At 69.5% G+C, this 55,121-nt stretch carries 55 protein-coding genes (2 of these 55 only partly in view); 23 read left to right on the top strand and 32 right to left on the bottom strand.

Annotated features, from left to right (window positions below; translation table 11 throughout):
* From MPPM_RS09275 to folK, 4 genes are all read left to right on the top strand, one after another.
* A protein-coding gene (locus MPPM_RS09275) for a hypothetical protein (protein WP_096484811.1) crosses the window boundary here: on the top strand, positions 1-131 show its final stretch. Its footprint begins 235 nt before the window's first position; only the last 131 of its 366 coding nucleotides appear in the window; its start codon lies off the left edge, out of view; it ends in the stop codon at positions 129-131.
* Positions 132-236: 105 nt separating this feature from the next.
* Positions 237-1,091: a dihydropteroate synthase gene (gene folP / locus MPPM_RS09270; RefSeq protein ID WP_096484810.1), complete on the top strand. Its 855-nt coding sequence runs from the start codon at positions 237-239 to the stop codon at positions 1,089-1,091.
* Positions 1,084-1,476 carry a dihydroneopterin aldolase gene (gene folB / locus MPPM_RS09265; protein WP_096484809.1) on the top strand — a complete coding sequence of 131 codons (393 nt, stop codon included), beginning with the start codon at positions 1,084-1,086 and terminating at the stop codon, positions 1,474-1,476. The genes folP and folB overlap by 8 nt, the downstream gene beginning before the upstream one ends.
* Positions 1,473-1,949: a 2-amino-4-hydroxy-6-hydroxymethyldihydropteridine diphosphokinase gene (folK, locus tag MPPM_RS09260; protein WP_096484808.1), complete on the top strand. Its 477-nt coding sequence runs from the start codon at positions 1,473-1,475 to the stop codon at positions 1,947-1,949. The genes folB and folK overlap by 4 nt, the downstream gene beginning before the upstream one ends.
* Positions 1,950-1,995: 46 nt before the next feature.
* Here folK and xoxJ read toward each other — a convergent pair whose 3' ends face one another.
* The 6 genes from xoxJ to MPPM_RS09230 all read right to left on the bottom strand — a co-directional run bounded on the left by xoxJ (position 1,996) and on the right by MPPM_RS09230 (position 8,667).
* Entirely contained in the window at positions 1,996-2,850 is an 855-nt protein-coding gene (xoxJ, locus tag MPPM_RS09255; RefSeq protein WP_096484807.1) for a rare earth element methanol dehydrogenase accessory protein XoxJ, read from the bottom strand.
* Positions 2,850-3,401, bottom strand: coding sequence for a methanol metabolism c-type cytochrome XoxG (gene xoxG, locus MPPM_RS09250; RefSeq protein WP_194939365.1), 552 nt, complete (start codon positions 3,399-3,401; stop codon positions 2,850-2,852). The genes xoxJ and xoxG overlap by 1 nt, the downstream gene beginning before the upstream one ends.
* Before the next feature lie 194 nt (positions 3,402-3,595).
* Positions 3,596-5,401 carry a lanthanide-dependent methanol dehydrogenase XoxF1 gene (gene xoxF1 / locus MPPM_RS09245; RefSeq protein ID WP_026105635.1) on the bottom strand — a complete coding sequence of 602 codons (1,806 nt, stop codon included), beginning with the start codon at positions 5,399-5,401 and terminating at the stop codon, positions 3,596-3,598.
* A gap of 712 nt (positions 5,402-6,113) precedes the next feature.
* Entirely contained in the window at positions 6,114-6,917 is an 804-nt protein-coding gene (locus MPPM_RS09240) for an ABC transporter ATP-binding protein (protein WP_096484805.1), read from the bottom strand.
* A complete protein-coding gene (locus MPPM_RS09235) occupies positions 6,898-7,632 on the bottom strand; it encodes an ABC transporter permease (protein ID WP_096484804.1) in 735 nt (244 codons plus the stop codon). Before MPPM_RS09235 ends, MPPM_RS09240 begins: the two co-directional genes overlap by 20 nt.
* 39 nt (positions 7,633-7,671) lie before the next feature.
* Positions 7,672-8,667 carry an ABC transporter substrate-binding protein gene (locus MPPM_RS09230; protein ID WP_096484803.1) on the bottom strand — a complete coding sequence of 332 codons (996 nt, stop codon included), beginning with the start codon at positions 8,665-8,667 and terminating at the stop codon, positions 7,672-7,674.
* A gap of 223 nt (positions 8,668-8,890) precedes the next feature.
* Here MPPM_RS09230 and MPPM_RS09225 point away from each other — a divergent pair, with 223 nt between their 5' ends.
* Positions 8,891-9,268, top strand: a complete 378-nt coding sequence (locus MPPM_RS09225) for a 4a-hydroxytetrahydrobiopterin dehydratase (protein ID WP_096484802.1) — start codon at positions 8,891-8,893, stop codon at positions 9,266-9,268.
* A gap of 170 nt (positions 9,269-9,438) precedes the next feature.
* Here the strand turns inward: MPPM_RS09225 and MPPM_RS09220 are convergent, their stop codons facing one another.
* Positions 9,439-10,314, bottom strand: a complete 876-nt coding sequence (locus MPPM_RS09220; protein WP_096484801.1) for a dienelactone hydrolase family protein — start codon at positions 10,312-10,314, stop codon at positions 9,439-9,441.
* A gap of 314 nt (positions 10,315-10,628) precedes the next feature.
* Here MPPM_RS09220 and MPPM_RS09215 point away from each other — a divergent pair, with 314 nt between their 5' ends.
* Positions 10,629-11,174, top strand: a complete 546-nt coding sequence (locus tag MPPM_RS09215; RefSeq protein ID WP_096484800.1) for a DUF1003 domain-containing protein — start codon at positions 10,629-10,631, stop codon at positions 11,172-11,174.
* A gap of 72 nt (positions 11,175-11,246) precedes the next feature.
* Here MPPM_RS09215 and MPPM_RS09210 read toward each other — a convergent pair whose 3' ends face one another.
* The 8 genes from MPPM_RS09210 to MPPM_RS09175 form a co-directional block, all read right to left on the bottom strand.
* Positions 11,247-12,221 (bottom strand): HpcH/HpaI aldolase/citrate lyase family protein, encoded by a 975-nt coding sequence (locus MPPM_RS09210; RefSeq protein WP_096484799.1) that lies wholly within the window; start codon positions 12,219-12,221, stop codon positions 11,247-11,249.
* A 135-nt stretch (positions 12,222-12,356) separates the two neighbouring features.
* The gene (locus MPPM_RS09205) at positions 12,357-15,125 is read right to left on the bottom strand and encodes a phosphoenolpyruvate carboxylase (RefSeq protein ID WP_096484798.1); all 2,769 of its coding nucleotides are present in this window, start codon (positions 15,123-15,125) and stop codon (positions 12,357-12,359) included.
* Between the two features lie 199 nt (positions 15,126-15,324).
* Positions 15,325-16,215, bottom strand: a complete 891-nt coding sequence (gene sucD, locus MPPM_RS09200; protein ID WP_096484797.1) for a succinate--CoA ligase subunit alpha — start codon at positions 16,213-16,215, stop codon at positions 15,325-15,327.
* A gap of 22 nt (positions 16,216-16,237) precedes the next feature.
* Complete coding sequence (locus tag MPPM_RS09195; RefSeq protein ID WP_017485215.1) at positions 16,238-17,410, bottom strand: malate--CoA ligase subunit beta; 1,173 nt, start codon at positions 17,408-17,410, stop codon at positions 16,238-16,240.
* A 435-nt stretch (positions 17,411-17,845) separates the two neighbouring features.
* Positions 17,846-18,472, bottom strand: coding sequence for a methenyltetrahydrofolate cyclohydrolase (fchA, locus tag MPPM_RS09190; protein WP_096484796.1), 627 nt, complete (start codon positions 18,470-18,472; stop codon positions 17,846-17,848).
* Positions 18,473-18,566: 94 nt separating this feature from the next.
* The gene (locus tag MPPM_RS09185) at positions 18,567-19,433 is read right to left on the bottom strand and encodes an NADP-dependent methylenetetrahydromethanopterin/methylenetetrahydrofolate dehydrogenase (RefSeq protein ID WP_096484795.1); all 867 of its coding nucleotides are present in this window, start codon (positions 19,431-19,433) and stop codon (positions 18,567-18,569) included.
* A 147-nt stretch (positions 19,434-19,580) separates the two neighbouring features.
* Complete coding sequence (locus tag MPPM_RS09180; protein ID WP_096484794.1) at positions 19,581-20,525, bottom strand: D-2-hydroxyacid dehydrogenase; 945 nt, start codon at positions 20,523-20,525, stop codon at positions 19,581-19,583.
* Between the two features lie 160 nt (positions 20,526-20,685).
* Positions 20,686-21,894, bottom strand: a complete 1,209-nt coding sequence (locus MPPM_RS09175; RefSeq protein WP_096484793.1) for an aminotransferase class V-fold PLP-dependent enzyme — start codon at positions 21,892-21,894, stop codon at positions 20,686-20,688.
* A gap of 638 nt (positions 21,895-22,532) precedes the next feature.
* Between MPPM_RS09175 and MPPM_RS09170 the strand changes: the two genes are divergently transcribed.
* The 3 genes from MPPM_RS09170 to rnhB are packed head-to-tail and all read left to right on the top strand — an operon-like array spanning position 22,533 to position 25,190.
* The gene (locus MPPM_RS09170; RefSeq protein ID WP_096484792.1) at positions 22,533-23,345 is read left to right on the top strand and encodes a UDP-2,3-diacylglucosamine diphosphatase; all 813 of its coding nucleotides are present in this window, start codon (positions 22,533-22,535) and stop codon (positions 23,343-23,345) included.
* A 31-nt stretch (positions 23,346-23,376) separates the two neighbouring features.
* A complete protein-coding gene (locus tag MPPM_RS09165; RefSeq protein ID WP_096484791.1) occupies positions 23,377-24,507 on the top strand; it encodes a glycosyltransferase family 4 protein in 1,131 nt (376 codons plus the stop codon).
* A 32-nt stretch (positions 24,508-24,539) separates the two neighbouring features.
* The gene (gene rnhB / locus MPPM_RS09160) at positions 24,540-25,190 is read left to right on the top strand and encodes a ribonuclease HII (protein WP_096484790.1); all 651 of its coding nucleotides are present in this window, start codon (positions 24,540-24,542) and stop codon (positions 25,188-25,190) included.
* Positions 25,191-25,263: 73 nt separating this feature from the next.
* Here the strand turns inward: rnhB and MPPM_RS09155 are convergent, their stop codons facing one another.
* Complete coding sequence (locus MPPM_RS09155; RefSeq protein WP_173807899.1) at positions 25,264-26,388, bottom strand: PA0069 family radical SAM protein; 1,125 nt, start codon at positions 26,386-26,388, stop codon at positions 25,264-25,266.
* A gap of 185 nt (positions 26,389-26,573) precedes the next feature.
* Between MPPM_RS09155 and MPPM_RS09150 the strand changes: the two genes are divergently transcribed.
* Complete coding sequence (locus tag MPPM_RS09150) at positions 26,574-27,095, top strand: glycosyltransferase family protein (protein WP_096487794.1); 522 nt, start codon at positions 26,574-26,576, stop codon at positions 27,093-27,095.
* 53 nt (positions 27,096-27,148) lie between these two features.
* Here the strand turns inward: MPPM_RS09150 and MPPM_RS09145 are convergent, their stop codons facing one another.
* The 7 genes from MPPM_RS09145 to MPPM_RS09115 all read right to left on the bottom strand — a co-directional run bounded on the left by MPPM_RS09145 (position 27,149) and on the right by MPPM_RS09115 (position 31,917).
* Positions 27,149-27,331, bottom strand: a complete 183-nt coding sequence (locus tag MPPM_RS09145; protein ID WP_096484788.1) for a hypothetical protein — start codon at positions 27,329-27,331, stop codon at positions 27,149-27,151.
* 167 nt (positions 27,332-27,498) lie between these two features.
* The gene (gene rpmG, locus MPPM_RS09140) at positions 27,499-27,666 is read right to left on the bottom strand and encodes a 50S ribosomal protein L33 (RefSeq protein ID WP_003602581.1); all 168 of its coding nucleotides are present in this window, start codon (positions 27,664-27,666) and stop codon (positions 27,499-27,501) included.
* Positions 27,667-27,830: 164 nt separating this feature from the next.
* Positions 27,831-28,655: a 3-methyl-2-oxobutanoate hydroxymethyltransferase gene (panB, locus tag MPPM_RS09135; protein WP_096484787.1), complete on the bottom strand. Its 825-nt coding sequence runs from the start codon at positions 28,653-28,655 to the stop codon at positions 27,831-27,833.
* Between the two features lie 409 nt (positions 28,656-29,064).
* Positions 29,065-29,472: a thioredoxin family protein gene (locus MPPM_RS09130; RefSeq protein ID WP_096484786.1), complete on the bottom strand. Its 408-nt coding sequence runs from the start codon at positions 29,470-29,472 to the stop codon at positions 29,065-29,067.
* A gap of 51 nt (positions 29,473-29,523) precedes the next feature.
* A complete protein-coding gene (locus tag MPPM_RS09125; RefSeq protein ID WP_096487793.1) occupies positions 29,524-30,111 on the bottom strand; it encodes a rhodanese-like domain-containing protein in 588 nt (195 codons plus the stop codon).
* Between the two features lie 17 nt (positions 30,112-30,128).
* Positions 30,129-30,944: a quinoprotein dehydrogenase-associated SoxYZ-like carrier gene (locus MPPM_RS09120; protein WP_096484785.1), complete on the bottom strand. Its 816-nt coding sequence runs from the start codon at positions 30,942-30,944 to the stop codon at positions 30,129-30,131.
* A gap of 40 nt (positions 30,945-30,984) precedes the next feature.
* The gene (locus MPPM_RS09115; RefSeq protein ID WP_096484784.1) at positions 30,985-31,917 is read right to left on the bottom strand and encodes a quinoprotein relay system zinc metallohydrolase 2; all 933 of its coding nucleotides are present in this window, start codon (positions 31,915-31,917) and stop codon (positions 30,985-30,987) included.
* A gap of 210 nt (positions 31,918-32,127) precedes the next feature.
* On the opposite strand from MPPM_RS09115, the gene MPPM_RS09110 reads away from it, so the two are divergent.
* Positions 32,128-32,697, top strand: a complete 570-nt coding sequence (locus MPPM_RS09110) for a TetR/AcrR family transcriptional regulator (RefSeq protein WP_096484783.1) — start codon at positions 32,128-32,130, stop codon at positions 32,695-32,697.
* 101 nt (positions 32,698-32,798) lie between these two features.
* A complete protein-coding gene (locus MPPM_RS09105; RefSeq protein ID WP_096484782.1) occupies positions 32,799-33,788 on the top strand; it encodes a CobW family GTP-binding protein in 990 nt (329 codons plus the stop codon).
* A gap of 418 nt (positions 33,789-34,206) precedes the next feature.
* On the opposite strand, the gene MPPM_RS09100 is transcribed toward MPPM_RS09105, so the two are convergent.
* Positions 34,207-34,458 carry a hypothetical protein gene (locus MPPM_RS09100; RefSeq protein ID WP_096484781.1) on the bottom strand — a complete coding sequence of 84 codons (252 nt, stop codon included), beginning with the start codon at positions 34,456-34,458 and terminating at the stop codon, positions 34,207-34,209.
* Positions 34,459-34,980: 522 nt separating this feature from the next.
* Between MPPM_RS09100 and MPPM_RS09095 the strand changes: the two genes are divergently transcribed.
* The 6 genes from MPPM_RS09095 to MPPM_RS09070 all read left to right on the top strand — a co-directional run bounded on the left by MPPM_RS09095 (position 34,981) and on the right by MPPM_RS09070 (position 43,368).
* On the top strand, positions 34,981-36,366 hold the full coding sequence (locus MPPM_RS09095; protein WP_096484780.1) for an O-antigen ligase family protein: 1,386 nt from the start codon (positions 34,981-34,983) through the stop codon (positions 36,364-36,366).
* Entirely contained in the window at positions 36,363-39,731 is a 3,369-nt protein-coding gene (locus tag MPPM_RS09090) for a PAS domain-containing protein (RefSeq protein ID WP_096484779.1), read from the top strand. Before MPPM_RS09095 ends, MPPM_RS09090 begins: the two co-directional genes overlap by 4 nt.
* A 37-nt stretch (positions 39,732-39,768) precedes the next feature.
* Positions 39,769-40,296: a type II toxin-antitoxin system Prs ADP-ribosylating antitoxin ParS gene (parS, locus tag MPPM_RS09085; protein ID WP_244573525.1), complete on the top strand. Its 528-nt coding sequence runs from the start codon at positions 39,769-39,771 to the stop codon at positions 40,294-40,296.
* Positions 40,293-40,790 carry a type II toxin-antitoxin system Prs ADP-ribosylating toxin ParT gene (gene parT, locus MPPM_RS09080; RefSeq protein WP_096484777.1) on the top strand — a complete coding sequence of 166 codons (498 nt, stop codon included), beginning with the start codon at positions 40,293-40,295 and terminating at the stop codon, positions 40,788-40,790. The genes parS and parT overlap by 4 nt, the downstream gene beginning before the upstream one ends.
* A gap of 104 nt (positions 40,791-40,894) precedes the next feature.
* On the top strand, positions 40,895-42,343 hold the full coding sequence (locus tag MPPM_RS09075; protein WP_096484776.1) for a YcjX family GTP-binding protein: 1,449 nt from the start codon (positions 40,895-40,897) through the stop codon (positions 42,341-42,343).
* A complete protein-coding gene (locus MPPM_RS09070; RefSeq protein WP_096484775.1) occupies positions 42,340-43,368 on the top strand; it encodes a YcjF family protein in 1,029 nt (342 codons plus the stop codon). The genes MPPM_RS09075 and MPPM_RS09070 overlap by 4 nt, the downstream gene beginning before the upstream one ends.
* A gap of 108 nt (positions 43,369-43,476) precedes the next feature.
* On the opposite strand, the gene MPPM_RS09065 is transcribed toward MPPM_RS09070, so the two are convergent.
* The 8 genes from MPPM_RS09065 to MPPM_RS09030 form a co-directional block, all read right to left on the bottom strand.
* Entirely contained in the window at positions 43,477-43,863 is a 387-nt protein-coding gene (locus MPPM_RS09065) for an exopolysaccharide production protein YjbE (RefSeq protein ID WP_096484774.1), read from the bottom strand.
* Positions 43,864-44,062: 199 nt separating this feature from the next.
* The gene (locus MPPM_RS09060; protein ID WP_096484773.1) at positions 44,063-44,614 is read right to left on the bottom strand and encodes an RBBP9/YdeN family alpha/beta hydrolase; all 552 of its coding nucleotides are present in this window, start codon (positions 44,612-44,614) and stop codon (positions 44,063-44,065) included.
* Positions 44,615-44,679: 65 nt separating this feature from the next.
* On the bottom strand, positions 44,680-45,948 hold the full coding sequence (lysA, locus tag MPPM_RS09055) for a diaminopimelate decarboxylase (protein ID WP_096484772.1): 1,269 nt from the start codon (positions 45,946-45,948) through the stop codon (positions 44,680-44,682).
* A gap of 116 nt (positions 45,949-46,064) precedes the next feature.
* On the bottom strand, positions 46,065-46,418 hold the full coding sequence (locus tag MPPM_RS09050; RefSeq protein ID WP_096484771.1) for a hypothetical protein: 354 nt from the start codon (positions 46,416-46,418) through the stop codon (positions 46,065-46,067).
* A 178-nt stretch (positions 46,419-46,596) separates the two neighbouring features.
* Positions 46,597-46,875 (bottom strand): 3',5'-cyclic-nucleotide phosphodiesterase, encoded by a 279-nt coding sequence (locus tag MPPM_RS09045; protein ID WP_026105627.1) that lies wholly within the window; start codon positions 46,873-46,875, stop codon positions 46,597-46,599.
* Positions 46,876-47,097: 222 nt separating this feature from the next.
* A complete protein-coding gene (locus MPPM_RS09040) occupies positions 47,098-47,793 on the bottom strand; it encodes a hypothetical protein (protein ID WP_096487792.1) in 696 nt (231 codons plus the stop codon).
* A gap of 279 nt (positions 47,794-48,072) precedes the next feature.
* Positions 48,073-48,687 carry a DUF1134 domain-containing protein gene (locus tag MPPM_RS09035; RefSeq protein ID WP_096484770.1) on the bottom strand — a complete coding sequence of 205 codons (615 nt, stop codon included), beginning with the start codon at positions 48,685-48,687 and terminating at the stop codon, positions 48,073-48,075.
* A gap of 230 nt (positions 48,688-48,917) precedes the next feature.
* On the bottom strand, positions 48,918-49,841 hold the full coding sequence (locus tag MPPM_RS09030) for a 3'(2'),5'-bisphosphate nucleotidase CysQ family protein (protein ID WP_096484769.1): 924 nt from the start codon (positions 49,839-49,841) through the stop codon (positions 48,918-48,920).
* A gap of 318 nt (positions 49,842-50,159) precedes the next feature.
* On the opposite strand from MPPM_RS09030, the gene chpT reads away from it, so the two are divergent.
* The 5 genes from chpT to MPPM_RS09005 form a co-directional block, all read left to right on the top strand.
* Positions 50,160-50,900, top strand: coding sequence for a histidine phosphotransferase ChpT (gene chpT / locus MPPM_RS09025; RefSeq protein WP_096484768.1), 741 nt, complete (start codon positions 50,160-50,162; stop codon positions 50,898-50,900).
* Between the two features lie 210 nt (positions 50,901-51,110).
* Complete coding sequence (locus MPPM_RS09020; protein ID WP_096484767.1) at positions 51,111-53,858, top strand: hybrid sensor histidine kinase/response regulator; 2,748 nt, start codon at positions 51,111-51,113, stop codon at positions 53,856-53,858.
* A 32-nt stretch (positions 53,859-53,890) separates the two neighbouring features.
* Complete coding sequence (locus tag MPPM_RS09015) at positions 53,891-54,370, top strand: chemotaxis protein CheW (RefSeq protein ID WP_096484766.1); 480 nt, start codon at positions 53,891-53,893, stop codon at positions 54,368-54,370.
* 19 nt (positions 54,371-54,389) lie between these two features.
* Positions 54,390-54,827: a response regulator gene (locus MPPM_RS09010; protein WP_432419842.1), complete on the top strand. Its 438-nt coding sequence runs from the start codon at positions 54,390-54,392 to the stop codon at positions 54,825-54,827.
* Positions 54,828-54,904: 77 nt separating this feature from the next.
* Positions 54,905-55,121, top strand: partial view of a protein-glutamate methylesterase/protein-glutamine glutaminase gene (locus MPPM_RS09005; protein WP_096484765.1) — the 5' portion only. The gene runs 932 nt beyond the window's last position; only the first 217 of its 1,149 coding nucleotides appear in the window; the start codon lies at positions 54,905-54,907; its stop codon lies beyond the right edge, outside the window.

Here is a 55,121-nt window from a genome sequence, read left to right as displayed (position 1 = left end):
TCTCGATGCGCCAGGGCATCGGACAGCGCACCACGGCGTTCAAGTCGACCAAGATGTTCGACGACAAGGTGGCCGACCTGCGCCGTGCCCAGGCCGAGGCGGAGATCCGCTGCTATCGCGGCGCCTCCTGAGCCGGCGCGCGACCGCAGCCCCGCGAAAGGGCACGAGGGATCTGGCTAAACGGGATGCGAGGGGCTAGGCCGGCAGGCCGGACCCCGACGAGTCGACGACACCCGATGCCGCCCTCCGCTTCCCCGCCGACGCGCCTGCAAACCCTGCTGCCCGACCTCGGCCGGCGCACGCTGGTGATGGGCATCCTCAACGTCACGCCGGACTCGTTCTCGGATGGCGGTCGCTTCGAGGGCGTCGAGGCGGCGCGTGAACAGGCGGCGGCGCTGACGCAGGACGGCGCCGACATCCTCGACATCGGCGGCGAGTCGACCCGGCCCGGCCACACGCCGGTGCCGGCTGCCGAAGAGCAGTCCCGCGTCCTGCCGGTGATCGGCGCCGTGGCGCCCGGCCTGTCCGTCCCGATCTCGATCGACACCTATAAGGCCTCCACGGCCGACGTCGCGCTGAAGGCCGGCGCCACCCTGGTCAACGATGTCTGGGGTCTGCAGCGCGAGCCGGACATCGCCCGGGTCGCCGCCGAGCACGGCGCGCCGGTCATCGTCATGCACAACCGCGAGACGATCGACGGCTCTATCGACATCGTCGCCGACATGTTGCGCTTCTTCGAGCGCTCGCTCGACATCGCTCGCCGCGCCGGAATCGCGGAGGGCGACATCGTGCTCGATCCCGGCATCGGTTTCGGCAAGAGCTGGGAGCAGCATCTCGAAGCCCTGCGCCGGCTTCCCGAGATCCGGGCGCTGGGCTTCCCCCTCCTCGTCGGCGTCTCGCGCAAGAGCCTGCTCGGGCGCCTGCACGACCGGGAGACGGCGCCGCGCGACCGCCTCGTCGGGTCGCTCGCCGCGCACGTGCTCGCCGGCTCGCTCGGAGCCGACATCATGCGCGTCCACGATGTGGCGCCGCATGTCGAGGCCCTGCGGGTGCTCGACGCGGTGATGCGCCCCGGGTCGCTCCATGGCTGACCGCATCCTCGTCCACCGCCTCGCGGTCTTCGCCCGTCACGGCGTGCTGCCGGAGGAGGAGCGGCTCGGCCAGCGCTTCTACATCTCGCTCGAATGCCGCCTCGACCTGTCGCAGGCCGGGCGCAGCGACGACGTCGCCGCCACCGTGAGCTACGCGGATCTGGCCGAGATCGCCCTCGACATCGCCACCAACCGGCGCTTCGCCCTGATCGAGGCGCTGGCCGAGGCGATCGCCGAGACCTGCCTCGCGCGCTTCCCCCGCATCGAGACGATTGCGGTGCGGATCGACAAGCCGAGCGCGCCGATCCCCGCCGTGCTCGACTACGCGGCCATCGAGATCGTGCGCGGCCGCGCGGACCGCGTCTCGCCGACGGAGAAGAGATGACGCGCGCCTATCTCGGCCTCGGCAGCAATATCGGCGACAAGTCCGCGAGGCTGGCCGAGGCCGTCGAGCACCTCGCGGCGACGCCCGGCATCCGGGTCGCGGCGCGCTCCGCCGATTACCGCACGCCGCCCTGGGGCGACACCGACCAGGACTGGTTCCTGAACGCGGCGGTGGCGATCGACACCGATCTGACGCCGCACGGGCTGCTGGAAGTCTGCCTGGCGATCGAGGCGGCGCTCGGACGGGTTCGCGAGCGCCGCTGGGGACCGCGGGTGATCGACATCGACGTGCTGGCCTACGAGGGGGCGCAAGTGTCCGACGAGCGCCTCGTGCTGCCGCATCGCTTCGTGCGCGAGCGGGCCTTCGTGCTGGTGCCGCTGGCCGAGATCGCCCCCGATCTCGTCATCGGCGGCGAGACCGTGGCGCAAGCCCTGGCCAAGCTCGACGCGACGGGGATCGAGCGGGTCGAATGAAAAAGGCCCGAACCGCGGGTTTGAGCCTCGATCGCGAAGCGGGCGATCACTCCTCCGCCGCACCGAGAAGCTTGTTCTCCTCCTCGGCGAGCAGCGGCACGTCGTATTCCCTCAAGACCTTCTCGATATCGGCCTTGCGTTTGCGCAGGACGGTGTTGAGGCTGCGCTTCCAGTCGTTCTCGTTCTGGCGCACGCCCATCGAGACGCGAAAGGTCAGGGGCGGGCGCGACGACTCGTTGAGGAGCGGCACCACATCCATCGGAACGCCGCTCTGCTTGGCCAGCCAGCCCGCGGCCGGACCCCAGAGGATCGCCACGTCGATCTTCTTCTCGGCGAGATCGGCGATCACTTCCGCCGCCACGGTCTGATGCTTGCGCTCGGCTCCGAAAGCGTAGGGCGCGTAGGCGTGGATGTGCTCGCCGACGAGCTTCAGCTCGCTCAGACGGTTGGAGGGCGGGGTGCCGGCGATGATGCCGATCTGCCGATCCTTCAGCCGCGGGTCGTCGAGAGCCTTGATGTCCGGCAGCTCGCCCTTGCGTGCCACCAGGACGTAGGCCGACCGGTAATAGGGATTGGTCGCCTGAACGATCTCGCCGCCCGACGTGCCGATGATCAGGTCGCACAGGCCGGTCCCGAGGGTGTTGCGGACGAAGCCGGGCCCCTGGGTGAGCCAATAGTAGCGCAGCTTCACCTTCAGTTCGTCGGCGACGATCTGCGCGATCTTGTTCTCGAAGCCGTCGCCCTTGCGGGCGGAGAACGGCATGTTGCCGGGATCGCTGCAGACGCGCAGGACGTCCTGCGTGACCAGATCCGGCAGATGTTGCGCATGGACGGGCCGCGCCCCTGCCGAGAGCAGGAGCGCGGCGGCCGCGATTGAAACGAGAGGGCTCGAGCGGGTCATCAGCCGCCGAGGCACTCCTTCTCGGCCGTCTTGGCGCTCTCGGGCTTCTCTTCCTTCTCGCCCGGACGCGCACGGCCCCAGGCACCGGCGGCGCGGGCGCGCAGGTACACGTAGAGGTCGTTGGCGTAGCACATGACGTTCTTGTTATCGCCGAAGGCCGGCATGACGCTCTCGTTGCCCGCCGTATGGTTCTGACGGCCACCGGCGAGGATGCCGTAGAACTCTTCGTAGGAGAGGCGCTTGAGCGAGTCCTTCAGGACGGGGGCGTAGGTCGAACCCATGCCGTCCGGACCGTGGCAGACGTGGCACTCGGCGTGATACCGGCGGTACCCGGAATAGGTGTACCAATCGACCTTCTTGCCGTCGTTGGTGATGTGGAAGGTCGGGTGGCCATCCTTGTCGAGGTACTTGCCATCTTCTTCCTTCACCGCCGTGGCGGCCTTGAGCACCGGCTCGTCAATCTCCTTGGCGTTCGGATCGAGCTTGTTGGCGAGTTCCGGCTTGGCGTCCTGCGCGAGGACGGCGGTCGCGGTCGGAACCGCTCCGAGCAGGGCCGCACCGACGAGACCAAGAACAGCGGTTCTTTTTATCGAAGACAACGACGTTTCTCCCGAGACCATCATGTTGCACCGCAACGTAGATCGTGCGGCTACTAGCAGGCCCTACAGCATAATCATAAAATCATAAAGATGCCGGCGCGATTTCCCGCGCCGGCATCCTTAGGCTCAGTGTCGCAAGCGACGACTTAGTTGTTCGGCAGAGCGAAGACCGTCAGCTGGCCACCGAGGTTGGTGTAGCTCGACAGGGCCGCGTAGCCGCCCACCGCGCCGAGGCCGGCGTTCGGGTCGGTCAGGCCGGCCGCGAGGCCGATGCCAGCCCAGCCGCCGACGCCCGACAGGACGCCCACGTACTGCTTGCCCTTGTGCTCGTAGGTCATCACGTTGCCGATGATGCCCGACGGGGTCTTGAACTTGTAGAGTTCCTTACCCGACTTCGAGTCGACCGCCTTCAGGTAGCCTTCCAGCGTGCCGTAGAAGACCACGTCACCGGCGGTGGCCAGCGCGCCGCCCCAGGCCGAGAACTGCTCGGGGTTCGACCACTTGATCTTACCGTTCACGCCGTCCCAGGCGATGAAGTTACCCATGCCGCCGTGCGAGCCGGGGGCCGGGTACATCGAGAGGGTCGCACCGACATAGGGCTGGCCCGGGGTGTAGGTCACCCGGAACGGCTCGTAGTCCATGCAGACGTGGTTGGTCGGCACGTAGAACAGGTTGGTCTTGGGCGAGAAGGCCGCCGGCTGCTGGTCCTTGGAGCCGAGCGCCGCCGGGCAGATGCCCTTCGAGTTCACGTCCTCGCCGTTCTGCTCGGTCGAGTACTTCGACACGACCAGCGGACGGCCGTAGGTCTTGGAACCCTTGTCCATGTCGACCTTGGTGGCCCAGTTCACGACCGGATCGTACTTCTCGGCGACGAGCAGTTCGCCGGTGGCGCGATCGAGCGTGTAGCCGAAGCCGTTACGGTCGAAGTGCGTCAGGAGCGGGCGCTCCTTGCCGTCGATCTTCTGATCCGTGAGGATCATCTCGTTGATGCCGTCGTAGTCCCACTCGTCGTGCGGGGTCATCTGGTAGACCCACTTGGCCATGCCGGTATCCGGGTTACGCGCCCAGATCGTCATGGACCACTTGTTGTCGCCCGGACGCTGCTTCGGGTTCCAGGTCGAGGGGTTGCCCGAGCCGTAGTAGAAGAGGTCGAGCTTGGGATCGTAGGAGAACCAGCCCCAGGTGCAGCCGCCGCCGGTCTTCCACTGATCGCCTTCCCAGGTCTTCAGCGAGGAGTCCTTGCCGACCGGCTTGCCGAGCGAGGTGGTCTTCTCGGGGTCCATGATCATGTCGGCGTCGGGGCCCTGGGAGTGGCCGCGCCACACCTTCTTGCCCGACTTCAGGTCGTAAGCCGTGACGTGGCAGTTCACGCCGAACTCGCCGCCGGAGATGCCGACGATGACCTTGTCCTTCACCGGGAGAACGGTGGCGGTGTTGGTCTCACCCTTGGACGGGTCGCCGTTCTTGACCGACCAGTTGACCTTGCCGGTCTTGGCGTCGAGCGACACGAGCGTGGTGTCGGCCTGGTGCAGGAGGATGGCGCCGTCGGCGTAGGCCAGACCACGGTTGACCGTGTCACAGCACATCACCGGGATCACGGACGGATCCTGCTTGGGCTCGTACTTCCACACGATCTTGGCGCCCTGGTCGAGATCCAGCGCGTAGACGATGTTCGGGAAGGGCGTGTGGACGTACATGATGTTGCCGACGACGAGCGGGGAGCCCTCGTGGCCGCGCAGAACGCCGGTCGAGAAGGTCCAGGCAACCTGGAGGTTCTTGACGTTGTTGGCGTTGATCTGGTCGAGCTTGGAATAGCGGGTGTTGGCGTAGTCGACGGTCTGAAGAACCTGCTCCGCCGGGTTGGCGATGCCCTTCATGACGCTTTCGTTGGCCAGGGCCGGGCTCGCAGCAGCGAGACCCGCACCGAGGGCGAGAAGATGTACCGCTCTCATGGATTCCTCCGACAGGTCTTATCGTCGGACGGACGGCAGCCCGCTGCCCGCCTTGGATTGACCTGCTGTTTGCGACAGGGATGGTATTCGCTCCGGCAGCTCGCGACAGCTGCTCCGGAATCAGGATAATCCTGCATTCCCGGCAGCTTAAGCGGCTGGTTCCGCATCCCCTAGCGGCCCCCTCAAACCGAAGCTTGAACGAACTCTAAGAAAATTTCCGCCGCCGTCAACTCGATTTCGCGCGTCGAATGTCGCAGCCGACACAACCCTTATCATGGAATTTTTCTGATAAAACGCAGTTTTTGCGCTGCACAATTTAATATGCGGCGCACACATCTCACTTTTGCTTTGACGTAACGAAGATCGAGATCGTGCCATGAAATGCGTCCGCTGCATGGGCGGGCCAAATTTTCCCAACCCGCATGCAGAAACGGCACTTTAATTCCTGAGATTTGCCCTCCTCAGACGGGTGTTCGGTATCGCAGCGCAAAACATGAGGCGGCTGGGAATGGCGGGGCGGACTGGCTCGGAGGGACCGGATCGCCCAATTGCGAGCGGGAAAATTTTGCACCGAACCGTTCCGCTTATCCTTAAGGGACAGCGGTGATACCCGGGACGAATCGGCAATCGGACGGCTGCAGCCCCCTCGGCTTCGCTCGACGGCCGTCGTCGCGACTCGGATCCTCCCCCGACGGCCGCCCCGGATCCCGCCTCACACGGCAACGATACCGGGGAAACGGGCGGCCATGCTTGCGCGGGTCGCGTCGGCCCAGGCCCGGTCGCGCCCCGTGCGCGGCCGTTCGAGGGGAATGCTTGCCAGGAGATGGGCGGGCCGGGGCGAGACCAGCAGGAGCCGGTCGGCGATCTCGATGGCTTCGGCAACGTTGTGCGTGACCATCAGGACGCTCGTGCCGGAACGGCCCACCGCCTCGACCACCAGCGCGCGCAGGGAGGCGGCGGCGGCGTCGTCGAGGGAGACGAAGGGCTCGTCGAGAACGAGGATCCGCGGCTCCAGCGCCAGCGCCCGCGCGAGGGCCACACGGCGCTGCATCCCGAGGGACAGCGCCCCGGGATAGTGGGCGCGCCAGGGCGTGAGCCCGAGCGATTCGAACAGAGCGTCGAGGTCGCGCGCCCGCTGCTCACGGGGCAGGCCGAGCCGGACATTCTGCTCGACCGTGCGCCAGGGCAGCAGGCGCGGATCCTGGAACACCATCGCGATTCCGGCCCGGGACGGTTCGGGAATGACAGCGCCCTCGAAGTCGCGATCGAGGCCGAGCAGGATGCGCAGGGTCGTGGTCTTGCCCGCCCCCGAAGGCCCGATCAGGCAGGTGATCTCGCCGGCATACAGGTCGAAGGCGAGGCCGCGCACCGCCTCCACGGCTTCGGTGCGCGCCTTGCGGCCGGCCTTGCGATAGACCTTGCGGTCCACACGCACCGTCAGAAGGGGCGCGGGCAGGAGCGGCGCGGCCCCGGCGCCGGCCACCTCGGGGCCCGTCTCAGCGCCAGCGGCGGACATGGGCGTCGAGGGGCTGGAGCAGGAGGGCGTCGATGGCGAGCATCACGCTCATGAAGACGAGGCTGTAGCCGATCACCGCGGTGACGTCGAAGAGGGTGAAGTAGTAGTTGATGGCAAAGCCGACCCCATTCGGGCGCCCGAGCAGCTCGACCACCAGCACGATCTTCCAGGCGAGCGAGATGCCGGAGCGCGCCGCCGCCACCATGAAGGGCTGGAGCTGCGGCAGCAGCACGTGGGCGATCCAGGTGCGCCGGTCGAAGCGGTAGGTCGTCGCCATCTCCTCCAGGCCGGGATCGAGGCCGCGGGCGCCCTCGCGCATGATGACCGCGACATTGGGCAACTTGTTGAGTGCCACCGCGACGATGGCGGCGGTCTCTGTCAGCCCGAGCCAGACATAGGCCAGCACCGTGATGACGAGGGCCGGCGTGTTGAGGATCACGAGAAGCGGCGTGTCGAGCAGCCGGTCGGCGAAGCGCGAGCGTCCCAGGGCGATGCCGAGCAGCACGCCGAGGCTCATGGCGATCACGAAGGAGACCGCGACGCGGGCGAGCGTGACGCCGACATTGAAGAGGAGGTCGCCCGTTTCCGCCTCGCGCAGGACGAAGGCGAGCACCGCACTCGGTGCCGGCAGGGTCCGTATGTCGGCGTAGACCGAGACGCCCTGCCAGAGGGCGAGCAGGACGGCGAGGGAGAGGAGGCGCGCGAGCAGGGCCATGCGAAGCGTCAGCGGACCGAGGCCGTCATCGCGGCGTCGTCAGCCATTGCCCGCGGCGTCGAGATAGAGATCCGGCGGCAGCGTCTTGCCGGCGCCGAGGAGCTGCGCCCCCGCGAACCGGTCCAGGGCGGCGTAGATGCGCTCGCCGTCCGCGCGCTCGGCGGCGATCGGCCGGCGCGGGATGCCGGCGAGGAAGTCGCGCTTGAGGGTGGCGAAGGTGGCATCGTCCTCCGCCGCCATGAGCGGTCGGACCGTCTCCCACAGGGCCGGCTCGTTCGCCAGCGCATCCTTGGCAGCGGCCGAGGCCCGGGCGAACCCGCGCACCACCTCGCCCCGGTCGGCCACGGTGTGACCCTCGTAGAGATAACCGATCAGCGAGACCGCGCCCTTGGCGCCGAAGGCCCGCATCACGTCGTCGGCCGAGATCAGCCGCCTGAAGCCCTTGGCCTCGAGACGCGCGCAGAACTGCCAGTAGAGCAGGGCCGCATCGAGCTCGCCGCTCTCCAGCTTCTGCGCCAGCAGCGGCGGCGCGCCGTAGGCGATCTGCGCGGCGGTGTCGAGTTCGAGCCCCGCCGTCTCGCGCGCCTGCGCCTTCAGCAGGATCCAGTTCTTGTCGAGCGCCCCGCCGGCCACCCCGAGCCGCTTGCCCGAGAGCGCCTTCAGGTCGGTGATCGGACTTCCGGCCGGCACCATCAGCGCGCCCTCGGTGGTCGAGTAGGGCGAGAAGCGCACGCCGCGTCCCTCGTTGCCGAGCCGGGCGGCGAAGATCAGGTCGCCGACGATCGCGTCCACCTGACCGCCGAGGAAGGCGATGCGGGCGGCATCGTTGCCGGCGAGCTTGACGATGTCGAGGGTGAAGCCGTTGGCCGTATCGAAGCCGCGCGCCTTGATCACCGCGGCCTCCCAGGAGGCGGTGCCGAAGGGCAGCACGCCGAGCCGGAATGTCTCGCCCGCCGCCCGCGCGGGGCGAACCGTCGGCAGCGCCGCCGCGAGCGACAGGGCCGCCGTCGCGAGCATTCCGCGCCGTGACAGCATGGGCGTCCTCATGAATTCTCGATCAGGCCGTCCCGCCTCTCGGGAAGCGGACGTTTTCTGTTGAATTTTTTAATAGGGACTCGGCTCCGCCCCGTCCACAGCCGGCCCCGGCGTTTCCTCTGCGACATGCGGGCCCGCGCGCTTCGATCCGGCTTGCGCCGCCGCCCGTCCGGACGCAGGTTTTCGCCGGTTCCAAGGTTCGCCGGTTCCAAGGGAGGTGACGATGGCACAGGCACGCGAGGGCGTCCTCGACGACGCGACGGTGGAGCGGCGGCTCAAGGAGGAGCTTCCGGAGTGGCGGCTGGAGGACGGTTGGATTCGCCGGACCTACAAGACCGCCTCGTGGAAGAGCACGCTGATGGTGATCAACACCGTGGGCCATCTGGCCGAGGCCGCGTGGCACCATCCCGACCTCACCGCGTCCTATGCCTGGGTCGAGGTCCGACTGATGAACCACGCCGCCAAGGGCATCACCGAGAAGGATTTTGCGCTGGCCAAGAAGATCGAGGAGGTAGTGAGCTGGCAGCCGGGCGCCGAGGGCGGCGCCCTCGAAGGGACGCCAACCGATCCGCGTTTCGCCTACATCAAGTACGACAAGTGAAGCGAAGCTGGGCGACCTCCGCCTGATCTTGTCGTTCGCTCCCGTCATCGCGAGGCGAAGCCGTGGCGAACCAGGGCGCGACCTCTTCGGAGATGCCGTGTTCCGGTTTGCTTCGCTAGCGCTTGCGACGACGATGTGAGGCCGACGAGACGAACGGCCGGACGCTGGCCTTACGCCACGCCGTGCTGCCGGAACCAGTCCTGCATCCGCCGCCAACCGTCCTGCGCCGGCTCGGCCCGGTAGCTCGGGCGGTAATCGGCGTGGAAGGCGTGCGGCGCGTCCGGATAGACGACGAAGTCGCAGGTCTTGCCGGCGGCCCGGCAGGCCTCCTTCATCCGGTCGATCGTCGCGACCGGGATCCCTTGGTCCGCCCCGCCGTAGAGGCCGAGCACCGGCGCCTTGAGGTCGGCGGCGACATCGACGGGGTTCTTCGGCATCAGGTCCGAGCTGTCGCCCACGAGCCGCCCGTACCAGGCAACGCCCGCCTTCACCGCCGGATTGTGCGCGGCGTAGAGCCAGGTGATGCGCCCGCCCCAGCAGAAGCCGGTGATGCCGAGGCGGGCCGTGTCGGCCTTGCCGCTCGCCTTGGCGAAGGCGACGGCCGCGTCGAGGTCGCTCATCACCTGAGCGTCGGGCACCTTGGAGACGACCTCGCCGACGATCTGCTGGATGTTCGCCAACTTCGAAACATCGCCCTGCCGGGCGTAGAGTTCGGGCGCCAGGGCGAAGGTGCCGAGCTTGGCCAGGCGGCGGCACACATCCTTGATGTGCTCGTGCACGCCGAAGATCTCCTGGATGACCAGCACCGTCGGGAAGGGCCCGCCCTCCGCCGGCATCGCCCGGTAGGCGGGGATCTCGCCGTTCGGCGTCGGGATCCTCACCTCGCCGGCCGTCAGCCCATTGGTGTCCGTGGTGATGGTGGTCTGGGCCGCCACGGGCTGCACCGCGAGCGCGAAGCCGCTGGCGAGGCTCGTGGCGATCACGGTGCGGCGCGACAGGGTGGTCTGAGCCGCGAGGCTGCGAAGGTCGGCGTCGAACGCGGTCATGCGCGCCTCTCAGGCTATGGATCCGTCGAGCGGGCGATCGCCCGACGGCAGAGTTAGGGCGTCGCCTGGAAAGGGGGATGCCGGCTCTCCGGAAAAGGCGAATGCGTCGCCCGAAGCCCGGCCCCGTCGGCGAACGGCGATAGGCGGGCTCGCGGCCACGCACCGCCGCCGCCGCGGCCGCCCGAAAGAGCCGACCACGGTCCCGGACGAGGCTTCCAGCGGTTTCGCTCGCTCCCTTGGGATCAGCCCGCGGCTCAGGCCGGTTGCTCCGCCACCGTCCTCCTGAGACCCGTCATGACGCCAAGGCAAGACGAATGGACAGCCCCGCCGCACGGACGACCTATCCGCCGCCTCAGCCGGAAGGCTTGGCGCCCGCGCTCCTTCGCAACATCCGGACGCTGCAGGAGCGCCGAAGCGCCGCGGACCGGGACGCCTCCCTGCAGGATCGCATCGCCGAGACGATCACGCGGTTCACGGGCAGCATGGCGTTCGTCGCCCTGCACGTCGTGCTGTTCGGCTTCTGGACCCTGGTGAATACGGGGCTGCTGCCGATCCTGCCGAAATGGGATGCGTCCTTCGTGATCCTCGGGACCTCGGCATCGGTGGAAGCGATCTTTCTCTCGACCTTCGTGCTGATCAGCCAGAACCGCATGGCCGCGGCGGCCGACAAGCGGGCCGATCTCGACCTCCACATCAGCCTTCTGGCCGAGCACGAGGTGACGAAACTTGTCGCGATGGTGTCGGCGATCACGGAGCGGATGGGTATCGAGACAGGGGCCGATCCGGAAGTCGGCGAACTCAGCCGGGATGTGGCGCCCGACGCCGTCCTCGACGCGATCGAGCGGAACGGCCGCGCCTGACGCGCCGGCCGCCCCAAAAGAAAATGGCCGGGCATGAGCCCGGCCATCCTCCGTTCTACCGGTGGAAAGAGATCACTTCCCGCCCATCGCGTCGGCCTTCTGGATCAGCGCCTCGGCCATGCGGATCGAGGCGATGTCGATGAGGCGGCCGTCGAGCGAGACGGCGCCGCGGCCGGCCTTGGCAGCCTCCTCCATGGCTTCGAGGATGCGGCGGGCCTTGGTGACCTCGGCCTCGGAGGGGGTGAAGACCTCGTTGGCGAGATCGATCTGCGAGGGGTGGATCGCCCACTTGCCCTCGAAGCCGAGCGCGGCGCAGCGGCGGGCGGCGGACTTGTAGCCGTCCGGATCGGAGAAGTCGCCGAACGGGCCGTCGATCGGGCGCAGGCCGTAGGCGCGGCAGGCCACCAGCATCCGGTTCTGGGCGAACAGCCACGGATCCTGCCAGTGGGTCTGGCGGTTGCCGGCCTCGTCCTTGTCGGTGAGCACCGAGTAATCGGGGTTCACGCCGCCGATCACGGTGGAGCGGGCGCGGGTGGAGGCGGCGTAGTCGGCCACACCGAAGGACATCGCCTCCAAGCGCTTGGAGGAGGTCGCGATCGCCTCGACATTGGCCATGCCGAGCGCGGTCTCGATCAGCACCTCGAAGCCGATCTTCTTCTCGCGCTTCTTGGCCTGCTCGATCTGCGTCACCAGCACGTCGATGGCGTAGACGTCGGCCGGCACGCCGACCTTCGGGATCAGGATCATGTCGAGGCGCGGGCAGGCCTCCACGATGTCGACGACGTCGCGGTACATGTAGTGGGTGTCGAGACCGTTGATGCGGATCATCATGGTCTTGTTGCCCCAATCCAGGTCGTTGAGCGCCTGGATGATGTTCTTGCGGGCCTGCTCCTTGTCGTCGGGCGCGACCGCGTCCTCGAGGTCGAGGAAGATCACGTCGGCCTTCGAGGCGGCGGACTTCTCCATGAAGGTCGGGTTGGAGCCGGGAACCGCGAGTTCCGAGCGGTGCAGGCGGGGCGTGGCCTGCTGGATCAGGGTGAAGCTCATCGGGAGTCCTCCGTTCTTTGAGACCGTCTTGTCCTGCGCGCGGTCACTTTCACAGATTGCGTGCCGCGCTTCTATCTCGCGCGCCCGGCCCGGCCGTCCAGCCGGGTCCGAGACACGTCGTCGAGATTGTATGCATTATCCAGTCGCGCCGAAGCCGACGGCGATGCAGTTGATCGAGAGCAGCAGGGCGGACTTCACCGCCTCGCGCTTGTCCTCGTCGGTTTCGCTGCGGTAGCGGCGCAGCAGCTCGACCTGCTCGCGGCTGACCTGGTTGATGGTCGGCAGCCGGCCGCGCAGGCGCTCGCTGAATTGCGGGAAGCGCTGGGCGAGTTCGCCGTCGCCGGAGACCCGCAGCACCATCTCGCGGGTCAGCGCGTATTCCTGCTCGATCATGCCGAAGATGCGCGCGCGGATGCCCTCGTCCTCGACGAGGCCGGCATAGTCGCGGGCGATCTCCAGATCGACCATCATCAGCGTCTTCTCGACCTCGTCGAGGACGAGGCGGAACACCCGGCAATCCCGGAACATGCGCTTGAGCAGGGCTTCGCCCTGTTGCCCGCGCACGTCGATGAAGCTCTTCAGCCCCGACCCGACGCCGTACCAGCCGGTGATGACGTGGCGGTTCTGCGACCACGCGAACACCCAGGGGATCGCCCGCAGATCCGAGAGCGACTTGGCGCCGAAGCGGCGCGCGGGCCGCGAGCCGATATTGAGCAGGGCGATCTCGTCGAGCGGGCTCGCCGCCTGGAAGTAATCGACGAGGCCGTCCGCCTGGAGCAGGTTGACATAGGCCGCCCGCGAGGCGCCCGAGAGCGCCTCCAGCGCGTCGTCGAGTTCGGCGCGCGAGCCGTTGCCGTTCCCTTCCGAGAGCAGGGCGTGCTCGAAGACCGAGGCCGCCAGCAGCTCCATCTGGTAGGCCGCCGTGCCGCGGTTGGCGTATTTGAACGAGACGACCTCGCCCTGCTCGGTGATGCGGAAGCGGCCCTGGATCGAGCCCGGCGGCTGCGCCGCGATGCCGCGATGGGTCGGCACGCCGCCGCGGCTCACCGAGCCGCCGCGGCCATGGAAGAAGGCGATCGGCACGCCGAGATGGTTGCCGAGCGTCGTCAGCCGCACCTGCGCCTTGTACAGCTCCCAGTTCGAGGCGATGAAGCCGCCGTCCTTGTTGGAATCGGAATAGCCGATCATCACTTCCTGCACCCCGCCCTGCCAGCGGGTGGAGCGGCGCACCACGGGGATGCCGAGCAGCTCCTTCATGATGGTCGGCGCGGCGCGCAGGTCGTCGATGGTCTCGAACAGCGGCACGATCGGCAGCGGGCAAATCTCGGTGCCGGTGGCGTCGAGGAAGATGCCGGCCTCCTTGGCCAGCAGGTAGGCGCCGAGCACGTCCACGGTCGAGCGCGTCATCGACAGGATGAAGGCGCCGAACGCCTCGCGGTCGAGGGTGTCGCGCATTTCGCCGACCAGGGCGAAGGTGGCGAGCGTCTCGCGGGCGTCGTCGGGCAGCCGGTCGGCGAAATCCTCGAACGAGGTCTCCGGCGTCCGCGGCCGGGCGAGTTCGGTGAGCAGCCACTCCTTCCAGGCGGGCGCATCGAGCGCCGGCGGCTCGCGGTCGCCGTTGCGCAGCTTCCACAGGGCGTGCAGCGTCTTGGTGGTGCGGGTCGAATTCTCGCGGAGATCCAGCCGCACGGTCGAGAAGCGGAAGATCTCCACCATCCGCCGCACCGGCCGCACGATGTCGGTGGCGAGCGCCCCGCACTTGGCGTCGGCGAGCCCCTTCTCGAGGGTGCGCAGATCGTTGATGAGCCCGTCCGCGCTCGGATAATCGGGGCCGACCGAGCGGGCGCCCTTGTTGCGGGCGATGGTGGCTTCGAGCTTGCGCAGCACACAGGAGAGGAACTGGCGGTAGGCCTCGCCCGGGTTGCGGTTGGCGATGGCGCGCCCGTCGCCGGACTCGGCGAGCATGTGGGCGAGTTCCTGGCGGAACGCCTCCGGCACCGGCAGCGAGCGCTCGGTGATCGAGAGCACCCGGCCGAGATGGGTGATGCCGTCGCGGTAGCGCCGCAGGCTCGCCAGCGCATTGCGCTGCAACGTCTCGCGGGTGACGCTGGCGGTGACGTAGGGATTGCCGTCCCGGTCGCCGCCGATCCAGCTTCCGAACTGGAAGAAGGGCGGCACCTCGAAGGTCTCGTCGGGATAGTATTGGGCGAGGCTCTCCTCAAGGGAGACCATCACCTCGGGCAGCATCTCGAACAGGGTCTCGTCGAAGAAGTGCAGGCCCCAGGCGACCTCGCGCTCGACGGTGGCCTTCTCCAGATGCAGCTCGCCGGTCATCCAGATCAGCTCGATCTGGTCGCGCAGCTCGTTCATCAGGCCGTTGCGCTCGCGCTCGGTCCAGCGCGGCAACTCCAGCTCGCGCAGCACGAGGTAGATCCGGCGCAGCTTCTCCAGCACCGTCACCCGCTTGCCCTCGGTGGGGTGGGCGGTGATCGTCGGGCGGATGCGCAGATCCTTCAGCAGGGTGTGGATCTGCTGCGGGCCGATGCCCCGGGCGGAGGCTTCCGCCAGAACCTTGGCGAAGGATCCGTTCAGCGCCTCGCGGCCCTGGTCGCGCTCGACATGGCGGCGGCGGCGCATGGCCGCGTTCTGCTCCGCGATCGAGACGAGCTGGAACCAGATGCCCTGCACCTGCAGCGCGCGGGCCAGCATTTCCGGCGTGAAGGAGGAGATGTCGGCGCGCCCGTGCAGCACGTCCTCCAGCTCGGGATCGTGGCGGCGCGCCACGTCGAGCAGGGCGTGGAACAGGATCTCGAGGGCGTCCTCGGTCGCCGTGCCGGTGATGACCGGCGGCGCGAAGGTCGAGTCGGTCGCGGCTGACGGCCGGGCGTGCAGCGTCTTGGTCATGGGATCCCCCCTGGCGAGGTTCTCTTTTCGGACTCCCGTGGGCAGGCCTGCGGGACGGTGGATCACTCCGATCCACAAAGCCCCCTCCTCCCAAACGCGAGGCCGAAGCGAGGAGGGGCAGGTCGTTCAAGTCAGGTGAGGCGGTGCCGCTCGCACCACCCCGAAGCCCCCTCCCCGCTCGGAAGAGGGGACAGCGCGATTACGCCGCGCGGGCGAGCACGTCGGCCACGGTCCGGCCGAAGGAGCCCGGATCGGGCGCGACGGTCAGGCCGTAGGACTTCATGATCTCGGCCTTCTCGGCGGCGCTGTCGCCGGTCGCCGAGATGATCGCGCCGGCATGCCCCATGCGGCGGCCCTTCGGCGCAGTCAGTCCGGCCACGAACCCGATCACGGGCTTCGAAAAGTTCTCCTTGATCCAGGCCGAGGCCTCGGCCTCCTGCGGGCCGCCGATCTCGCCGATCATCAGCACGGCCTCGGTCTCCGGGTCCTGCTCGAACAGGGCGAGATGGTCGAGGAAGGAGGAGCCGTTGATCGGATCGCCGCCGATGCCGACGGAGGTCGAGATGCCGATGCCGAGCTCCTTCATCTGCGCGGCAGCCTCGTAGCCGAGCGTGCCGGAGCGGGAGATTACGCCGACCTTGCCCGGCAGGTAGATGTGGCCGGGCATGATGCCGAGCATCGACTTGCCCGGCGAGATGATGCCGGCGCAGTTCGGGCCGACCACCATCGTGCGCTTCTCCTTCGGATAGCGCCGCAGGTAGCGCTTCACCCGCATCATGTCCTGGGCCGGAATGCCGTCGGTGATCGAGCAGACGAGCCTCAGACCCGCATCGGCCGCCTCCATGATCGCGTCCGCCGCGAAGGGAGGCGCCACGAAGGTGATCGAGGTGGTGGCGCCGGTCGCCTCCACCGCCTCCTTGACGGTGTTGAACACCGGCACGCCGCAATGGGTCTTGCCGCCCTTGCCCGGGGTGACGCCGCCGACGACGTTGGAGCCGTAGGCGATCATTTCCTTGGCGTGGAAGGTGCCCTTATCGCCCGTGATGCCCTGGACGAGGATCGGGGTCTTCTCGTCGATGAGAATGCTCATGGCGTGATTCCTCCCCCGTTCGTCAGTGCTTGGCGCCGTGGCAGGCTTCGACGGCCTTGCGCGCGGCTTCCGTGAGGGTGTCGGCGGTGATGAGGTCGAGCCCGCTCTCGGCGAGGATTTTCTGGCCCTCCTCGACATTCGTGCCGGCCAGACGCACCACGAGCGGCACGTCGATCTTCACCTCGCGCGCGGCCTTCACCACGCCCTCGGCGACCCAGTCGCAGCGGTTGATGCCGGCGAAAATGTTGACGAGGATCGCCTTCACGTTGCGGTCGGACAGGACGAGACGGAAGGCCGTCGCAACCCGGTCTGGGCTGGCACCACCACCCACATCCAAAAAATTCGCCGGCTCGCCGCCCGCGTGCTTGATCATGTCCATGGTCGCCATGGCCAGACCCGCTCCGTTGACGATGCAGCCGATCTCGCCGTCGAGGCCGATATAGCTGAGATTGTGCTCGGCGGCCTGGGCCTCGCGGGGATCGCCCTGGGATGGGTCGTGCATGTCCGCGATGTTGCGGCGGCGGAACAGGGCGTTGTCGTCGAAGGACATCTTGGCGTCGAGCGCCAGCACCCGGTCGTCCTTGGTGACGACGAGCGGGTTGATCTCCAGCATGGTGCCGTCGCAGTCGCGGAACGCCCGGTAGGCGTTCATGATGGTCTTCACCGCGGCCGAAACCTGCTTGATGTTGAGCCCGAGCTGGAACGCGATCTCGCGGGCCTGGAACTGCTGCAGGCCGACCGCCGGCTCGACCACGACCTGGATCAGCGCCTCGGGCTCCTTGGCGGCGATCTCTTCGATATCCATGCCGCCGCGCTGGGAGGCGATGACGCGGACGCGCTCGGCCTTCCGATCGAGAACGTAGCCGAGATAGAGTTCGCGCTCGAACGGGTCGGCGGTCTCGACATAGACGCGCTGGACTGGCTTGCCCTCAGGTCCGGTCTGAAGGGTGACGAGGCGTTTCCCCAGCAGGTCGCGGGCGGCGTCGCGCACCTCGTTGTAGGTGCGGCAGAGCTTGATCCCGCCGGCCTTCCCGCGGGCGCCGGCATGGATCTGAGCCTTCACCGCCCAGAACGAGCCGCCGAGCTCGGTCGCCGCGTAGACCGCCTGATCCGGGCTGAAGGCCACGGCGCCCTTCGGGACGGCGACCCCGAAGCTCGCGAGCAGCTCCTTGGCTTGGTACTCGTGAACGTCCATCGAGACCTCCTTCGCGTTTCCGTCGTTTTTGTTGGGCCAACCTTCGCGGAAAAATTACTTTTCGGGAAGCGGGTCGGCTCTCAATTTTTTCTTTTTTGGTACTTTAGTTTGCTTGCCCGTCAGAGACTTAGCGGGCTTCTAAATTGAGGATCGGGCGGCGCGGACACTGGGTGTAGCAACGCTCGTCCTGCCCTCGCCCTCATCCTGAGGTGCCCGCGTGAGCGGACCTCGAAGGATCGTCCAGAAATCGCGCGGGTCACGGAAGGTCCTCGGAGGCCGCTTCGCGGCACCTCAGGACGAGGGGCAGGGTTGGACGGCGGCCGTCCGCTCTCAGTCCTTGCGAGGCGCAGCCACAGGACTCGCCCCGGCCGGAACCGTTACACTCGGGAATGGCTTCGCATCCGCCCGCGATGACGGCGGGCGGATGCGTAGGTCTCAGTTCACCTTGGCCTTCACGACCGCGTAGACGCGCTCGTTGATCGCGCCGGCCTCGGCCAGCAGGGATTCCAGCTCCTTCAGCCGCTCCTCGGCGAAGGCGCGGTCGTCCAGGCCCTTGGCGTTGACGTAGACGTTGAGCGCCGCCGAGCGCAGGCCGGCATAGGCCGACAGCACCGCGACACCGGCGTCCGAAATCACGTTGAGATTGCCCTTCTCGGCGACGATCTCGGCGAGATCGATCACCTCGCGGCAGACGCGGCAGCAGGCGAGCGGCACGTCGGTCGCGGTCTTCAGGGCCTCCTGGATCTTGGCGGCGCGGGCGGCCTTCTCCTCGTCGGTGTTCTTCGGCAGCCCGTAGGCGCCCATCACCGCATCGAACGCCTCGACGTCGTCGGCGATCATGCCGGTCAACGTCCGGCGCAGGCCTTCCGACTTCTCCAGCACCTGCTTCAGGTCGGCCTCGACCTCGACGTACTTCTTCTTGCCGATGGTGAGGTTGCAGACCATCGAGACCAGCGCCGCGCCCATGGCGCCGGAGATCGCCGCCGCCCCGCCGCCGCCGGGGGTCGGAGCCGAACTCGCCAGGCCGTCGAGGAAGGTTTCGATCGTCTCGTTCGCGGCCATGGGTCCCTCCCCTGTCAATTCTTGTTGGTTCGTCGAGGCGGCGCCGAAGGCCGGCGCCGCCCCTTGAGCTGTGACCCTTTAGGGCCGTGAGCCGTCAGGCCATTTCCTTGGCCAGCTTGTAGATCTCCTCGGCGTCGAAGACGCCTTCGCTCGACTCGAACAGCTTGGCGATGCAGGCGCGGTGCAGCTTGAGCTTCAGGCCGCCGATGCCGAGCGCACCGAAGGCGCGCTTTCCGCCGTACTCCTTGCCCTTGTCGGTCGCATCGATCCCGCCGATGCCGAGCGGCGGCTGGGCGTTGTAATCGGCCACGATCTCGACCGAGGACTCGTTCTGCCAAGCCGCCTGCGGCAGCAGTTCGAGGCCGATCGCGCCAGCGGTGAAGATGAGGTGGGCGCCCTTGATCACCTCCGAGCGCGAGGCGTCGTCCGGGGTCTCGGCGGCGGTGACGTTCACCTTGAAGCGCTTGTTCACGGAATCGGCCGCGGCCTGCGCCTTGTCGAGCTTGCGCCCGCACAGCACGACCTCGGCGCCCTCGCCGGCGAGCAGCGCCGCCGAGCGCATGCCGACCGGGCCGGTGCCCGCGAGCACCACGGCCTTCTTGCCCTTGACCGAGCCGCCCGCCGCCTTGACGACGAGTGCCACGCCCGCCGCGGCGGTGGTGTTGGAGCCGTTCGAATCCAGCATGCAGGAGACGCGGAACGGGCCGAAGAAGCGCTTCTTCACCGCCGCGAACACCCGCTCGCCGGCCGCCATGTCGCCGCCGCCGACGAAGATCGCCGTCGACTGCTTCTCCTTGCCGCCGCGGGTGTAGATCGTGCCGTCGACATAGGCGCCGACGTTCTCGGGCGTGACGTTGCCGTAGCCGGTGATGTGGTCGGCACCGCCGTCGTAGCCGACGACGACGTCGAACACGCTCGGCGTGGGATCGGTGTCGAACTGGAAGAGCAGCTTCTTGGACATGGTTCCTCTGGCCGGTTGGTCATGGACCGCGGTGACGGATCACGCGGCGCCTCTGCATGGAGGATGAGCCCAGGGCCGTGCAGCCCCGGTCGTCCTCGCCCCTTAGATTCTTTTCGTGACGCGGCCCCGTTCCGAGGCCGGCGCGCCTTACGCTTCGACGACGTTCTGCGGCTTGCCCGCGACGAAGGCCTCGACGTTGTCCACGAGCTGGTCGGCGAGGATCTGCATCGCCTCCTTGCTCGCCCAGGCCACGTGGGGGGTGACGATCAGGTTCGGCAGGTCGGCCTCGCACAGGATGTTGCCGTCCTTCGGGGGCTCCTGGGCCACCACGTCGAAGCCGGCGCCGCCGATGGTGCCGTCCTTGAGCGCCTGGAGAAGGGCCGCCTCGTCCACGAGCCCGCCGCGGGCCGTGTTGATGAGGATCGCCGACTTCTTCATCTTCTTGAGCTGCTCGGCCCCGATCATGTTCTTGGTGTCGGGGGTGAGCGGCACGTGCAGCGTGATGACGTCGGACTGGGTCAGGATCGTCTCGAGATCGACGAGGCCGTCCTGCGGGAACACGTCGTAGGCCAGCACCTTCATGCCCAGCGCCTCGGCCCGCTTGGCGATCGACTTGCCGAGCGCGCCGTAGCCGATGATGCCGAGCGTCGAGCCGGCGATGTCGTAGATCGGATAGTCGAAGTAGCAGAACTGCTTCGACTTGTTCCAATCGCCCCGGCGCACCGAGTTGGCGTAGGGCACGATCGCCCGGCGCAGGGCGAACATCAGGCCGACCACGTGCTCGGGCACGGTGTTGAAGGCGTAGTTGCGGATGTTGACGGTCGTGATGCCCTGGGTCTTGGCCGCGGCCTTGTCGACGACGTCCGTGCCCGTGGCGGCCACCGCGATCAGCTTCAGGTCGGGAAGCTGCTTCAGCGTGTCGGCGCGCATCGGCACCTTGTTGATGATCGCGATCTCGGCGCCCTGAAGGCGCTCCACGATCTCTTCCGGCGTCCAGGTCGACTCGTATTCCTTGTACTCGTGCGGGAAGTTGAATTCGCGCACCGTCGCGTCGAGCGACTCGCGATCGAGGAAGACGACTTTCTTTGTCATTCTGGACCCCTTCCGGATCGACCGGCGGGCGTAACGCCGGCCCCGTTTCCTCACCTGCTTCGACGCGTTTCCCCTGCCACGGCCAGCCGGCCGTGGCAGGGGGCGCCGTTCTTATATTGAGCGGAAGCGGCGCCGTTGGAACCGGCGCCGCTCACCAAAATCAGGACTTCGAGAGGGGGTTCTCACGCAGGTAGCTGGAGGCCGCGGCCACGCCCGAGCCCGGAGTCACCTTTACGCCGTTGTCGAGGAGCGACATCTCGGCACCGGCGATGGCGCCGAGCAGGGACAGCTCGTTCAGGTCACCGACATGGCCGATGCGGAACACCTTGCCCGCGACCTGAGACAGGCCGGCGCCGAGCGCGAGGTTGTAGCGCACATAGGCGTGCTTGATGATCTTGGCCGCGTCCACACCCTCGGGCGCCAGGATGGCGGTGACGGTGTCGGAGTTCCACTCCGGCGACTTGGCGCAGGTCTTCAAGCCCCAGGCCGCGACGGCCTGGCGGGTCGCCTCGCCGAGCACGGCGTGGCGGTGATAGACGTTCTCCAGGCCTTCCTCGAACAGGCAGGCGAGCGCCTCGCGCAGGCCGTAGAGCAGCGGCAGCGGCGGGGTGTAGGGGAAGTAGCCGGCCGGGTTCTGCTTCTTGTGGTCTTCCCAATCGAAGTAGACGCGGGCGAGCCGGTCGTTGCGGCCGGACGAGCCCTCGGCGGCCTTGAGCGCCTTCTGGCTGACGCAGATCACGCCGAGGCCGGCGGGCAGCATCAGGCCCTTCTGGGAACCGGCGATGGCGCAGTCGACCTTCCACTCGTCGGCGTAGAACGGCAGCGAGCCGATCGAGGACACGCCGTCGACGAACAGCATGGCCGGGTGGCCGGCGGCGTCGATCGCCTTGCGCACGGCACCGATATTCGAGGTCACGCCGGTCGCGGTCTCGTTGTGGACCACCATGACCGCCTTGATCTCATGGTTTTTGTCGGCGCGCAGGGCCTCCTCGATCTTCTCGGGCTTGGCGCCGGTGCCCCACTCCTCCTCCTGGACGATCACGTCGAGGCCGAGGCGCTGGGCCATGTCGATCCAGAGGTGGCTGAACTGGCCGTAGCGCGAGGTCAGCACCTTGTCGCCGCGGGCGAGCGTGTTGGTCAGCGCCGATTCCCAGATGCCGGTGCCGGAGGCCGGGAACAGGAAGATCGTGCCCTCGGTCGAGCCGAACACCTTCTTGGTGTCCTCGAACAGCGGCTTGGTCAGCGCGGGGAAGTCGACCGAGCGATGATCCTCGGACTGCACCATCATGGCGCGCATCACCCGGTCCGGGATGTTGGTCGGGCCAGGAACGAACAGGTGGTTGCGTCCCGGACGTCTCGTTGCCGCCATGAAAGTTTCCTCCAATTACATCGTTCTGGACGGACCAGCCGTTAAGGCCGCGATCCCGTCCGATCCTGGTGGCGGGCACAAGCCCGCCGCGAAACGTCGTACGGCCTCCCCGCACCGCGCACGAAAAGGCCTCGCGCGGGCCGGGGCCCTATCCCTGCCATGTCGGATCGTTGACCGTCCCGGAGCGGCGAAGCGGCCGTCATGCCGCCCGCGTCGCGGCGCGTGCAGCCACGCCGGTCGCCTCCAGAGGACCGAACCCTCGTTGCGTCAGCCCAGCGCCGCATTCAAGCGCGCTCCTGCTGATTGTCCAGCGCTCCCATCCGTCCCGGCCATTCCCACACCGCTCGGGGGGCGTTTTGCCGCGCGCATCGAAGCACGCGCGGCGGATGACCTTGGCCGCCGTTATGCCTCCCCCGCCTGGGAATGGAAAACGGAAAAAACTGAACTGAAAAACAAAAAGATTTTCGCATGCACGGCCCGCGGACCGGGTCTGCGGCCGGCCGGGTCCGGCGTGGCAGACGGGCAACTCGGCGGCCGCACCGCCACACGACGAGGCGCACGGCCGTCATCAAACTGAGATCGGAATGCGATTTGGCTCTCCTCCGTCGCGATGCGGTTGTGAGAAGCCGGAGGCGCCCGTGTCCCAAGATCCGGAATCGACCATCCGCGTTCGGACGCTGTTTCTGTCCGATCTGCATCTCGGCACCAAGGGCTGCCAGGCGGCCCTGCTGCTCGACTTCCTGCGCGACGTCGATGCCGACACGATCTACCTCGTCGGCGACATCGTCGACGGTTGGCAGCTCCGCTCCGGCTGGTACTGGCCGCAGGCGCACAACGACGTGGTGCAGAAACTGCTGCGCAAGGTGCGCAAGGGCGCGCATGTCGTCTACGTGCCCGGCAACCACGACGAGTTCCTGCGCAACTATATCGGCACGACCTTCGGCGGCATCGAGATCGCCGACAGCCGGGTCCATGTCGCGGCCGACGGCAAGCGCTACCTCGTCATCCACGGTGATCAGTTCGACATGGTGGTGCGCCACTCCAAATGGCTCGCGCATCTCGGCGACTGGGCCTACACCACGGCGCTCACCGTCAACACGGTGGTCAACCGGGTGCGCCGCCGCCTCGGGCTCGCCTACTGGTCGCTCTCGGCCTGGGCCAAGCTCAAGGTGAAGAACGCGGTCAACTTCATCGGCCAGTTCGAGACCTTCCTGGCGAGCGAGGCCCGGCGCCAGGGCGCGGACGGGGTGATCTGCGGCCACATCCACCACGCGGCCCACCGCGAGGTCGAGGGGCTGACCTACCTCAATACCGGCGACTGGGTGGAATCCTGCACCGGCATCGTCGAGCATTACGACGGCCGGATGGAGGTGCTGCACTACCCCACCATGCTGCGCGAGCGCCGCGCCGCGGAGACGTTCGAGCCCGAGATCCGCCGCGCCGTCGCCTGAGCCGAGCGATGACATCCCCCAAGAGGCCGGAATGAGGCTGCTGCTCGCCACCGATGCGTGGCACCCGCAGGTCAACGGCGTGGTGCGCTCCGTGGAGCGCATGGCCGAGGCCGCCGCCGGCCTCGGCGTCGAGCCGCTGATGCTGACGCCGGCCGACTTCGCCTCCCTGCCGATGCCGGGCTATTCCGAGATCCGGCTTTCCCTCGTGACCCGCGGGCGGGTGCTCGCGCGCTGGAAGCGGCTCGCGCCGAGCCATGTCCACATCGCGACCGAGGGGCCGATCGGCCACGCGGTGCGCGCCGCCTGCCTGTCGCTGAACCAGCCCTTCACCACGAGCTACCACACCCGCTTTCCCGAATACCTCGCCGCCCGCGCCCCCGTGCCCGAGGCCTGGAGCTACGCGTGGCTGCGCCGCTTCCACGCGGCGGCGAGCGGTACGATGGTGAGCACGCCCTCCCTCGAACGGGAATTGGCGGGACGCGGCTTCACCCGCCTGATGCGCTGGACCCGGGGCGTCGACACCGACCTGTTCCGCCCCCGCGGCGAGGACGCCAGGGCACAGCTCTTTCCCGACCTGCCCCGCCCGATCTTCCTCTCGGTCGGGCGGCTGGCGGTGGAGAAGAATCTCGCCGCCTTCCTCGCCCTCGACCTGCCGGGCTCCAAGGTGGTGGTCGGCGACGGGCCGGACCGGGCCCGGCTCCAGGCGCTGGCGCCCGAGGCGCATTTCCTCGGCGCGCTCACCGGCGAGGCGCTGGCGCGGGTCTATGCCAGCGCCGACGTCTTCCTGTTCCCGAGCCTCACCGACACCTTCGGCATCGTGCTGCTCGAAGCCCTGGCCTCGGGCCTGCCGGTGGCAGCGTTCCCCGTCACCGGGCCCCTCGACGTCATCGGCGGCACCGGCGCGGGTGCCCTCGACACCGACCTGCGCAGGGCCGCCCTCGCGGCGCTCACGATTCCGCGCGAGCGCTGCCGGGCGGAGGCCCTGCGCTACACCTGGGCCGAGAGCGCGCGGCAATTCTACGACAACATCGAGACCGCGCACGCGCTGGGTCCGACCCCGCGCTCCCCGCACCGGGCGAGCAGCGGCGCGCTGCCCCGCCCGGCTGATCCATTTCCGCCACGGCCGGGCTCGTCCGCGCCGTTCTCGCCCCCGCCGGGATGACCGACGGCCGCGGGGATGCGAGGATCGGCGCCATGCCGCCCCGCTCGAAATCCGAAAAAGCCCCGCGCCCGTTCGATCCGGCCCTCGCCGCACGCTACCCGGCGGTCATCGGCTGCGACGAGGTCGGGCGCGGCGCCCTGTGTGGGCCGGTGATGGTGGCGGCGGTCTGGTTCGACCCCCTCGCCTTTCCCCCCGAAATCCTGGCCCGGCTCGACGACAGCAAGCGCCTCGACCGCGCCACGCGCGAAGCCCTGACGCCGCTGATCCGGGCGCATGCGCGGGTCTCGCTCGCGGCGGGCTCGCGGGCGCTGGTGGATCGGGTGAACGTGCGGGCCGCGACTCTCGACGCCATGCGCCGGGCGGTGGCGGGCCTCGGACTCGACGCGACCGTGCTGGTGGACGGGCGCGACGCGATCCCCGGCCTGACCCAGCCCTGCCGCGCCGTGATCGGCGGCGACCGCCTCGTGCCGCAGATCGCCGCCGCCTCCATCGTCGCCAAGACCCTTCGCGACGCGATCATGCGGCGCCTCGCCCCGCGCCATCCGGACTATGCCTGGGACCGCAATGCCGGCTACGGCACCGCCGCCCACCTCGCCGGGTTGACGGCGCGAGGGCGCAGCCCGCACCACCGGGTGAGTTTTACGGGACGCTTCGCGGCCGCGGGTGTCGTCTCGACCGGGTGACGCCCCCGCTTGAACCGGCCGCACGCCGTCGAGCCCCCGTCGGCAGGCGGGATTCCCGTCGGCCGAGGAGCCGTCAGAACAGGGCGAGCTGGTCCCCCGCGCGCGGCGGCACGCGAAACAGCTCCGTCGTCTGGCGGACCGGCTCCTCCGGAAAGCCGAGCCGCCGCTTGGCCAGGGCGAAGCGGCGGCGGATCAGATCGGCATAGGGGCCCTGGCCGATCATGCGGGTGCCGAAGGCGGCGTCGTAGGTCTTGCCGCCGCGGGCCCCGCTCAGCAGCGAGAAGACGTGCGCCTTGCGTCCCGGATAATGCTCGCTGAACCAGTCGCCGACGAGGTCGTCGAGTTCGTGCGGCAGGCGCAGCAGCACGTAGCCGGCCTCCCGCGCCCCCGCCGTCCGGGCCGCTTCCAGGATCGCCTCGATCTCGTGGTCGTTGAGCGAGGGGATGACGGGGGCGGTCAGCACCATCACCGGCACGCCCGCCTCGCTCAGGGCGCGGATCGCCTCCAAGCGCTTGCGCGGATGCGGCGCGCGCGGCTCCATGCGGCGGGCCAGATCCGGGTCGAGGGTGGTGACCGAGATCGCCACCTTCACGAGCCCCTGCGCCGCCATCGCCGCGAGGAGGTCGCGGTCGCGCAGGATCAGGTTCGACTTGGTGACGATGCCGACCGGGTGGCGGAAGCGGGCCAGCACCTCCAGCACGGCGCGGGTGATGCCGTGGCTGCGCTCGATCGGCTGGTAGGGATCGGTCGCGGTGCCAAGCGCGATGGTCCGCGGCCGGTAGCCGGGGGCCGACAATTCGCGCTCCAGAAGAGCGGCCGCGTCGGGTTTCGAGAACAGCCGCGTCTCGAAATCGAGCCCGGGCGAGAGGCCGACATAGCCGTGGTTCGGCCGGGCGAAGCAGTAGATGCAGCCGTGCTCGCAGCCGCGATACGGGTTGATCGAGCGGTCGAACGAGATGTCCGGCGAGGCGTTGCGGGTGATGATGTGGCGGGCGCGCTCGGGCATCACATCGGTGCGCCGCGGGCGTTCCGCCTCCTCCGGCCAGCCGTCGTCGAAGGTCTCGCGCCGGGTCGCCTCGAAGCGCCCGTCCGGATTGGTGGTTGCGCCGCGCCCGCGCCGCGCTTCGGGCGCGACCCGGGCCGCGTCATGCCGGGAGCCATCCGGCTTGCCGTCCAGCGGCTTTCGTCCGTCACCCACCCCCGACGCCCACCGTTTCCCGATCGTCCTACCGCTCGTCTTTTTAAGAACATATCAGGAACATGGGAAGCGGGAATGCACAAGTTTCATGCAAGGACTGGCTTTCACCGTCATTCCGGGCCGTCCGCGGGAACGGCCGCGCAACGAAGGCTTTGCGCGGGCACAAAATCGGTTATTCGCGCGGCATGATCTCCGGCCTCATCCACGTGGCACGATCCTCCGACCCGGTCGCGATCGAGTGCCTCGCCGACACGCTGAGCGCACTCGTCGCCGGCGTGGCGGCCGGACTCGTCGGCGATGCGGTGATCGTGACGGCGGATTCCTGCTCCGCCCTGGAGACGATGGCCGAGGGCAGCGGCGCCACGCTGGTGGTGCGACCGATGGGCGCCAATCCGTGGAGCGCGGGTGCGCGAGCCGCGCGGCGCGAGTGGCTGCTGTGCCTGGAGCCGGGCGACATCCCGGCGGAGGGATGGATCCGCAGCCTCGATCGCTTCGTCGGGACCGCCCGTCCGGACATGGCGCTCGGCCGGATGCGTCGCCCGCACACCGCCCTGCCAGCCCGGATCGCCGCGCGGGGCGAGAGCGTCGTGGGCGTGCGCAGCCCGCGACCGGGCGACGTGGTGCGGCGGGAGCGGCTGCTGGCCGGCCTGCCGTTCTCGCCCCGGCTCAAGGTGCGGATGCTGTCGGTCCGGCTCGACCGCAGCTGAGGGCACCGGACGACGGCCGCGGGCCTTTTGGAAAAAGACGATGCTCTCGGCAATCAGCCGACCCGGAACCACGGGGGCGCGGCGCGCATCAGCACCATCACCGCCGCGGCCGCGAGTGCCGCGCCCACGGTCATCTCGGCCGAATGCGCGTATCCGGCGCGCTCGAGGGCCATGGCGGCGGAAGCGATCGTCAGCGCGATGCCGGCGGGAACAAGATGCGTGGCAGAGGCGTTCATACCTCTCGCTCTACACGATCTCGCTTGCGCAGGGATGGTGTCGGCGCATCGCCAAGCCGACAAAATCGCGCGAGTCGGCGAGCCTGCCGCTGTTGGGCCCAAACGCGAAAGGCCGCCCCGTCGCCGGAGCGGCCTCGACACATCCATAAGAGGATGAAGCGGAAGGCTTACTTGATCTTGGCTTCCTTGAACTCGACGTGCTTGCGCGCGACCGGGTCATACTTCTTCATGACCATCTTCTCGGTCTGCGTGCGGGAGTTCTTCTTCGTGACGTAGAAGTAGCCCGTATCGGCGGTCGAGACGAGGCGGATCTTGACGGTAACGGCCTTGGCCATGGCTGGGCGCTCCTAAAGCGGGTCGAGGGGCGATTCGCTGGTGGCGCGCCAGCGCGGGCGAAACGCAAAAGGCCGGGAAGCCCCGGCCGAATTCCGGCGCGGTCAATGCCCGATGGGGCGCGCTTCGTCAAGCCGCGGACGGGCCGCGAGGCAAGCCGGCGCCCTCACCGCGGCGGGTAGGTGTGCCCGTCGGCCGGGAAGCGACCCGCCTGCACCTCGTCGGCGTAGGCACGCACGGCCTCCTCGATATGGGCGCGCAGCGAGCCGAAGCTCTTGACGAATCTCGGCACCCGGTCGCTCAGGCCCAGCATGTCCTCGAGCACGAGGATCTGCCCGTCGCAGGCGGCGGTCGCGCCGATGCCGATGGTCGCCGCGCGGATCGCGGGATCGGTGGCAATGGCCCGCGCCACCGGCTCGACGATGCCCTCCATGACGATGGAGAAGGCGCCCGCATCGCTGATCGCGCGGGCATCGGCCCGGAGGCGATCCTCGTCGCCGGCGCCGTGCCCCTGCACCTTGAAGCCGCCCATCGTGTTCACCGATTGGGGGGTGAGGCCGATATGGCCCATCACCGGCACGCCCCGCTCCGTCAGGAAGGCGACCGTCTCGGCGAAGCGCGCGCCGCCCTCCAGCTTGACCGCCCCGGCCCCCGTCTCCTTCAGGACGCGGGCGGCATTGAGGAAGGCCTGTTCGCGGCTCGCCTCGTAGGAGCCGAACGGCATGTCGACCACCACGAGCGCGCGCGAGGTACCGCGCATCACGGCCTGGGCCTGGAGAATCATCATCTCCAGGGTCACCGGCAGGGTCGATTCCATCCCGTGCATGACCATGCCGAGGGAATCACCCACCAGCACGAAGTCGCAATAGGCGTCGACGATGCGGGCGGTGTGGGCGTGGTAGGCGGTCAGCGCGATGATCTTGCGCCCCTCGGCCTTGCGCTTGATCAGATCGACCGCCTGGAGACGACGGGTTTGAACGACCTGCGACATGTCTCGTGATCCGGAAGGCTGGCTTTCCCGCGGCGCCCGGCCGGGCACGGCGTGCGGAACGCCTCTATAAGCCCGTTCGCGCCGCCCCGCAGGGGGCATATGGGCCGGTTCCAGGGGATCGGAAGAGAAGTGTTACCCGGAGGGGCCTGCCTTCTCCTGCGCCGGCGTTCCGGCCCCTCACGCGGCGACCACCGGGAACGGTGGCCGAGGATCGACGTGAAAGGTGCTTCGGTCGCCCTGTCTGCCCATTTCCGGGCATTTCCTCCCTAGACTTCGGGCCGCCTCCGGGCCCGCCGTTTTTCCGCCACATCTCGGCCGGTGTCAATGGCGCAGCCTGATGTTCAGAGGCTTGAGATTGCTCGAATTTTAGACGCGCGAGGCGGCTTGGCCGCATGATGGCAACAATGTGTCAAAACGCCTTTTCGAGGAGTTGCTCGATCCATTCGGGCTGGGTCTCGCCGACCGAGCGGGCGATCTCGGTCCGGCCCTTGTAGAGGATGAGCGTGCTCTGCATCTGCGCGCCGAAGCGGCGGACGAGGTCGCGCTGCGTGTCGAAGTCGAGCGTGAAGACGGCGAGCGCCTTGAAGCGCGGCTCGGCCGAGAGGGCTGCCACGATCGGCTTCTGTGTCCGGCAGATCGGACACCAGGGCGCCGAGATCTGCACGAGGATCGGCCGCCCCTCGTCCTGCGCCGCCTCGAACGCCTTGGCGTCGAAGGCGACGGGTTCGGCCGCGGACCCGGCCTTCGGCAGGCCGCCGGACAGGAGCGCGGACAGGAGCGCGACCGCGAGGAAGAGACCGTGGCGGCGGGTCGTCATCGCTTCATCCTCGCCCTCTCCTGGCTCCCTCGCGGCACGCCGCAGGTCCCTTCAGCGCTCGGCCGCGCGCCCTTCGCCCGATTCGGCCCAGACCCGGTCGGGCTTGACGACGGCGGTGTCGTGGTCGTCCTGCCAGCCCTCGACGCCGAGGGGGAACCAGTGGACGCGGCTGTAGCCGGCCGCGACCAGCCGCTTGCCGGCATTCCAGCTCCCCCAGCATTCCGGCCGGCAGAAGGTCACGATTGGCTTGGCCCTGTCGCCGCCGGTCAGCTCGGCGACCCGCCGGAGGAAGGCCTCCTCCTTCTCGGGGGCGAGGGGTGCAGCGCCCGCACCCGGCATCCAGACCGCGCCGGGAATCGAGCGGTGCGTCGGCAGCCACGGCCGGTCGGCCGGCAGTCCCGCCGGGCGATGGTCGGCGAGCACCACGTCGATGAGGACGGGCTTGTCCGGCAGCAGCTTTTCGAGCCCCTCCCGGTCGATGACCGTGGCGCCCTTCAGGGTCGCCGGCGTGTAGCCCCGCGGCGGCCCGGTATAGAGGCCGTCCGGCTCGGGAACGTTGACCGGCGAATCGGCCGGTCCGGCCGCGCCGAGCAGCAGACCCAGTGCCGTGAGGGCGGTAGCCCTGGCGATCGCCCGCATGGTCCGGTCCCTCGGCATCAGTTGCTCGCGGAGGGAAGCGGGAAGCTGTGCTCCCAGCGTCCGCCCTGATTGTCGGAGGCCACGACCTTGATCGGGCCCTGGATGTCGGGCCGCATCGCGAAGTTGATCACCGGGTTCGAGGCGATCGAGATGTCGCCGTCGAGGTGGAACACCAGCTTGTCGCCCGAGGTCACGTCGAGCTTCTCGATGTAGCGGGCGGGGGTATAGTCGCGGGTGATCTGGTTCATCTGCATGCCCGAGAAATTCGGGTGCCGGATCATCAGCGTCGCCTCGACCGGCTTGCCGGCCTGAGGCTCGCCGGCGAACTTCAGGCGCATCTCGCCCATGCCCTTCATCGCCTCCTCGTCGCTCATGCCCATCGGCGCCGAGCAGCCGCCCGAGGCCTTCACGAACTTGGCGGACTCGAGAAGCCGCCCGTCCTTGGTCTCCACCACGGCGTGAACGTTGGTGTAGTTGTTCACCCGCACCCGCAGCTTGATCTCGCCCGGGTCGGCGGCCGGGCCGAAGGTGAAGTGCGCCGCGTAGGGCGAGGGATTGTCGTCGATGACGAAGTAGAGGCCCTTCACGCTGTCCTTGTCGGCGAGCGTCAGGCCGATCGGCACCAGGGCGGCGTCGAGGGCACGGGCGGGGGCGTCGATGGTCACGGCGCTCTCGCTGGCCTCGACCTTCCGGTCGCCGAAGATCGAAGTCTTGATCTCGGACCAGCGGGCGGCGCGCTCCTCGTCGGTATCGGTGGCGCCGGCCCGGACCGGAGCGGGCGCGAGCGCGAGGGCCGAGAGCGTCAGACTGAGGGCGAGCATCAGGCGTTTCATGGTCGTCTCCTTCCCGGAAGTCCCCCGAAGCGTGCGGCGGTCATTCCCACTCGAGTTCTTGGTAGGCCTGGGTGACGTTGCGGCCGTTATAGGTGTCGAACAGGGCCCAGTTGTCCTTCTCGCCCTGCGCCACAGTCCGCACCGCGGTATCGATCGGCACGCCGCCGGCCACCGCCTTGCGGGTCTCGTCGCGCAGCGCCGAGAGATAACGCGCGAGGTCGGCCATCGTCGGCGCGAGGGCCACTCGCGTCGGGCCGTGGCCGGGCACGGCGTCGGTGGCGCCGACCGCCTTCAGCCGCTCGATCTCCTTGAACCAGCCGAGCAGGCTGCCGTCGAGCGAGGGGATGCGGCCGACGAACAGAAGGTCGGCGGGAAACAGCAGCCCGCTGCCGGTGTCGAGCATCGACAGGTCGCACGTCGTGTGTGCGCTGCCGTGGGCGGTGAGCCGCAGGGTGCGGTCGCCGAGGTCGATCTCCGCGCCGTCCTTCACTTCCATCGTCGGGTAGACGACCTCGCCCGCCTTGTCCGCGCCGAGGATCTCGGCGAGGCGCTGGCGGTAGAATTCACCGCGGGCATCGAGCGCGCCGCGCAGGGCGGCATGGCCGACGAAGGTCGGGCTGTCGCCGCGGAAAGCGGCGGCGCCGAAGACGTGGTCGGGATGCACGTGGGTGAGCATCACGTAGCGGATCGGCTTGTCGGTGCGCCGGGCGATCTCGCGGCGCAGCCACTGCCCGTCGGCGAGGCTGCCGCCGGATTCGGTGACGAGTACCCCGTCGCGCCCGACGATGAAGCCGATATTGGCGATGCCGTCGGCGTTCTGAGGCGTCGCCTCAGCGTCCGGGCCCCGGCGGATGAAGACGCCCGGCGCGACCTCGTCCATCGACAGCGCGTCGGCCGCGAAGCCGGGCCGCGGCAGACAGCACAGGCACAGGCCGCCGAACAGGGCTGCGCGGCGCGTCATGGAGGCGGTCACAAGGCGGCTCAACGGGCGCCTCCACCCGGTTCGAGACCCTGGCACGACCGTACCGCCATCGGCCGCTTCCTCCCGGCGCTTTTATCGATATAGTGCAAACCATCTAGTAGGTAGATTTTTCGGCCGTCAAGTGCCACGATCCCGCAAGGGCGGGGCTCGTCGCGATCACGTGATCGGCCGGATGGGACGGACCTCGACGGTGGACGGACGATGAGAGACACGCGCGCGTCGCTCCTCGGCGAGGCCGAGATCTTGGTACGCGGCCGGGGCTATTCCGGCTTCAGCTATGCCGACCTCGCCGAGGCGGTCGGCATCCGCAAGGCCAGCATCCACCACCACTTCCGCACCAAGGAAGCGCTCGCGAAGGCGCTGATCGAAGCCTACGACGCGCGTTACGATGCGGCCCTCGACGACATCTCGGGTGCGACCAGCGACGGCGTCGCCCGGATCGAGGCCTATGGCCGGCTCTATCTCGGCGGGGTCGAGAGGGGGCTCGGCTGCCTCTGCGCCGCGCTCGCCGTCGAGCTGGAGACCTTGCCCGAGGCACTGCGCCGCGCCATCACCGCCTTCTTCGACAAGCACATCGCCTGGCTTGCCGGCGTGATCGAGGAGGGTCAGATCGACGGCAGCGTCCGCGCCGGCCTCGACCCGCAGGCCCATGCCCGGATGATCCTGGCGACGCTGGAGGGGGCGCTGCTGCTGGAACGCTTCCTCGCCGGACCGGAGGGCTTCGTCCGGACGCTGGCGGCCTTGAGCGAGGGGTTGCGGCCCACCGCCTGACGCTGGCGGATCCGGGTTGCGTCACGACGGCCTTCCACGGCCGACGGATGATACAATATGACAGGCATCACCGTCCTACCGCACAGGTCCCAGGATCCCGCATGTCCGACGCCTCCCCCCTCGCCGCCGCGTCCCCGAAAATCCCGGTCACCGTGCTCACCGGCTATCTCGGGGCCGGCAAGACGACGCTGCTCAACCGCATCCTCACCGAACAGCACGGCAAGCGCTACGCCGTGATCGTCAACGAGTTCGGCGAGATCGGCATCGACAACGACCTCGTGGTCGGCGCCGACGAGGAAGTGTTCGAGATGAACAACGGCTGCGTCTGCTGCACCGTGCGCGGCGATCTGATCCGCATCATGGACGGGCTGGTGAAGCGCCGCGGCAAGTTCGACGCGATCATCGTCGAGACCACCGGGCTGGCCGACCCCGCCCCGGTCGCCCAGACCTTCTTCGTTGATCAGGATGTCGGTGAGGCCGCCCGGCTCGACGCGGTGGTGACGGTGGCCGACGCCAAGTGGCTCACCGACCGGCTCGCCGACGCGCCCGAGGCCAAGAACCAGATCGCGTTCGCCGACGTGATCCTGCTCAACAAGGCCGATCTCGTCTCCGCCGGTGACCTCGACCGGGTCGAAGGCCAGATCCGCGCGATTAACCCCTGGGCCAAGGTCCACCGCACCGAGCGCTGCGCGATCCCGCTCGATCAGGTGCTCGACCGCAACGCCTTCGACCTCTCGCGCATCCTCGACGTCGAGCCCGACTTCCTGGAGGAAGGCCACCACCATCACCACGACGAGCAGATGCAGTCGGTCTCGGCCCGGATCGACGGCCCGGTCGATCCGGAGAAGTTCATGCCCTGGATCTCGAACCTGACCCAGGTTCAGGGACCGGACATCCTGCGCTGCAAGGGCATCGTCGCCTTCCCCGACGAGCCGAAGCGCTTCGTCTTCCAGGGCGTGCACATGATCCTCGACGGCGACGTTCAGGGGGAATGGGGCGCCGACGAGCCGCGCGTCTCCCGCGTCGTGTTCATCGGCCGCAACCTCGATCCGGACGCGATCCGCGAAGGCTTCTACGCCTGCAAGGCGTGAGGGATCGCATCTCCCTCGTACGCACGGAAACGGGCCGCCCTCGCGGGCGGCCCGTTTCCGTTGCCGAGGGATCGGCCGGACGTTCAGCGATGGCGATTGCGTCGAGCCTGAGCGGGGCGCCCGACACGGCCTCCCCTTCGATCGAGCGGACGCCGTATCGGGAGCCGGACAGCCTCAGGGGTTGAGCAGCAGGGCCGCTGAGCCGATCGCGGCGGTCGCCAGCCCGATCGCGCACATGCCGATCATCCCGTAAGAAAACGCTTTCATGATCCGCATCCGCCGAAAATCCTCCAATCCGCCCCGTCAGGAGCCCGTCCGATCAGGGCGCTCTCCGCCGACGGAAACCGATCCGGCGGAGAGCGGCCCTTCAACCACAGCGTCGAGAGAACCGTTGTCCGACCGGACCGGACGCGGAGCCTTAGCAGCGGTAACCGCCGGCGGTCTGGCCGTACTGCTTGACCGGGAAGTTCTGCTGATTGGCGTTGCCCTCCGCAGCCGAGCTCGCCGGGCAGGACGCGTAGAACGGGCTGTCATGGGCGCCGAGGGGCGCATTCCAGCCGGACGTCAGCGGCATCGGACGTGCATGGAATTCGCTGTAGGCCAGAGCAGACGTGACGGGAGCGACACCGAGAACAAGGGCGGCAACGACGGAAGCGATACGGGTCTTCATGCGTTTCTCCAGTTCTTTCTCTTGATAAATCCGACGCTGCGAACTCACTTCGTCTTCGATGAATTGAATATGGGAACGCACCTCCCGTAGCGACGTGCCATGGCGCACGCGCTAGACCAAGTTGGGCTCGCCCCCGTTTTTCCGATCTCTTGTCGAGGCTCCAGCCCCGCATCTGCCGGCATCGGTCCGGCAGTGATGCCGGAGCGCCTCCCCGGACGGTGCGAGCGTCTGAGGGCGGTGCGGAATCCGCTCGGCGGAGCAAGCGACCGGATTGGGTAGATGCCGGACGTGAGACGTGCCGGACCGCGGCCCTCCCGAGTCACCGACTTCGAGTCCGCTCCAAACCACCTTTCGCATCCTGAAGTGGCAGGAGCGCGCTCTGGCCTCCGGGCCGTTGGTTAAAACGCAACCTTTCGGTGGTTCGATCACCCAGGTTGAGGGGACCGCAATCCTGCCGGGTGCCGCATCGCGCGGCTCGGGCGGGTGGCGTGCGCGGCGCCCTGCGAGAGTTCGAGTTCGCCGATGTCCTTCACGACAGCCGCGCTGACAGGCGCGACGGCCGCCGCGCCGCCGCGATGGGCCGCGGGCGCCTGGGGCCGCGTTCCCGCCCTCCGCGCGGTCCAGGGGCTGGCGACCGGCCTCCACGCCGCGTTCATCTTCTTTGCCTGCTTCGCCTTCTCGGACGCCTCGCCCTACGACCTCGTGGCGATCCCGACGATCGTGCTGTGGCTGGCCCTCGGCATCCGCCTGCACCGGGGGGCGATGCCCCTCGTGCTCCTGCTCCTCGTCTACCTCGCGGCGATCGGCATCGCGCTGGTGCCCTACCTCAACGAGCCGCTCTCGGTGACGTGGACGGTGCAGCTCGCCTACCTCACGGTGACCTGCATCTTCTTCGCGATGCTCTATGCCGACGACACGCGGGCGCGCATCGAGGTCGCGCTCAAGGCCTATACGGCGAGCTGCGTGCTCTCGGCGGCCCTCGGCATCGTCGGCTACCTGCAGCTCCTCGGCATCGAGGACCTGTTCTACAAGTACGGCCGGGCCTCGGGCACTTTCCAGGATCCGAACGTGTTCGGCTCCTTCCTGACGCTCGGCGCCCTCTACCTGATCCACGGCCTCCTCTCGGGCTCGACCCGGTGGCCGCTCCTGTCCCTGGCTAGCCTCGTCGTCGTGATGGCGGGCATCTTCCTGTCCTTCTCCCGCGGCTCCTGGGGCGGCACGGTGATCGCGGTCGCGGTGATGATCGGAGCGCTCTACGCCACGAGCCGCTCGCGCGCCCTGCGTCGGCGGATCGTCACGCTCGGTCTCGTCACCGTCGGCTTCGGCGCGGTCGCGCTCGCGGGGCTGCTGTCGATCGACAGCGTCGCCCAGACCTTCCAGACCCGCGCCGCGGTCACGCAGGATTACGACGAGGGCGAGACCGGCCGCTTCGGCAACCAGATCCGCGGCATGGGGATGATGCTGGAGGAGCCGCTCGGCCTGGGCCCCCTGCGCTGGCGCCAGATCTTCAACCTGGAGCCGCACAATTCCTACATCGGCAGCTTCGCCAATGGCGGCTGGCTCGCCGGCGCCACCTTCATCGCCCTGGTGGCAGCAACTTGCTTCGTCGGCTTCCGGCTGATGCTGCGCCCCTCGCCCTACCGGGCCTACGCCCAGATCGTATTTCCGGCGCTGCTGATGTTCTTCCTCCAGGCGCTGCAGATCGACGTGGAGAAGTGGCGCCACGTCTACATGATGCTCGGCATGGTCTGGGCCTTGGAGGCAGCCCGTCTGCGCCCGAGCTTGACCCTTCCCCGCGCGCGACGCATCGCAGGACATCCGGACATTGCATCGCGAGCCGGGACGAGCGGGGCGCGAGAGGATATGCTCGGGGGCGGACACGAGGCTTTCGGGAAGGTGGGGCCGTGACCACCGGATCGGCGAGCGAGGCCGAGCGCCTCGCAGCCCTGCACGCGCTGCGCATCCTGGACAGCGATCCGGAGGCGCAGTTCGATGCCGTGTGCCGGACGGCGCAACGCCTGTTCGGCGTCGCGGCGGCCTACATCTCCCTGGTCGATGCCGAGCGGCAGTGGCTGAAGGCCTGCGCGGGCACCATGCCGGCGCAGACGCCGCGCAAGGACTCCTTCTGCAACCGGACGATCGAGCGGGACGCGCTGCTCGTCGTCCCCGATGCCCGCCGCGACCCGCGCTTCTCCGGGCTCGGGATCGTCACCGGCCCGCCCCACGTCGTGTTCTATGCCGGCGCGCCGCTGACCCTGCGGCCGGGCGTGCGGCTCGGGTCCCTCTGCCTGATCGATCCGCAGCCGCGTGATTTCACGCCGGACGACGAGGCGGCCCTGCGCGACCTTGCCGAGATCGTGGCGGCGCAGATGCGGCTGCGGCGCGACAACCTCGCCTTCGCCAGCGAGCGGGCGCTGCGCCAGATCCACGAGAGCACCATCCGGGCCCAGGGCGCGGAGATTGAGCGGCGGGCGAGCGCCAACTCCCTCCTGACCATGGCCGAGCAGATCGCCCAGGTCGGCCATTGGCGCATCAACTTCATCAACGGCCACCCGATCTACTCAGAGAGCCTCCTGCGCATCGCCGGCCTCGACCCGGCGGCGCCGGTGGCCCGGCATCCCGGCCTCGCCGAATTGTGCCATCCCGCCGATCGCGGGCGGGTCGAGGCCGTGATCGCCGCGGCGATCGCGGGCAGCCGCGATTTCGAGTTCGAGGCGCGGTTCGCGCGACCGGACGGGACGATCCGCGACGTGATGGTGCGGGGCACCTGCAAGACCGACGAGGCGGGCCGGACGATCGGGCTGTTCGGCATCCTCATGGACGTGACCGACCGGCTGCGGATCCAGGCGGAGATGCGGCGCAGCGAGATGCGCTACCGCAGCCTCGCCGACGCGCTGCCGCTGCTGGTCTGGACCATCGATCCGGCCAGCGGCGAGTCGACCTACGTCAACACGCGCTTCGAGGATTACTACGGGCCGATCGGCGTCTCGCGGCTGCAGCGGCTCGCCCGCAACCATCCCGACGACGCTGCGGCCATGGAGGCGGCGTGGCAGGCGGCGCAGGCCAGCGGCGAGGGTTACGACGGCCAGTGGCGCCTCAGGGCACGCGACGGATCCTACCGCTGGCACAAGCTTTCGCTCACGCCGATCCGCAACGCCGCCGACCCGGCCGAGGTAACGGAGTGGATCGGCACCGCGCTCGACATCGACGAGATCGTTTCCGCGCGGCTCGCCGTGGAGGATACGAGCCGCCTGCTCGGCATCGCCCTGGAGGGAGCGGAGGCCGGGACCTTCGACTGGAACCTGCGCACCGGCATCACCGTGCTGTCGCCGGAGAGCGTGCGCCTCTACGGCCTGCCGGAAACCGGCGAGCCGCGCGCCCTGTCGCCGACGGAATGGACCGCGACCATCCATCCCGACGACGTCGTCGAGGCCTGGAACCGGATCCACCACGCCGTCGATACCCAGACCCGCTTCACGGCGGAGTACCGGGTGGGCGGGCGCTGGCTCTATACTTCAGGCCGCACCCTCTACGACGGGGACGGCCGCCCCTACCGGATGCTCGGGCTGCATCTCGACATCACCGAGCGCAAGGCGGCCGAGGCGGCCCTGCGGGCGGCCACTGCCGAGGCCCGTGCCGCCACCGTGGAGGCCGAGCGGGCGAGCGCGGCCAAGAGCGAGTTCCTCGCGGCCATGAGCCACGAGATCCGCACGCCGCTCAACGGCATCCTCGGTTATGCCGACCTGCTCCTCGATCGGCCCGACCGCGAGCCGGAGGATCGGCGCCGCCTGGAATTGATCCGCGTCTCGGGCGAGGCGCTTCTCACCGTCGTCAACGACGTCCTCGACGTCTCGAAGATCGAGGCCGGCCAGCTCGAACTCGACCCGATTCCCTTCGCCCTCGGCAAGCTGATCGAGGACACCGTCGCGATCGTGCGCGGCAGCGCCCTGAAGAGCGCGCTCACCGTCGAGGCGCGGATCGATCCCGACCTGCCCGGGAGCGTGATCGGCGACGCGAACCGCCTGCGGCAGGTGCTGTTCAACCTGCTCAACAACGCGGTCAAGTTCACGCCGGCCGGCTCCGTCACCCTCACCGTCCGCTACGAGGGTTCCGTCTCCGGCCCCGACGGCGGCCCCGCGGAAGCCCTGCGCTTCGAGATCCGCGACACCGGCATCGGCATCGCGCCCTCGCAGCGGCACCGGCTGTTCAAGCCGTTCAGTCAGGTCGACGGATCGATCAGCCGGCGCTTCGGCGGGTCGGGCCTCGGCCTCGCGATCTGCCACCGCCTCGTCACCATGATGGGGGGCGATATCGGGGTCGAGAGCCGGGAGGGCATCGGCTCGACCTTCTGGTTCAGCCTCGCCCTCCCCCGCGGCGCCACCCCGCCCGCCGCCGAGGCCGCCGCCGCCCCGCGCCGCCGGGAGGCCGCGCCGGCGGCCCGCCTCCTGCTCGTGGAGGACGTGGCGATCAACCAGACGCTGGCCCGCGCCGTGCTGGAGGCGGAGGGCTACCGCGTCGATGTGGCGGGCGACGGGCACGCGGCGCTCGCAGCGATCGAGGCCGCCTACGGCCCGCAGGCCGGCGCCGACCCTTACGCCGTCGTGCTGATGGACGTGCAGATGCCGGGGATGGACGGCCTCACGGCCACGCGGCGGATCCGCGCCATGGCGGGCCCCGCCGCCGGCCTGCCGATCGTGGCGATGACGGCCAACGTCCTCGACGGGCAGGTGCAGGAACTGATCGCGGCGGGCATGGACGACCATGTCGGCAAACCCTTCAAGCGCGCCCAGCTCAGCGCCGTGATCGAGCGCTGGCGGGCCGTCGGCGCGGAGCGGGAACGCGCGGGCGCCGCGCCGGCCGAGCCTCCTCGGCACGATGACGGGAAGCGCGGGTTTCGTCCCGAGCCCGTCGTTCGGGCCGAGACCCGCGGCGGGCCGGTGCTCGACCGCGCCGCCTTCGCCGCCGTGCAGGACACGATGGGCCGCGAGCGCGTGCTGTCGCTCCTCTCCCTGCTCGAACTGGATCTCGAACTGCGCTTCCTTCCCGAGGGCGCCGAGCCGAACCGGACCGATTTCGACCGGGAGCAGCTCGCCTACGACGCCCATGCGATGGTCGCCGCGGCCGGCGCTCTCGGCTTCGTCGCCCTGTCCGACCTGTGCCGTGAGATCGAGGCGGCCTGCCGCGACGGCGGCGACCTTCCGGCCCTGATCCAGCGCCTCGTGACGCTGCGCCTGGACACGCTCGGGACGATCCGGGCGCTGAGGGCTGCGTAAGGCCGGCCGGCTCCTTGCGGCTTTGCTCGAACGAGCTATGTTGTTGCTCGAAGGAGCAGCAATGTCGGATACGAGAGCAGATCTCCCGTTCAAGCGCAGGAAGCCGCAGGCCGTTGGCCTCCGTTCTGCTTCCCGTCCCTTTGCCTATCTCGACCTCTACCGCGCCTCGCCCTTCGACCGCATCGAGGTCATCAAGGCCGGCGTTCCGGCCAAGTCGGTCAAGGGCTTCATCACCGCGCTGCGCCTCGACCAGCAGGTGATGTTCGATGCCCTCAATCTGAAAACGGCCACGGTCAATAAGAAGGCGGCACGGAACGAGGTCCTCTCGGCCGAGGACAGTGAGCGGGTCGTCGGGCTGGCGAAGCTCGTCGGACAGCTCGAAGCGATGATCGAGGAAGCCGGAGAGGGAAAGGATTTCGATGCGCCGGCATGGCTGTCGCGCTGGCTGCGCGAGCCCCTGCCGGCCCTGGGCGGCGGCAAACCGCTCGACCTCCTCGACACAATGGAAGGACAGGCTCTGGTTTCGCGCGCGCTGGCGCAGATCCAGAGCGGAGCCTATGCGTGAGCCAATCCCTCTGGCGGATCGGCACCGATGCCAGGACCTACACCGCTGACGACCTGTCGGGGACTGGGGCCAAGCTCTCCGGTGGCCGGTGGAATGCCGTCGGGGTCGCCGTGGTCTACGCGGCGGGCAACCGCGCCCTCGCCTGCCTCGAAACCTTCGTCCACCTCAATGCCGGCGGCCTGCCATTGAATCGATATCTCGTCGAGATCGCGGTGCCGGATGACGTCTGGGCGGCGGCCGAGGTCGCGACGCCGGACAGGCTGCCCGTGGGATGGGATGCCGAGCCGGCGGGCCTCGTTAGCCTGACCTTCGGCACGGACTGGGCGAACGGCAACCGGTCGGCTCTCCTGCTGGTCCCCTCCGTCATCGTGCCGGAGGAGCACAACGCCCTCATCAATCCCACTCATCCCGATGCTGCCAGGATCGCGGCCCGAAAGGTCCGCAAGTGGTTGTACGACCCGCGCCTCGACCGCGACCGGCTTCCATTCGCGTGAGGGGCATCGCTCCGCCCGCACCGGACGCGTCTTGAGATCGCCGCCTCCCCGCGCCACCTGACAGCCGTCCCGCTTCCCCGAGAAGCCCGCCGCCAGAGCCCGCCTTGCCGCCCCTCTTCGACTACGCCGCGCAAGCGGGCTCCGCGATCAAGGCCTTCGCGGAAGCCTCCAGCGACCTGCTGATCCAGCCGACGCTGCGCCTCGGCGTCACCGGTTTGGCCCGCTCGGGCAAGACGGTGTTCACCACCGCGCTGATCCACCACCTCGTCGAGGGCCACGCCCTGCCCGCCTTCGAGCCGGCCCAGGCCGGGCGTCTGCGCCGGGCTCGCCTCGTGCCCCAGCCCGACGACGACGTGCCGCGCTTTCCCTTCGAGGAGAATTTTTCGGCGCTCACCGAGGCCCGGCGCTGGCCGGGCTCGACCGACCGGATCAGCCAGTTCCGCCTGGAGATCGAGTACGAGCGCTCGGGCGGCTGGCGCTCGGGCCCGGCGACGCTGATGCTCGACGTGGTGGACTATCCCGGCGAGTGGCTGCTCGATCTGGCGCTCGTCGATCAGAGCTACGTGGCGTGGTCGCGCGCGACCATCGCCGGCACCCGCCGGACCGGCCGCGCCGAGATCGCCGCGCCGTGGCTCGCGCTGATGCGGGAACTCGACCCGGCCGCCCCCCTCGACGAGGTGCTGGCCGAGCGCGCTGCCAACGCCTTCAAGGCCTACCTCGCCGCGCTCCGCGCCGGCGCGGAATCGGTAGCCACGACGCCGCCGGGGCGCTTCCTGATGCCCGGCGATCTCGCCGGCTCGCCGATGCTGACCTTCGCGCCCCTCGACCGCCTCGAGGAGACACAGGTGCCCGGCAGCCTCGGCGCGCTGATGGAACGGCGGTTCGAAGCCTACAAGAGCAAGGTGGTGGAGCCGTTCTTCCGCGAGCACTTCCAGCGGGTCGATCGGCAGATCGTGCTGGTGGACGTGCTCTCGGCGGTCGATTCCGGCCCGGCGGCGCTCGCCGAGCTGGAGGAAGCGCTCGACGCGGTGCTGCTCGCCTTCCGGATCGGGCGCAACAGCCTGCTCTCGCGCTTCTTCGCGCCGCGGGCCGAGCGGATCATGTTCGCCGCGACCAAGGCCGACCATCTCCACCAGTCGAGCCACGACCGGCTCGACGCGCTGCTGCGCCTGCTCGTGTCGCGGGCGATGCGCCGCACCGAGGCCGCCGGCGCGCGGGTCGGCACCGTGGCGCTCGCCTCCGTGCGCGCCACCCGCGAGACCACGGTGCATGATGGCGGCGAGGTCCTGCGCGCCGTCTCCGGCACGCCGGAGGCGGGCGAGCATGTCGGCGACGAGACCTTCGACGGCCTATCCGAGGCCGCGGTGTTTCCCGGAGAGCTGCCCGCCGACCCGCAGGCGGTGCTCGACGGGGCGATCCCGCCCGGCTCCTTCCGCTTCCCGCGCTTCCGCCCGCCGCCGGTCAAGCCCGACGCGCTCGGGCGGCCGGGCCACCTGCCGCAGATCCGGCTCGACCGGGCCATGCAGTTCCTGATCGGGGATCGGCTGACGTGACCAACCCGCAGCGCCCGCGCGCCTTCCGCATCCCCTCCGCCGACGCCCCCGCGCCGGAGGCCGCCACCGCCGAGGCTCCGTCCCCGCCGCGGCCGGAGGTGCGCTTCGTCGATGAACCCTACGAGATCGTGGACGCCGCCGACGGCGTGGCGGTGCCCGTGGCCCCCAAGCGCCGGGCGCCGTGGCTGTCGATCCTGTTCAGCGCGCTCGGCGGTCTCGTCACCATCGCGATCGGCCTCTCGGTGGAGCGGCTGATCACCGACCTGTTCGCCACCGCGCCTTGGCTCGGCTGGGTCGCTCTGGCGCTGCTGCTCATCGCCGTGATCGCGCTCGCGGCCATCGTTGCCCGCGAGGCGCTGGGGGTCTGGCGCGAGCGCAAGATCGAGGCTTTGCGCGAGCGGGCGCTGACGGCGCTCTCGACCCGCGACCACACCGCGGCGCAGGGCGTGGTGCAGGAGTTGCGGGGCTTCTATGCCGACCGGCCGGCACTGGCCGGCGGCCTCCGCCGGCTCGACGCGGTGGGCGACGCGATCCTCGACGTGGATGACCGGCTGGCGCTGGCCGAGGGCGAGCTGCTGGCGCCCCTCGACCGGCAGGCCAAGGCGGCGATCGCCCAGGCCGCGAGCCAGGTCTCGGCGGTGACGGCCTTGAGTCCGCGGGCGATCGTCGACGTCGCCTTCGTGGTGTTTTCCGCCGCCCGGCTGCTGCGCCGGATCGCGGCGATCTACGGCGGACGGCCCGGCCTGCTCGGCTTCCTCCGGCTCGCCCGGGCGGCGCTCGCCCATCTCACCGTCACCGGCGGCATGGCGGTGGGCGAGGGCATGCTGCATCAGGTACTCGGCCTCGGGCTCGCGGCCCGCGTTTCGGCCAAGCTCGGCGAGGGTGTGCTCAACGGCCTGATGACCGCGCGCTTCGGCCTCGCGGCGCTCGCCGTCTGCCGGCCCCTTCCCTTCGTCCGGGCCATGCCGCCCACGGTCAACGACGTGGCCGGCCAGCTTTTTCGAAGCGGCGACGACAAGGAATAGCCCGTCATCGCGAGGCCACGCGGCTTCCGGCGCAGCGCCCGAAAAAGAAGGCTCCCGCACCGGTCGGTGCGGGAGCCTTTTCGTTCTTCGACGGCTCGAGGGCAGCGATCAGCAGTCGTCGCCGCCCTTCTTGTCGCCGAGCTTCTGGTCGTGACCGGCGGCGTTCATCGCGCCGACCGTGCCCGGAGCCGCCGGCTGGTCGCCGCCGGCGGTGTTCTTGGCCGAAGAGGTCTGGTCCGAACCCGGCTTGTTGCCGACGCCCTGGCCGGCGCCGACATTGTTCATCGCGCCCACGGTGCCCGGGGAGGCCGGCTGCTGGCCGCCGGCAAGGTTCTTCGAACCCGCATCGGCGCCGCTGCCGGTGCTGCTGTTCGCGGCGGTGGAATCGTTGGGCGCCTTGGCGTTGGTGCTGCCGGTGTTGCAGGGGGCGGCGAGCGCGGAGCCCGCGATGAAGGCGAAAGCGGTGGCCGTGGCGATGGTCTTCGTGAGCGTCACGTTTGCGTCCCTCCGAATGTGTCGGATCGGCCTTGCCGTCCGGTCTGCCCGAGGAAAGCAATTAAGGAAAATTAAGTTCCCGATTTATCCTGCATCAAAGAATCTTTTTAGGACTGCACTTTCCTACATTTGCTAGAAATCAGCCCAAGCTGCTGATATAAAATACACTCTTCCACCACCACCCGATCGCGTCCGCCGGTCAAAGCGGCGCGAGGAATCCCGCCAGCCGCATCAGCCCCTCCGGCCACGGCCCGTGCCCGCTCGCGACGTTGATGTGGCCGGCCTCACCCGCATCCACCAGCGCCGAGCCCCAGGCATAGGCGTAATCCTCCGCCCGCTCGTAGGTGCAGTGCGGGTCGGTGCGGCTCGCCACCAGCAACGAGGGGAAGGGCAGCGGGTCACGCGGCACCGGCGCGAAGGCGCGCACGCTCTCGGGCAGGTCGGCGCCCGCCTCGATGTCGGGGAAGGCGACAAGCAGGGCCCCGCGCACGACGCCCTCAGGGAAACGCGGCGCGGCCTCCACCGCCGCGACGACGCCGAGACTGTGGGCGATGAGGATCACCGGCCGGGTCGCCGCCTCGACTGCCTCGACGACGCGGCTGCGCCACGCCTCCGGGTCGGGCCGATGCCAGTCGTCCTGCGCAACGATCCGCGCGGTCTTGAGCCGGGCCGCCCAGCGCGCCTGCCAGTGCTCCTCCTCGGAGCCGGCATAGCCGGGCAGGATCAGGATGTCGCAATCGGCAGTCTTCATCGAAGTCTTCTCGGAAGGGCGTCCCTACGCAACGGGCGACGGCCCGCCCGGCTCCACCGGCAGCGTCACGCGAGCCAGTCGGGCAGGCGGTCGAGGCCGATCAGGTCGTCGTAGCTCGGGCGCGGGCGCACGACCGCCGAGCGGTCGCCGGTCACCAGCACCTCGGGCACGAGACGGCGGCTGTTGTAGGTGCCGGCCTGGACCGCACCGTACGCCCCCGCGCTCATCACCGCGATCAGATCCCCCGGCCCGACCGCCGGCATCTCGCGACCGAGCGCGAGATAATCGCCGCTCTCGCAGACCGGGCCGACCACGTCCGCCGTCAGCCGCGGCGTGTCGGGGGCAGGCTCGCGCAGGGGCCGCAGGGCGTGGAAGGCGTCGTAGAGCGTCGGGCGGATCAGGTCGTTCATCGCCCCGTCGACGATGACGAAGGTCTTGTCCTCCGTCGGCTTCACGTAGATCACCCGGGTGACGAGGATGCCGGCATTGCCCGCGATCATCCGCCCGATCTCGAAGACCGGCCGCAGGCCCAGCGGCCGGAAATGGGGGCGCAGGATCTCGGCGAGCGCCGTCGGATCCGGCGGGGGGGCGTTGTCGTCGCGATAGGGGATGCCCAGCCCGCCGCCGAAATCGACGTGGTGCAGCCGGTGCCCGTCGGCGAGGAGGTCGCGGGCGAGTTCGCAGAGCAGGCGCGCGGCGTTGTCGAACGGGGTCAGGTCCGTGATCTGGCTGCCGATATGCGCGTCGACGCCGACGATCTCGAGGCCCGGCAGCCGGGCCGCCCCGGCATAGACCTCGCGCGCGCGGGAGATCGGGATGCCGAACTTGTTCTCGGACTTGCCGGTCGAGATCTTGGCATGCGTGCGCGCATCGACGTCCGGATTCACGCGGATCGAGACCGGCGCCGTCCGGCCCCGCGCGGCGGCGACCTCGGACAGGGCGGCGAGCTCGGGCTCGCTCTCGACGTTGAAGCAGAGGATGTTGGCATCGAGCGCGGCGGCCATCTCCTCGCGGGTCTTGCCGACGCCGGAGAAGACGATGCGCTCGCCCGGCACGCCCGCGGCCAGCGCCCGGCGCAGCTCGCCCTCGGACACGATGTCCATGCCCGCACCCTGGCGGGCGAGGGTGGCGAGCACCGCCTGATTCGAGTTCGCCTTCATGGCGAAGCACACCAGCGCATCGTCGCCGGCAAAGGCCTGCGCGAAGACGCGGTAGTGCCGCTCCAGGGTGGCGGTGCTGTAGCAGTAGAACGGCGTGCCGACCGCGTCCGCCAGCGTCGTCAGATCGACGTCCTCGGCGTGGAGACGCCCGTCCCGATAGTGGAAATGGTGCATGTCAGGATCATCCGCCGCGCGGAAAGTGTGGCCGGCACGCCCGAATGCCCCCGCGCGCGGTGCGCTGTCTACCTCGAACCGGGCCTCGGCTTGTCCGGGCGGGCCGCCTCAGGCCGCTACAGCAGCGGATCGAGGATGAACGGCTCCTTGGGCACCCTGTAGCCGCGCTTCGATCCGCGGGAGGTCGTGACCGGAACGCCGTCGCCGCCCGCGGGGATCGCCGCGGCGCTGAGTTCGTCGCCCGCCTGCACGGCCTCCGGATCGGGGGCCGCGCCGCGGTCGCCCAGGGACACCGTGCTGCCCGGCAGGCTGCGCGCCGAGGCCGGCACGCCGGGGCGCGGGCCGGCCGGGGCGGTCTCGGCCGCGGGGGCGCCCGGCGGTTCCAGGCTGCCGCGCCGGCCGCAGGCCGTGCAGGCCAGGACAAGGCCGAGCGCGATCAGGATCGAGAGGCGGGCGGAGCGGGCGGGCATCGGGATTTCCGGCGATCTTTCCGGCGGGGCTGCGCGAGCTTAGCCGTTGGAGCCTCGGCCCGAAAGATGGCCACCGGCCCCGCGGACGAAGACGGTGTGCGCTCGAGCCGAAATCGCCGAGCGGTGAGCCCGGCCGCGTCCCGGCCCGGCTCCGCCTCGGCGTGGCCGCAGGGCGGCCTCAGCTCTTCTTGTTGCCGCGCGGCGCATCCTTCGGCGGCGTGTAGGCGTCGATCGCCCGGCGGCAGTTCTCGGAGAGCTTCGACCAGTTGGTCTTGAAGCACTGGTCGGTCGCCGGATCGTCCGGGTCGAGGTTGCCGCAATAGCTCAGGTAATCGCCGGTGCAGTACTTCTTGAGCGTCTCGTTGCCGCGCTTCGACTGCTGCGCCTGTGCCGGAGCGGCCAGCAGGGCGGCCGCGCCCGTCAATGCGAGAACCAGGGGCGTCAGCTTCAAGGCCATGATGTTCGCTCGATCGCGGTTTGAAGGGAAAGATGCGTGGGAGGAGATCCGGGCGCGATGATGCCCCCGCATGTCCGAAACGAGGCGGGTCCGGGGCAAACGCAAGGTGGTTCGGTGCTTACGGGCTCGGACGGGGCATCGCAAGGGATGGCCCGCACGATAGGCGTCGCGCCCGCGCCGCGGCGTGCGTTTCGGCTCCAGTCGTTTTCGATGCTTCGCGGCTCAGCTCTCGGCGAGCGCCGGGGAGGCGACCGGGAAGCCCCCGGCCTGGGGCAGACGGTCGCGCCGGGCCAGGGCGTCGGCAACCTCATTGATGCGGCGGCGCAGCTCGGCGGTGTCCTCGCTCGCGGGCGCGGCCCGGGCAGCCGCCAGTTCCGCGCGCAGCGCCTCGACCTCGGCCTCGATCCCTTGGCGCGCGGGCGCGGCCGCGCCCGCGGCATCCTCGGTCGAGGCCGGGGCGGCACCCGCCTGCGCCCGGCGCGCCGCCTTGAGATCGTCGAGGAGCGCACGATGGGCCTCCTCCAGGGCGTGGAGGGTGGCGAGCCCCGTCTCGCCCTCGGCCCGGGCCTTGGCCAGATCCCGGTCGAGTCCGGCGATGCGTTCGAGGGCGCGGGCCACCTCCGCCTCGCTGAGGATCCGGGCGGCGACCGCCGCCTCGGCCTCCATGGTGCGGGCGCCGATGGCGGCCATGTCGGCGTGACGCCGGGCGGCGATGGCCTCCGCCTTCCGCTCCAGCCGGCGCTGGGCCACGGCGAATTCCGCCCGGAGGTGGTCGCGCTCGGCCACGACCTCGGACACGCTCACCGGCAGGGTCGCCTCGATCCGCCGCCGGGCGAGACGGCCGGCGCGGGCGTTCACGGTCGGCAGGACCGTCAGGGCGCACAGGCTCGCCAGGAGGAAGCCGAGCCCGAAGATCATCACGGTCTCGATCACGAACGGGCCCTCACGCCGCCTCGGCCGGGAGGTCCGGCCGCTGCGTCTTTTGCCCGTCTTGCCCGCGGGGAGGCAAGCGGGCTGTCTTCTCCTCGGCCTCAAGCGCCGGCGACCGCCTCCGCGGCCTTGGGCTTTCGCTCCACGCGACGCCTCGGCCGAGGCCCGTTCCGCGGGCGCTCTTCGCGCCGGACATCCGACCCGATCGCTCTCGGAGCGATGACATGGGATCGCGCCGCGCGGCCTTGGGACTGTTATCGAAAAGAATCAGAACGGGTTCCAGGTCGGGCGGCCGGTGAATTTCAGGTAGCCGACATTGATGCCGAGCCGGGCGCCGACGCCGGAGCGGATCGGCACCACGACGATGCCGCCGTCGGTCACGGCGGTCATGCCGAAGCCGCCGATGAAGTAGGCCGAGCCGTCGACGCCGCCGAAGCGGCGGTAGAGGTCGCGCACGGCGGGCAGGTTGTAGACGAGCATCATCGTGCGCGCGCCGTCGCCGCCGACGTCGAAGCCCAGCGTCGGGCCCTGCCAGTAGATCCGGCGCTGCCCGGCATTGCGGGTGTAGAGCGTGCCCTCGCCGAAGCGCAGGCCGCCGACGATGGCCCCGGACGCCTCCTGGCCGAGGATGTAGCCGTTGGGCTCGCCCCAGCGGCGGCTCGCCTCCTCGACGGTCAGGGCGAGGCCGCGCGACACGCTTCCGAAGAAGCGGTGTCCGTTCTCGACCACCTCGGAGGCGCGGAACGAGTCCGGACGCACGCCGTCGTCCTGATAGGCAAGGGCGGGGACGGCGCTAGCGAGAAGTCCGCCGGAGAGCCCGGCGGAGAGCCCGAGCAGGGCGGCGCGGCGGGTCGTCGCCGTGCGGATGGGATCGTGCGGCATGTCGGTCTCCCTACCGGCTCCCCCGTCGCTCGCCGCAGCCCGCCCATCGCCGGGCGGGGGCCTCCGCTACCGGAAGCCGTCGGATCGAGGCACGCAGGGAGCGCGCAGTCTCGCGACCGATCAAGTCAAGATTGGGTTAACGTATGGTTAAGCGGAGGCGGGCCGACGGCGGCCGCGTCTGCCGGCCGAGCCGCCCTGATCACGATTTCCGCAGACACGGCCGTCGCGCCCTATCCCTGCTTCGTGGCCTCGACCGTCTCCCCCGCCCGGCGCCGGTCGAAATACGACACGGCGCCCTGCTGCGGCAGATCGAGCACGTCGCGATAGGCCGGCGAGGCGAGCGCCGCGAAGGGGCCGTTGCGGTAGAAGCGGGTATGGTGGCCGTAGGTGATCGTGTCGCCGCCGGGGCCGACGACGCGCCCGCCCGCCATGGTCAGCACGTGGTCGCCGGCCGCGGTGTCCCACTCCATGGTGGGGACGCAGCGCACGTAGATGTCCGCCTCGCCCGCCGCGATCAGACCGAACTTGAGGGCCGAGGAGGCGACCCGCCGCTCGCCGACATGCATCCGCTCCAGGCAGGCATCGGTGTCGCTGTCGCCGTGCAGGCGGCTGACGAGGGCAACGAGGCCGTCGGCGGGCGCCGCGCGCACGTGCACCGCCCGGAATTCACCCGGCCGGCCCTCGCGGATCGGCGCCTCGCGGGCGGTGGTGCCCGCCGCCCAGACCCGGCCGAGGCCCGGCGCCGCCAGCGCGGCGGCGATCGGGCGGTCCCCCTGAATCAGGCCGATATTGACGCAGTACTGCTCGTTGCCGGCCAGGAAGTCGCGGGTGCCGTCGAGGGGATCGACGAGGAAGAACAGGGGTGCGGGCCGCGCGGTGCAGGAGGTCTCCTCGGCGATCACCGGAATGCCGGGAAAGGCCTGCGCCAGCGCGGCGACGATCAGCTCCTCGGAGCGGGTGTCGGCGAGGCTCGCGGGCGAGCCGTCCGGCTTGATCACGTGCGGGCAGTCGCCGCCGTGATAGCCCCGCAGGATGCGCCCGGCCTCGCAGGCGATCCCGGCGAGCCGGTCCGCGATGGCGTCGCGCAGCGAGGCCGGAACGGGAGCCGTCAGGACCGTCGACGGGGCGGCCGGAAGGGAGGCGGGGGCAGTCATCGCAATGTCATCAATGAACGAACGGGACTTGTCGATCCGACATGTGTCCGAATTGGGTACGCAAGCCTGCGTGAGCCGGATTCCATGCCCTCAGGTTGCGGCGGATTCGGGACATCCGCGCCGACGCTCGGGACCGGCGGCGAGGACGGATCGGTGGGCGCGGCTTTCCAAAGCGGCCGCCGGTGACTATTCGCTAGCCGGATCCGGTGCCCGCCGCATCCGGGGGGCGGGCTGTCCGACCGGCCGGCGGCACTTCGCGACACCTGTTTGCGACACCTCTTTCGACAGCCGGGAACGGAGCGCGCCATGAGCGGTAGTATGAGCGGTACCAGCAGCCTCACCCTCGACGCCCTCGACCTCTCGGCCCTGCTGTGCTCGCGCGTGTGCCACGACGTGATCAGCCCGATCGGCGCGATCGTGAACGGCCTCGAAGTGCTCGAGGACGACAACGATCCCTCGATGCGCGAATTCGCGCTCGAACTGATCCGCAAGAGCGCGCGCACTGCCTCGGCCCGCGTGCAGTTCGCCCGCATCGCCTTCGGCGCGGCGGGCTCGGCCGGCGCCTCGATCGATCTGGCCGACGCCGAGAAGGTGTCGCGGGCGATGTTCGCCGACGAGAAGACGCAGATCACCTGGAGCGCGCCCCAGGCCCTGTTTCCGAAGAACAAGGTCAAGCTCCTGCTCAACCTCGTGGTGATCGCCTCGAGCGCGATTCCCCGCGGCGGCGTGATCGACGTGGCGGTGACCGGCGACGGCGACGCCCCACGCTTCGTCCTGCGCGCCAAGGGCAGCCACGCGCGCATCCCGCCCCATGTCGAGGCGCTGATCGCCGGCACGCCCGAGGGCGGCAGCGTCGATGCCCACGGCATCCTGCCCTTCTATGCCGGCCTCGTCGCGCGCGCGGCGGCAATGGACGTGCGGTTCGCGATCCAGGGCGACGAGGTGACGGTCACCGCCGCGCCCACCGAGGCCGCGGTGGGGCTGCCGGGCGCCCCGGCCCCGAGCCTCGAGAACGACCGTCCCTCCGACAGCGCCCCGCCGGACACGCAGCTCGCCTGAGGCGCGCGGCTGCGGTCTCAGACCAGGGATCTCACGCCCGGGATCTCACACCGGAGGCCCCACGCCGGGAAGCGGGCGCCTGCGCTCAAATTCTTCCCGTTTCTTCCTAAAAACAATTGTGAAGCCGGGCCCGCCTTCAACGCTTCACTAACTTTCCAAGGCGAGAGTGCTCGTCGCACGTCCCTTAGTGCGCGTAGACGAGTACCCCCCATGGACGATCTGCTTCGCGAGTTTCTGGTCGAGAGCGCCGAGCATCTGGACACGGTCGATGCGGAGCTTGTCCGTTTCGAGCAGGACCCCAACAACCAGCAGATCCTGCGCAACATCTTCCGGCTCGTCCACACCATCAAGGGCACCTGCGGCTTCCTCGGCCTGCCGCGGCTGGAAGCGCTGGCCCACGCCGCGGAGACCCTGATGGGGCGCTTCCGCGACGGGTATCCCGTCAGCGGCGCCTCGGTCACGCTGATCCTCGCCACCCTCGACCGCCTCAAGGCGATCCTCGCCGACCTCGAAGCCACCGGCTCCGAGCCCGCCGGGGCCGATGCCGACCTGATCGGCGCCCTCGAGCAGATGGCCTCCGAGGAGGCCCCCGCCCCCAGCCCCGTCGCCGCTCCGCCGCCCCTGCCCGAACTGCCGCCGATCGTCGAGCGGGAACTCAAGCCCGGTGAAGTCTCGCTGGAGGAGCTGGAGCGCGCCTTCATGGAGGCGCCCGGCCCCGATGACTTCTCCGCCGCGCCGGTGGCCGAAGCGCCCGCGCCGGTCGTCGAAGCGCCCGCGCCTGCCTTCGAGAGCGCGCCCGAGCCGGCAGCGCCCGTCCAGGCCGCCGAGCGTCCCGCCGCCACGCCCTCGGCGGCCGCCGCGGAGGGCGGCGAGAGCGCCGTGGCCGCCAAGGTGCAGACGATCCGCGTGAACGTCGACACCATCGAGCACCTGATGACGATGGTCTCGGAGCTGGTGCTGACCCGCAACCAGCTCCTCGAGATCGCCCGCCGTCACGAGGATTCCGGCTACAAGGTCCCGCTGCAGCGTCTCAGCCACGTCACCGCCGAGCTGCAGGAAGGCGTGATGAAGACGCGCATGCAGCCGATCGGCAACGCGTGGCAGAAGCTGCCCCGCGTCGTGCGCGACCTCTCGGCCGAACTCGGCAAGGGCATCGACCTCGTGATGTCGGGCGCCGAGACCGAACTCGACCGGCAGGTCCTCGACGTCATCAAGGACCCGCTGACCCACATGGTGCGCAACTCGGCCGATCACGGCATCGAGTCCACCAACGAGCGCATCAAGGCCGGCAAGCCGGCCCGCGGCTCGATCCGCCTCTCGGCCTATCACGAGGGCGGCACGATCACGATCGAGATCGCCGATGACGGCAAGGGCCTCGACCTCGCCGCGATCCGCAAGAAGGCGATCGAGCGCAACTTCGCGCCCGCCGCCGACATCGAGCGGATGACCGACGCGCAGGTCGCGAAGTTCATCTTCCACGCCGGCTTCTCCACCGCCAAGGCGATCACCTCGGTCTCCGGCCGCGGCGTCGGCATGGACGTGGTCAAGACCAACATCGAGACCATCGGCGGCGTGGTCGACATCGCCACGGAGCTCGGCAAGGGTACGACCTTCACCATCAAGATCCCGCTGACGCTCGCCATCGTCTCGGCGCTGATCGTCAAGGCCGGCGAGCAGCGCTACGCCGTGCCGCAGATCGCGGTGCTCGAACTGGTCCGGGTCGACCCCAAGGGCGAGAACAAGAGCGCGAACTCGATCGAGCGCATCCACGGCGCGCCGGTGCTGCGGCTGCGCGAGCGGCTCCTGCCGATCGTCACCCTCGACGGGCTGATGCGTGGGCAGGCGACTGTCGAGGAGGGCGAACTCGTCGAGTCCGGCTTCGTGGTGGTGGCCCAGGTCGGGCGGCAGCGCTTCGGCGTCCTCGTGGACGAGGTCTTCCACACGGAAGAGATCGTCGTGAAGCCGATGTCGTCCAAACTGCGCCACATCCCGCTCTTTGCCGGCAACACGATCCTCGGCGACGGCGCCGTTGTGCTGATCGTCGACCCCAACGGCGTGGCCAAGCTGGTCGGCCAGAGCGCGCAGTCCGGCGCCGCGACGGAGACCGAGGTCGAGGAGACCGAGGCCGGCGATGCCAAGGCGACGCTCCTCGTGTTCAAGGGCGGCGCGGGCGGCTTCAAGGCGGTGCCGCTCTCCCTCGTCACCCGCCTCGAGGAGATTGACGCCTCGAAGATCGAGCATCTCGGCGGGCGCCCGCTGATCCAGTACCGCGGCCGTCTGATGCCGCTGGTGCCGGCTGATCCGGGCATCGTGATCCGCTCCGAGGGCAACCAGGCGCTCGTCGTGTTCTCCGACGGCGACCGGGCGATGGGCCTCGTGGTCGACGAAATCGTCGACATCGTCGAGGAGCGCCTCGACATCGAGATCTCGGCCGACCGCTCCGACCTGATCGGCTCGGCGGTGCTGCGGGGCCGGGCAACCGACATCATCAACATCGCCCACTTCCTGCCGCTCGCCTACGACGACTGGGCGCGCGGCCCGCGCAAGACGGTGGTGAAGGCGCCCTCGCTCCTGCTCGTGGACGACTCGGCCTTCTTCCGCGACATGCTCACCCCCGTGCTCAAGGCGGCGGGCTACGGCGTGACGACCGCCGCCTCCGCCGACGAGGCGATGGGCCTGCTCAAGGGCAATGCCGGCATCGACCTCGTGGTCAGCGATCTCGACATGCCCGGCCGCAGCGGCTTCGACCTCGTGGCCGCCATGCGCAAGAGCGGCGGACGGCTGGCCGAGATGCCGGTGGTGGCACTGACCGGCACGGTCGCTGCCGACGCCATCGAGCAGGCACGCCGCCTCGCGATCAGCGACCTCGTCGCCAAGTTCGACCGCAGCGGCCTGCTCGCGGCCCTCGCCGAGATCGGCGAGGCCGCCGCCGAACCCGCCGCCCGCGCCGCGGCCTGAGACCAGAACGGACCGGAAGAGGACACGCCGCCATGCAGGCCGCCAACGGCAACGCCGTTCCCACCGACACCACCGACTACGTCACCGTCTTCGTCGGCGAGACCATGTTCGGGCTCACCATCGACCGGGTGCACGACGTGTTCGTGCCCGCCGGCATCACCCCGGTGCCGCTGGCGCCCAAGGAGATCGTCGGCCTCCTGAACCTGCGCGGGCGGGTCGTGACGGCCCTGTGCCTGCGCCGCCGCCTCGGCATTCCGGGGCGCGAGGCGGGCGCGGCCGAGATGGCGATCGGCCTGGAGCAGTCCGGCGAAACCTTCGCCCTCATCGTCGACGGCGTCGGCGAGGTGCTGAAGCTCGGCGCCGACACGCAGGAGCCGGTTCCGATCAACCTCGATGCGCGCTGGCGCGATATCTCGCTGGGCGTCCACCGCCTCGACGGACGCCTTCTCGTCATCCTCGACGTCGATGCGCTGCTCGCCTTCGGCGACGCCCGCGAGTCGCAGGTTGCCTGAAGCCGAGAGGGATGCGCCCATGATGACCAGCTCGGCCCAGAACCCGACCAAAAGCGCGACCAAGGACGTGGCGAAGACGGCCCTGATCGTCGATGACTCGGCGGTGATCCGCAAGGTTGCCCGCCGCATCCTCGAGACCCTCGACTTCACCGTCCGCGACACCGAGGACGGCGCCACCGCTCTGGCCATGTGCGCGGAGGCGATGCCGACGGTGATCCTGCTCGACTGGAACATGCCGAACATGGACGGCTACGAGGTGCTGCGGCACCTGCGGCAGGCGCCCCTCGGCGACCGGCCCAAGGTCCTGTTCTGCACCACCGAGAACGACGTCGGCGCCATCGCCCGGGCCCTGCATGCGGGCGCCGACGAGTACATCATGAAGCCCTTCGACCGGGAGATCATGATCGCCAAGCTCGACCAGGTCGGTTTCGCGACGCGCTCCTCCGAAGCCGCCTGATCCCTCCCCGGGCCTTCTTGATCCTCGGGGACCGCGAGGTCCCCGCCCCCTCTCGCTCCGCGGAAACGAGTCCCCCCATGTCGGCATTCCCGGCCGTCGCACAAGCTTCCGCGGCGCGCAGCCCGATCAAGGTGCTGGTCGCCGACGATTCGGCCGTGGTGCGCGGGCTCGTGTCCCGCTGGCTCAGCGAGGCGGGCCACGAGGTGGTCGCCACCGCCCCCAACGGCCGCGCCGCCGTGGACGCGCTGGCCCGCTGCAACCCCGACGTCGTGCTCCTCGACATCGAGATGCCGG

Source organism: Methylorubrum populi (assembly GCF_002355515.1).
GTDB classification, from domain to species: domain Bacteria; phylum Pseudomonadota; class Alphaproteobacteria; order Rhizobiales; family Beijerinckiaceae; genus Methylobacterium; species Methylobacterium populi_A.
Note: the sequence above shows the minus strand (reverse complement) of the source record. Positions and strands in the feature narration are given on the sequence as shown.

What these genes read in the sequence shown, in the direction of transcription:
- folP (WP_096484810.1), top strand. Translation starts at nt 237, where the DNA reads ATGCCGCCCTCCGCTTCCCCGCCGACGCGCCTGCAAACCCTGCTGCCC.
- folB (WP_096484809.1), top strand. Translation starts at nt 1,084, where the DNA reads ATGGCTGACCGCATCCTCGTCCACCGCCTCGCGGTCTTCGCCCGTCAC.
- folK (WP_096484808.1), top strand. Translation starts at nt 1,473, where the DNA reads ATGACGCGCGCCTATCTCGGCCTCGGCAGCAATATCGGCGACAAGTCC.
- xoxJ (WP_096484807.1), bottom strand. Translation starts at nt 2,850, where the DNA reads ATGACCCGCTCGAGCCCTCTCGTTTCAATCGCGGCCGCCGCGCTCCTG.
- xoxF1 (WP_026105635.1), bottom strand. Translation starts at nt 5,401, where the DNA reads ATGAGAGCGGTACATCTTCTCGCCCTCGGTGCGGGTCTCGCTGCTGCG.
- MPPM_RS09240 (WP_096484805.1), bottom strand. Translation starts at nt 6,917, where the DNA reads ATGTCCGCCGCTGGCGCTGAGACGGGCCCCGAGGTGGCCGGCGCCGGG.
- MPPM_RS09235 (WP_096484804.1), bottom strand. Translation starts at nt 7,632, where the DNA reads ATGGCCCTGCTCGCGCGCCTCCTCTCCCTCGCCGTCCTGCTCGCCCTC.
- MPPM_RS09230 (WP_096484803.1), bottom strand. Translation starts at nt 8,667, where the DNA reads ATGCTGTCACGGCGCGGAATGCTCGCGACGGCGGCCCTGTCGCTCGCG.
- MPPM_RS09225 (WP_096484802.1), top strand. Translation starts at nt 8,891, where the DNA reads ATGGCACAGGCACGCGAGGGCGTCCTCGACGACGCGACGGTGGAGCGG.
- MPPM_RS09220 (WP_096484801.1), bottom strand. Translation starts at nt 10,314, where the DNA reads ATGACCGCGTTCGACGCCGACCTTCGCAGCCTCGCGGCTCAGACCACC.
- MPPM_RS09215 (WP_096484800.1), top strand. Translation starts at nt 10,629, where the DNA reads ATGGACAGCCCCGCCGCACGGACGACCTATCCGCCGCCTCAGCCGGAA.
- MPPM_RS09210 (WP_096484799.1), bottom strand. Translation starts at nt 12,221, where the DNA reads ATGAGCTTCACCCTGATCCAGCAGGCCACGCCCCGCCTGCACCGCTCG.
- MPPM_RS09205 (WP_096484798.1), bottom strand. Translation starts at nt 15,125, where the DNA reads ATGACCAAGACGCTGCACGCCCGGCCGTCAGCCGCGACCGACTCGACC.
- sucD (WP_096484797.1), bottom strand. Translation starts at nt 16,215, where the DNA reads ATGAGCATTCTCATCGACGAGAAGACCCCGATCCTCGTCCAGGGCATC.
- MPPM_RS09195 (WP_017485215.1), bottom strand. Translation starts at nt 17,410, where the DNA reads ATGGACGTTCACGAGTACCAAGCCAAGGAGCTGCTCGCGAGCTTCGGG.
- fchA (WP_096484796.1), bottom strand. Translation starts at nt 18,472, where the DNA reads ATGGCCGCGAACGAGACGATCGAAACCTTCCTCGACGGCCTGGCGAGT.
- MPPM_RS09185 (WP_096484795.1), bottom strand. Translation starts at nt 19,433, where the DNA reads ATGTCCAAGAAGCTGCTCTTCCAGTTCGACACCGATCCCACGCCGAGC.
- MPPM_RS09180 (WP_096484794.1), bottom strand. Translation starts at nt 20,525, where the DNA reads ATGACAAAGAAAGTCGTCTTCCTCGATCGCGAGTCGCTCGACGCGACG.
- MPPM_RS09175 (WP_096484793.1), bottom strand. Translation starts at nt 21,894, where the DNA reads ATGGCGGCAACGAGACGTCCGGGACGCAACCACCTGTTCGTTCCTGGC.
- MPPM_RS09165 (WP_096484791.1), top strand. Translation starts at nt 23,377, where the DNA reads ATGAGGCTGCTGCTCGCCACCGATGCGTGGCACCCGCAGGTCAACGGC.
- rnhB (WP_096484790.1), top strand. Translation starts at nt 24,540, where the DNA reads ATGCCGCCCCGCTCGAAATCCGAAAAAGCCCCGCGCCCGTTCGATCCG.
- MPPM_RS09150 (WP_096487794.1), top strand. Translation starts at nt 26,574, where the DNA reads ATGATCTCCGGCCTCATCCACGTGGCACGATCCTCCGACCCGGTCGCG.
- MPPM_RS09145 (WP_096484788.1), bottom strand. Translation starts at nt 27,331, where the DNA reads ATGAACGCCTCTGCCACGCATCTTGTTCCCGCCGGCATCGCGCTGACG.
- rpmG (WP_003602581.1), bottom strand. Translation starts at nt 27,666, where the DNA reads ATGGCCAAGGCCGTTACCGTCAAGATCCGCCTCGTCTCGACCGCCGAT.
- panB (WP_096484787.1), bottom strand. Translation starts at nt 28,655, where the DNA reads ATGTCGCAGGTCGTTCAAACCCGTCGTCTCCAGGCGGTCGATCTGATC.
- MPPM_RS09130 (WP_096484786.1), bottom strand. Translation starts at nt 29,472, where the DNA reads ATGACGACCCGCCGCCACGGTCTCTTCCTCGCGGTCGCGCTCCTGTCC.
- MPPM_RS09125 (WP_096487793.1), bottom strand. Translation starts at nt 30,111, where the DNA reads ATGCGGGCGATCGCCAGGGCTACCGCCCTCACGGCACTGGGTCTGCTG.
- MPPM_RS09120 (WP_096484785.1), bottom strand. Translation starts at nt 30,944, where the DNA reads ATGAAACGCCTGATGCTCGCCCTCAGTCTGACGCTCTCGGCCCTCGCG.
- MPPM_RS09110 (WP_096484783.1), top strand. Translation starts at nt 32,128, where the DNA reads ATGAGAGACACGCGCGCGTCGCTCCTCGGCGAGGCCGAGATCTTGGTA.
- MPPM_RS09105 (WP_096484782.1), top strand. Translation starts at nt 32,799, where the DNA reads ATGTCCGACGCCTCCCCCCTCGCCGCCGCGTCCCCGAAAATCCCGGTC.
- MPPM_RS09100 (WP_096484781.1), bottom strand. Translation starts at nt 34,458, where the DNA reads ATGAAGACCCGTATCGCTTCCGTCGTTGCCGCCCTTGTTCTCGGTGTC.
- MPPM_RS09095 (WP_096484780.1), top strand. Translation starts at nt 34,981, where the DNA reads ATGTCCTTCACGACAGCCGCGCTGACAGGCGCGACGGCCGCCGCGCCG.
- parS (WP_244573525.1), top strand. Translation starts at nt 39,769, where the DNA reads ATGTTGTTGCTCGAAGGAGCAGCAATGTCGGATACGAGAGCAGATCTC.
- MPPM_RS09060 (WP_096484773.1), bottom strand. Translation starts at nt 44,614, where the DNA reads ATGAAGACTGCCGATTGCGACATCCTGATCCTGCCCGGCTATGCCGGC.
- lysA (WP_096484772.1), bottom strand. Translation starts at nt 45,948, where the DNA reads ATGCACCATTTCCACTATCGGGACGGGCGTCTCCACGCCGAGGACGTC.
- MPPM_RS09050 (WP_096484771.1), bottom strand. Translation starts at nt 46,418, where the DNA reads ATGCCCGCCCGCTCCGCCCGCCTCTCGATCCTGATCGCGCTCGGCCTT.
- MPPM_RS09045 (WP_026105627.1), bottom strand. Translation starts at nt 46,875, where the DNA reads ATGGCCTTGAAGCTGACGCCCCTGGTTCTCGCATTGACGGGCGCGGCC.
- MPPM_RS09040 (WP_096487792.1), bottom strand. Translation starts at nt 47,793, where the DNA reads ATGATCTTCGGGCTCGGCTTCCTCCTGGCGAGCCTGTGCGCCCTGACG.
- MPPM_RS09035 (WP_096484770.1), bottom strand. Translation starts at nt 48,687, where the DNA reads ATGCCGCACGATCCCATCCGCACGGCGACGACCCGCCGCGCCGCCCTG.
- MPPM_RS09030 (WP_096484769.1), bottom strand. Translation starts at nt 49,841, where the DNA reads ATGACTGCCCCCGCCTCCCTTCCGGCCGCCCCGTCGACGGTCCTGACG.
- chpT (WP_096484768.1), top strand. Translation starts at nt 50,160, where the DNA reads ATGAGCGGTACCAGCAGCCTCACCCTCGACGCCCTCGACCTCTCGGCC.
- MPPM_RS09020 (WP_096484767.1), top strand. Translation starts at nt 51,111, where the DNA reads ATGGACGATCTGCTTCGCGAGTTTCTGGTCGAGAGCGCCGAGCATCTG.
- MPPM_RS09015 (WP_096484766.1), top strand. Translation starts at nt 53,891, where the DNA reads ATGCAGGCCGCCAACGGCAACGCCGTTCCCACCGACACCACCGACTAC.
- MPPM_RS09010 (WP_432419842.1), top strand. Translation starts at nt 54,390, where the DNA reads ATGATGACCAGCTCGGCCCAGAACCCGACCAAAAGCGCGACCAAGGAC.